The sequence below is a fragment of the bacterium genome (genome assembly GCA_020444325.1).
Classification (GTDB): domain Bacteria; phylum Bacteroidota; class Ignavibacteria; order SZUA-365; family SZUA-365; genus BM516.
Genome location: JAHLLD010000003.1, coordinates 403,700 through 461,370 on the forward strand (window position 1 = coordinate 403,700; position 57,671 = coordinate 461,370).

Sequence of the window (57,671 nt, forward strand, 5' to 3'; positions counted from 1 at the left end):
AGAAATGCGATGGAGCGCTTTTTCGTGACGTGATTGAAATACTCGAGTGCGGAGCGCAGACTGGTGCCGCTGCTTTCGGGACGAAACGCGATGATGTCGCGGATGATGCGCAGGATATGCGAGCGTCCCTTCTTGGGTGGAATGAACTTCTCGATGCGGTCGGTGAAAATGATCATGCCGACCTTGTCATTGTTCTTGATGGCGCTGAACGCGAGCACTGCGCACAGTTCAGCGGCGATGTCGCGCTTGCTCCGCGTGCCTGAACCATAGTCCTGTGAGCCGCTCATATCCACGAGCAGCATGACAGTGAGTTCGCGTTCCTCCTCGAACACTTTTATGAAAGGACGATTGAAACGCGCGGAAACGTTCCAGTCGATGGTGCGGACATCATCCCCGAACTGGTACTCGCGCACTTCGGAAAATTCCATGCCGCGTCCTTTGAACACGCTGTGGTATTCTCCCGAAAAGAGCTGGTTGACCAGTCCCCTCGTGCGAATTTCTATCTGCCGCACATTCCTGAGAATCTGCTTGGTATCCATGAACCTCTGTTATCGTAATCCGTGATGCAGAAAATGACGTCGGTATCAGGGCACTTCGATGCTGTCGAGTATTTCCTGGATGATCATTTCCGAGTTCATTTCCTCCGCTTCCGCTTCGTAGGTCACCGCCACTCGGTGGCGCAGCACGTCGAAGCAGACGGCACGAATGTCTTCAGGTATCACGTAGCCCCGGCGCTGAATGAAGGCATGCGCCTTGCCGGCGACGGCGAGGTTGATGCTGGCGCGCGGGGAACCGCCATAGGCGATGTAGCTCGCGAGCCGCTCGAGATTGAATGCCCGCGGGTCACGCGTGGCCTGGACGATATCGAGGATGTAGCGCTCGATCTTTTCATCCATGTACACTTCATGCAGTGCCTGACGGGCATTGAGAATATCCTCGGTGGAAACGACGGGATTGGCGACCGGCAGCTCCGAGGCAATCTGCTGACGCATGATGCCGAGTTCTTCCTCCCGCGAAGGATAGTCGATTTTCACCTTGAGCATGAAACGGTCGACCTGCGCTTCGGGAAGCGGATAGGTGCCTTCCTGTTCGATGGGGTTCTGCGTTGCCATGACGAGGAAGGGACGCGGGAGGAAAAACGTTTCTTCCCCGATGGTGACCTGCCGTTCCTGCATTGCCTCGAGCAGTGCACTCTGCACCTTGGCGGGCGAACGGTTGATTTCGTCGGCAAGGATGAAATTGGCGAAAATCGGTCCCTGCTTCGTCTGGAACTCGCCGTTCTTCTGATTGTAGATCATTGTGCCGATCAAATCGGCCGGAAGCAGATCGGGAGTGAACTGGATGCGGTGAAACGATGCTTTCATCGCTGATGCCAGCGTTTTGATCGCCGTCGTTTTTGCCAGGCCCGGGACGCCCTCGAGCAGAATATGTCCATCGGCCAGCACGCCGATCAGCAGACGGTCGACCATGCCTTTCTGGCCGATGATCACCTTGCCGATCTCCATGCGAAGCGCGTCGACGAATGCGCTCTCTTTCTGAATCCGTTCGTTGATTTCCTGGATATTGACTTCCATGCTGCCTCTCGACTGAACGCACATTGTTACTGTTTTATGGCGGAAACGGAATACCCTGCGTGCTGCCACGACTCGTTCCCGCTGTCTGCAAAACCCGAAAATACGCATTGAAGTTCAACGGTTGCAAACCCGAAATGCGTCCCCCGGTGCATTTGCATCGGTATTTGGACGCATCACCGCCCGGGATGTTCCCGGATGCCATTCAACCCCTGAAACAGATTCAACCCCTGAAACAGATGCAACCCCTGAAACAGATGCAACCCCTTCAACAGGAGGTTCAGCGCTTTCGCAGTGTTTGAAGGACGTACTTCGCGTATCCGTAGCGGATTTTGGATGGTACAGAAGCGAGAGCGAGCCGGTTGGTGGGAAAGGCGAATGAAGGTTCGAAGTAGCAGTTGATGGTGCAGCCTTCACAGAAGTCGTGTCGTCCTTCCCGCTCACGATGCCACTGCACACGGGGCTGCTGCCAGGCATCGACCAGACTGTCGCCGACAGGGATTTTTTCGAAATGCAGATGATAGCATGGAAGAAGGATTTCGTTTTCGGGACTCAGCACGATCACCCTGCTCACCGCCTTGCACAGCGGATCCTGCGGGTCATTTCCGCCCATGCGGCGCAGGGTGATGAAGGAAGGATTGAGGTATACCATGCTCTTGCGCGCAAACTGTTCGGTGTATGCGAGCGCCTCTGCACCGAGTCCCTCTTCCCGGAAATAGCTGAAGATGGGATTGAGCAGCAGCAGCAATCCCCGCTCCTGCGCCAGCTCGTACACCGCATCCATCTGCCGGTAATTCTCGTTCGTGACGGTGAACAGCAGATCCGGTTTTTCACCGAGCTCGCGCGCGATATCGAGCGACTCGAGCACATGGCTGAAACACGCGATACCGCGCATGGCATCATGCTGTTCTGCGTCAGCGCTGTCGAGTGAAAAGTGCAGGAGATCCACCTTCCCCCGCAGGCGCTCCGCCAGTTTAGGGTAGAGCAGTCCATTCGTCGTGATGCTCGTACGCATGCCATGCCTCTGCGCCTCACCCGCGATGGCATCGATGTCGGGATGAAGCAGCGGTTCCCCTCCCGTCAGGTCGATAAAGCGCACACCCAGCCGCCGCAGATCCGGGATATTGCGCATGACATCTGCCGTCGGTGCATGCCGACTCGCGTGAAACGCCTTGTGATCCCCGAAGTGACAGAAATCGCAGTATGCATTGCAGCGATAGGTGAGGTAATAGTTGCAGAGAATGGGCATCGCATGCCTGTGCTGGTGATCGTCGACTGCTGCAATAGTACAAAATCCTGCGCAGTTTTTTTTGCGGGCGGGAAACCCCATTGTCTGCCATCACGTTTTTCCTCATACTGAGAGCAGACACATGATGACAGGATTATGAGATTTCACGACGTCACAGCCCGCATTGAAGAAGGTGAAGGACTCACCGTCGAATTCAAGCGCAAGGTCTCGACTCCAGCCAAGATCGCCCGGGAGATGATCGCGTTCGCGAATACACGTGGGGGAATCATTCTTTTTGGCATCGATGACGACAGGTCCGTTGTCGGCGTTGAAAGCGAAAAAGCGGAAATGGAGGACATCGCGTTCGCCGCTCGTCATCTCTGTGATCCCCCCGTGGAGCACGCGGTGGATATTTTCAATTTCGACGGATGCGATGTGATCTGTATCGAGATTCCCGAGAGCGAGCGCAAACCGCATTATCTCGTCGACGATGGCGAAGAACAGAAGGCCTTCGTGCGTGTCGGGGAAAAGAGCATACAGGCTTCGAAAGAAATGATTCGCGTTCTGCGCCACCAGTATGGCGCCTCCGAACCGGTGCGGCTGGTATACGGGGAAGCCGAGCGCAGGCTTTTCCGCTACTTCGAAAAAAATGAACGCATCACGGTGAAGGAATATGCCCGTCTCATCAACGTGAGTGAACGCCGCGCTTCCCGCCTTCTCGTGCGCCTCGTACGCGCCGGAGCCGTGGCCATTCACACGCATGAGAAAACGGACTATTTCACGCAGATGATACCCGGATGAATCGCTGCATCGCCGGCCCGCATGGCAGATCTCCCTGTGGTTTGCATTCATGTGAAAAAGGTACTACATTTGTGAACCCCTCGGGCCCATAGCTCAGTTGGGAGAGCGCTACAATGGCATTGTAGAGGTCGTCGGTTCGATCCCGTCTGGGTCCACAAAAGGTCTGAATACATCAGGCCTTTTTTTGTATCTCCCATTGCTTCGAGGCATCATGGACTTCCCCGTCGAGACCGCCAGAGAACTCCTCACTATCGCCCGCGAGGCCCGCGAGCAGGCACATGCCCCGTACAGCGGTTTCCGCGTCGGTGCCGCGCTGCTGACAGAAGACGGCAGTGTCGTCCCGGGCTGCAATGTCGAGAACAGCTCTTACTCTCTCACCTGCTGCGCAGAGCGCACGGCAGTGTTTGCCGCCGTTACTGCTGGCTACACCTCTTTCCTCGCCATCGCCATCGTTGCAGACGGCGAGGCCGTGCCCCCCTGCGGTGCCTGCCGCCAGGTACTGAGCGAGTTCAATCCTTCCCTCCCCATCATCCTCTCTGATGCACACGAAAACCCGCGCATCCTCTCCCTTACCAACCTGCTGCCGGAACCCTTCAACGCGGATTTTTTGAAAGACTGACACCTCGCGTCCGTATCAGGCGACGAAGTCTCGCCGGTGCGCAGGACAAATCACTTTCCGCCTGTTGCAAAACTGTGCAAATAGACATATAATAGGGCCATATCCATCAGCTATTTGACTTTCGCATTCCTGCAACCCGCAGGGATTCGTTGTCGTGACATATGCCAAATTCCTATCAACATTCAGGATTCATGGACATGCGCCTATCTCTACGCACCTGTCTGGCTGTAATGCTGATCAGCGGACTGCTGCTCCCTGCGCTCCCGCAGCAGGGATTCGCGGACGGACCTGATCGGCAGCCCTCTCGATCATGGCTGCGCGACGGCGGGGACGTACTACGTCCCGAACGTACGCAACCCAGTGATTATGTCTGGTATATCGGTGTCGATGCGGGGCTGACCTATTCCCGCTTCCAGGACGGACCAGTCTACTACATCATTCCTCATCCTTACGTTCCCGAACTCGACTGGTTCGGCAGCGCTGATGAAGGCGACGGCCTCGGACTGTATCTCGGGGCGACCGTGGATTTCCCACTGTCGGACATTTTCGGGATTGTCATCAAAGGCTACTACCACACGCGCACGGGGACATCTGAAACGGACCTGGAGATTCAGCACCCGACAGAGCCCCTGCAAACCGCGATACTGCACAATGAAACCGACATGAGCTTCGATTACCTCAGTGCGGATATCCTCGCACGCATCAATATCCCTACGACTCCGGTGTACGCTCTTCTCGGCTTCGCCTACAGTTCACTTTCTTCCAACAACTTCACACTCAATCAGAGCATCGTTGATCCCGCAGATCTCTACTACTGGGAAGACATGAACGGATCGATCCCGAACATGCTTCGTGAGGGAAGTACGGAAGGTGAAATTCAGCAGTTCAAGGATTCACGCCTCGATTTCAAACTCGGACTCGGACTCTGGATTCCGCTCACGCCTTCGCTGTCACTGACACCCGAGGCCGCAGTCGCCATTCCGATGGGCGATCTGATCGATAGCGACCAGGTGGACCAGGCCGCCATCGACGCCGGCTTCGTCAATCCGGATTTCAACATGATTACAAGCTTCATTACCATCGGCCTTCGCTGGCATATCGACTAACACGAGGAGAATACGAGCATGAAACATCTGGCACGCACATTATGCCTGTTCCTGCCGCTGCTGCTTCTCGCGACGACGGCCATGGCGCAGGAGGAAATGAAACCACAACGAAAAATGATCACACCACAGAACTACGACGTAACTGTCCGTTCGCTTGGTGGCGATTTCAATTCTTCCGACGATGATTTTGCACCCCTGCTGCTCGGTACGGGGAAAGTTCTGTATTTCACATCAAACCGCAACGGGGATCAGGATATCTATTCCGCCGTCATGGGACAGACGGACTGGGAGCAGATCCAGGCCGCGGGTCCCGTTCTCAACTCTTCCGGTGACGAAGGCGGAACGACAATCACTCCTGACGGAAGGTGGATGGTGTTCACCGCCTGTGACCGGGCCGATGGCGTTGGAGACTGCGATCTCTACATCGCCGAATACATCGGTGGCAGCTGGCGCAACATCTCGAATCTCGGGCGGAATGTGAACTCATCTTCGTGGGATTCGCAGCCAAGCCTCTCGCCTGACGGACTCCTGCTGTTCTTTTCCTCCGAGCGCCCGGGTGGACAGGGTGGCACCGATATCTGGATGTGCAGTCGCACGTACGGCGGTGATTTCGGCAAGGCCGTGAACCTGCCGGCGACGATCAACACCAGCGGTGATGAGGTCGCCCCCTACATCGCTGCAGACAATCAGACACTGTATTTCTCCAGCGACATGCAGCCCGGAATCGGCGGACTCGATATCTACCGCACGCGGAAATCGCAGCGGGGATGGTCCGAACCGCAGCATATCGGCACGCCCATCAACAGCGAATATGACGACTACTTCTGCAGTCTCAGACTGAACTCCGACGATCTCTACTTTGCCAGTGATCGTCCCGGTGGCAGCGGTGGTCTGGATGTCTATCTCGCCGTCCCGAATCCCCTCCCGCCCAGCGGTGTGACAACGGTGATGGGACGCGTCACCGATTCCCGCAATGACGCCCCGGTGGGCGCTGCCCTCACGGTACGCGACATTGAGACCAATGAGGTCCTGAGTACTTTCTACAGCGATGAAGTCAACGGTGATTACATCGTAGTACTCCAGCCTGGAAAGAGTTACGTCATCACCGCGGAAGCACCTGGTTACCTGTTCTATTCCGACCGCTTCGACGTCCCGGCCGAGTCGATGAACAAGATGGTTCGCAAAGACATCGCCATGACTCGCGACATCGTGCGCCTGCTTGTCTACTTCGATTTCGACAAGGCAACGCTGCAGCCCGCATCGTACGTGGATCTCGACAGGGCGGCCGACTGGCTGAAAGGCAATCCCACGGTCAAGGTTGAGCTCGCCGGACACACCGACAATGTGGGGTCACGCGAATACAACAAAAAGCTTTCGCATGACCGTGCACAGGCGGTGCGTGAATACCTCGTCAAAAAAGGTATCTCACCTGCACGCCTGACAGCCAACGGCTATGGCATGGAACAGCCGGTTGCTGAAAATGACACCGATGAGGGACGTGCACTCAACCGCCGCGTTGAATTCCGCGTCACTTCCCGGTAATTATGCAGAAACTGCATATTCTGACGGACTCGTTTATGCAGATTCTGCATATTTTCCGTCCGTGAAATATGCAGAATCTGCATAATGCAGCCAGAATCAATAATAAATTCCCCCTCTATGCAGAACAGGCGCCCCGCAGGCGCCTGTTCTGTTATTCCGTCTCGAGAAGTTCTTCGGGGGGAAGCTGATACAGTTCGATGCTGGAATGTGCCAGCAAAGGCTCAATGCGATGGATTTTGTAGGGTTTGAGGTAGATGATCCGTTTGATCCCCGTATTCATGATTGTCTTCAGACAATGATAACAGGGACTTGCCGTGACATAGATGTCGGCACCCTCGATTTCCACTCCATGCTTCGCCGCCTGGGCGATGGCGTTGATTTCAGCATGAATCGTGCGGAAACAGTTTTCCTCCTCTTCACCGTCGGGATTGCGTGAAACGTAGATCAGGCAGCCCACATCGGTGCAATGCGGGTGTCCCGCCGGCGAGCCATTGTACCCCGTGGCGATGATGTTCTTGTCCTTCACGATCACCGCTCCGATTTTTGCGCGCGAACAGGTTGCCCGATCAGCAACCAGCGTGGCAATTCTCATGAAATAGGCGTCCCAGCTTCGTCGTGGCGACATGTATCCTCCTGATGACGTATCGATGTAATGGCTGGAATATACATGATGAACGGCGGAATTTCATCATTCATCCGGCTTGTGATTACAGGAAATACGACTAACTTGTGAAGTGATAAACGCAGTTCCATCCCGAGGATGATGTATGCCGCGGAAAACCACAAAGAAGACGACCACTCGCACTCCCTCCCGCAGAAAAAAGATCTTTGTCATCGATACCAATGTCATCCTTCATGACAGCTCCTGCATCCACAAGTTCGAGGAGCATGACATCGTCATTCCGATTGCCGTGCTGGAAGAACTGGATCAATTCAAGAAGGGTAATGAAACACTGAATTTCCACGCGCGTGAATTTGTGCGCTCGCTCGATACGCTGAGCGGTGACAAACTGTTCAACGGCGGCGTGAAAATCGGTGACAAAATGGGCAATATCTCCATCCGCCTCGATCAGGAACTCGAGAGCGAATTTGCCCGCAGTTTCCCGACACAGACGCCCGATCACCGCATCCTGCACTGTGCATACGCGCTGAATGCGGAATTCCCGGGCAAGCAGGTCATACTCGTCACGAAGGACGTCAACCTGCGGATGAAAGCGAAAGGCATGGGACTGCGGTCGCAGGATTATGCTTCCGACATGGTCAAGGACCTCGACACGCTGTACACCGGACGACGGGTGCTCGAGGTGGTGGATGACACGATCATTGACCGGTTGTACCAGATGCCGTTCGAAGTGCCGGCTGAAGAGTTCGAGGATGCCAACAGCTTTCGTCCCAACGAATATTTCATCGTGCGCTGCGGCAAGAAATCGGCGCTCGCAACGTATGACGCACAGATGCGGCAGGTCAAGCGAATCGACAAGTTCCAGGCCTACGGCATCACGCCGCGAAATTCCGAGCAGACTTTCGCCCTGCAGGCACTGACGGATCCCAACATTCCGCTCGTCTCGATGTGCGGAAAAGCGGGCACCGGGAAAACCCTGCTCGCCCTGGCGGCCGCGCTGGAGAAACGCAAACTGTACAGGCAGATCTACCTCGCACGTCCCGTCGTTCCTCTCAGCAACAAGGACCTCGGTTTCCTCCCCGGTGATATTCATTCCAAGCTCGATCCCTACATGCAGCCGCTGTTCGATAACCTGGGTGTCATCCAGAACCAGTTCGCAGAATCCGACGTCAAGCACCGGCGCATCGCGGAAATGCTGAAGGAGGAAAAGCTTGTCATTTCCCCGCTCGCGTATATCAGGGGCCGCAGCCTGGTGAATATATATTTCATCGTCGATGAAGCGCAGAACCTGACACCGCACGAGATCAAGACCATTATCACACGCGCCGGCGAAGGCACAAAATTCATATTCACCGGCGACATTTACCAGATCGATCATCCCTATCTCGACAGCCGGTCGAACGGACTCAGCTACCTCATCGACAAGATGCAGGGACAGAGCCTCTATGCCCACGTGACACTCGAGAAGGGTGAACGATCCGATCTCGCCGAGCTTGCCAGCGATCTGCTCTGAGGCAGCGATGAGAAACGTCAAAAAGCTGTTTGTGGTTGGAGACCGTGTCCTCGTCACACCGGAGGATCCGGAAGGTATGACGAAATCCGGCCTCTACCTTCCCCCGAGCGTACAGGAAAAGGAAAAAATACAGAGCGGCTTCGTCGTGAAAACCGGACCGGGGTACGCCGTCCCGAATCCCGGCTTCGAGGATGAGCCCTGGGCGGAAAAAAAGGACCCGATCAAATACATTCCGCTGCAGGTCGAGGAAGGTGATTACGTCATCTTCATGAAATCGCAAGGCATTGAGGTGGAGTTTGAAGAGAACCGTTACGTCATCGTACCGCATGCCGCCATCCTGCTGATCGTCCGAAACGAGGTCGTCACCACACCATAACGCGTTCGCAGTACTGTAGCCTCATGGAGTACACTCCGCCTCATACCGACAGTCGTCACAAACAGCTCGACCGCGCACTCAGCCGGCATCAGGGCCGGCCGGAGGCTCTGATCGAATTGCTGCATACGGCACAGGATGTGTTCGGATATCTCCCTCGTGATGTACTCGCCTATATCGCGGATGCACTTTCCCTGCCACGAAGCCGTGTTTTCGGTGTCGCCAGTTTCTATCCTCTTTTTTCTCTTGAAAAACCCCGCGCGCACGAAATGACCATTTGCATGGGTACTGCCTGCTATGTCAATGGCGCCGCGGCGCTGCTGCGTACCGCCCACGAGGAATGCCAGTGTGAGGAGAACGGCACGACCGATTCGCTTCGTCTGCGCTCCGCCCACTGCCTCGGTGCCTGTGGACGCGGTCCCCTGCTCCAGGTCGACCATCGCACGATTGTCGATGCCCGCACCGAAGACGTCAGCAATGCGATTGCAGAACTTCAGGATCCGGAGGGATGACCATGGAGCGGACTGACGGTGGAGCAAACTGTATGACCGTGGAGCATGACGCATGACGATAGAAGACCTGTACCAGATCGGTGCGTTGTACCGGGAGCAGCTCGCGTCATTCCGGGCCGAGATACAGATCTGCGGCAGCGGGACCTGCCGCTCGGCGGGAGCGGCGGAAATTCAACGCGCATTTGAATCCGTTTGTGAAGAAGAAGGGATTCGTCCGGAAATCAGAATTGTAACCACCGGCTGCATGGGACTGTGCGGACAGGGTCCACTCCTGCGTGTCCTTCCCGGCGATGTCACCTACACGCGGATCACAGCCGGGGATGCGGAACGTATCATTCGGGAGCATGTCATTAATGGGAAGCCGCTGAAGGAACGTATGCTTCCCGAAGACTACCCGTTCTTCACAAGACAGACGCCGGTTGTGCTTGAGCATATGGGACGCATCGACCCTGAAAGCATTGAAGACTATATCGCACATGGCGGCTATGAGGCGCTCGCGAAAGCGGTGACGTATCAGTCGCCGGAACATATCATCCTGGAAATCCGCAACGCGGGACTCCGGGGCCGCGGAGGCGGCGGATATCCGACCGGGTTGAAATGGGACATCGTGCGACGTGGGACGTCGCAGCAGAAATACGTGGTCTGCAATGCGGACGAAGGCGATCCCGGGGCGTTCATGGATCGCGCCATGCTCGAAGGCAATCCCCATGCGATACTCGAAGGAATGGCCGTTGCGGGGTATGCCGTCGGTGCCACCCAGGGCTTCGTATACGTGCGCGGCGAGTATCCTCTCGCTGTCGACCGCATGAAACGCGCCATCACGGAAGCGGAGAGGAAGCAGCTCCTCGGCAACAGGATTTTCGATTCCGGCTTCAGTTTCAGGGTGGATCTGCGCATGGGGGCGGGCGCCTTCGTCTCCGGCGAGGAAACCGCCCTGCTGCATTCCATCGAGGGGAAACGCGGGCAGCCGAATCCTCGTCCCCCCTACCCCTCGCAGGTGGGACTCTGGGGGAAACCGACGGTGGTGAACAATGTCGAGACGTTCGCCAATGTCGCACCCATTATCCATCGAGGAGCACGCTGGTTCCAGGGCATTGGCACGAAGCGCAGTACCGGTACCAAGGTTTTTGCGCTGGCGGGACGCGTGCGCGACACCGGACTGATCGAAGTCCCGATGGGAACGACGCTGCGGGAAGTGATTTTCGATATTGGCGGCGGTATCACGGACGGTGGCAGCTTCAAGGCGGTGCAGACCGGTGGTCCATCAGGTGGCTGCATACCTGAAAAGCATCTCGATATCCCCGTCGACTACGAATCCCTCGCGCAGGCAGGCTCGATCATGGGCTCCGGTGGTATGATCGTGATGGACGATTCGTCGTGCATGGTCGATGTCGCCGCGTATTTCATGGAATTCTGCCAGAGCGAGTCCTGCGGAAAGTGCATTCCCTGCCGCGTTGGTACCGTACAGCTTTCACGGCTGCTCGATCGCATTCGCCGCGGCGTCGCGAGTGAGCAGGATATCGAGACGCTTGAAGAGCTGTGCGTCATGGTGAAAGACACCAGTCTCTGCGGACTCGGACAGGCGGCTCCCAATCCTGTCATATCTGCCCTGCATTTCTTCCGTCCCGAGTTTGAACGGCATTACCGTGACCATGTCTGTGAAGCAGGCGTCTGCCCAGTGCATTCCACCGAAGCTGCGGGCGATGCCGCCGGTATCGAGTCTGGAGGCGCCCATGTCTGAGATCCGCACGCTGACCATTGACGGTGAAATGATCAGTGCGCCTGCCGGCGCGACGGTGCTTGATGCGGCGAGAGAACATGGCATTCGCATTCCCACGCTCTGTCATCTCGACGGACTGTCGGATACCGGAGCCTGCCGCCTCTGCCTCGTGGAAATCGAAGGAAACAATCGCCTGCAGCCCGCCTGTGTCACGCGTGTGGAAGAACAGATGGTCGTGCGCAGCAGTTCGCCGCGCATTGAAAAATACCGTCGCATGATTCTCGAACTGCTGTTCGCCGAAGGGAATCATGTCTGCGCGGTCTGCGTGGTGAACGGACACTGCGATCTCCAGGATCTCGCATACGACGTCGGCATGGATCACGTGCGTTTCGATTATCTGCATCCGCAGCGAGAGGTGGATTCCTCCCATGATCGCTTCGTGCTCGATCACAACCGCTGCATTCTCTGCGCACGCTGCGTGCGCGTGTGCGATGAAATCGAGGGCGCGCAGACGCTTGATATCGCGGGACGCGGGGTTGCATCGTGGATAGTCAGTGATCTCGAAGAGCGCTGGGGAGAAGCGCGCAGCTGCACTTCATGCGGCAAATGTCTGCTCGTCTGTCCCACGGGTTCCCTGTTCGAAAAGGGCCTCCGCCACGCGGACAGCAGCAGGAAAGCTGACTTCCTGCGCTACATGGTGAACGTTACGCGGAGGCAGAAATGAGCACACGCAAGCGATTTGCTACGATCTGGCTTGGTGGCTGTACGGGGTGTCACATGTCCTTTCTCGACATGGATGAAAAGCTGCTCGAACTCCCTGCGCTCGCAGACATCGTGTACTCTCCGCTCATGGATGTCAAAACCTTTCCCCGCGAAGTGGACATCTGCCTTGTCGAAGGTGCGGTGAATACCGAGAGCGACCTCCGCATGCTGCGCTCTGTCAGGGAGTCATCCGTGTCGCTTGTGTCTTTCGGAGACTGTGCTGTCGCAGGAAATATCACGGCCATGCGAAACACGGGAGGAAAGAAAGCGGCCCTGCAGAGCGGTTTCGGGAGCATGGGTGAAGCGCTGGCCGTGGGCGACGACAATCCGCTTCCACAGCTCCTCGCACAGGCTTCGCCACTGCATCAGTACGTTGCTGTCGACTATTTCCTTCCCGGCTGTCCTCCCTCTGCCGAACTGATATGGTACGTGATCAACGAGCTGCTGCATGACCGGCAGCCTGTGCTCGACAGGGAGAAACTGCGCTATGGCTGATACACGTAAAATCATGATCGATCCCCTGACACGTGTCGAAGGACATGCGAGTATAAGCATCCTTTTCGATGCAGAAGATCGTGTGCAGGACGCCCGGCTGCATGTCGCAGAGTACCGGGGGTTTGAACAATTCTGCAGGGGACACCTCATCTGGGAAATGCCACGGCTCACCAGCCGCATCTGCGGGGTGTGTCCCGTCAGTCACGCCGTAACTTCGGCACGCGCCGGCGATGAAATTCTCGCGGTCGCCGTTCCCCCTGCGGCTGTGACCCTCCGCCGCATTCTCATTCTCGCGCAGTGGGTGCAGTCACACACGCTCAGCTTTTTCCATTTCTCCGCACCTGATCTTCTGCTGGGAATGCAGGCACCCGCGGAATCCCGCAGCATGTTTGCGATGCTCGGTGAGCACGGGGAGCTCATGCGCCGGGGAATCCGCCTCAGGAAGTGGGCGCAGGAGGTCATATCACGGATCACGGGAAAACGCATTCATGCCGATTATGTTATCCCCGGTGGTGTACGCAGTGGAATCGATGCGCGAGACAGGGAGATCATACTTGACGGACTCCCCGAAGCCTTCACAACCGTGCGCCAGGCACTCGATCTGGTGAAATCGTGGCTGGATGCACATATGGCAGATCTCAATGCCTTCGCCGGATCACCGACGCTGTTCCTTGCCATGGGCGGCGAGGATGGCGAACTCGAATATTACGACGGCGACCTGCACATGGTCGGAAGCGATGGCACGCCGCTCGAGCACGCCGCGCACAGCGCGTACGACAGCCTCATCGCGGAAGAGACCGAAGAATGGTCGTACATGTCCTTCCCCCACTACCGTGCACTGGGAGCCGAAAAGGGTGTGTACAGGGTCGGTCCCCTCGCCCGGCTCAACATCTGCGCGCACACCGGCTCCCCGAAATCGGATGCAGAGCTGAAATCATTCCGCTCCATCGCCGGTGACGGAAAAACCGTGCAGCACAACGCCTACATGCATTATGCACGGCTGATCGAAGTTCTCTTCGCCCTTGAGCGCATCGAGGAACTGCTCGGCGAGGTCGGTGCGATGGACAGCGGACAGCTGCGCGCACGGGCCTTCAGCAACAGCAGGCGCGGCATTGGCTGTACGGAGGCTCCACGTGGAACGCTGTTCCATGATTACCGCGTGGACGACGATGGCATCGTCAACGGTGTCAATCTCCTGATCGCCACCGCGCAAAACAACAGTGCAATGAACCGCACAATCAGGGATATCGCCCGATCGATCGTTCCGAACAGTGGAACCGAAATGAGTGAAGGCATGCTCAACACCATCGAAGCAGGGATACGCGCTTTCGATCCATGCTTCAGCTGTGCTACACACGCACTGGGACAGATGCCGCTCAACGTCACATACCGCGACAGCAATGGGGATGTGCTGCGCCGCTTCACACGCTGAGCTCTCATCCCTGCGCAGACGTTCAACCCCTTTCCAACAGGCATCGCAACCCCCTCGCTTCTTTTGTAGTAAAGCGAGAAAATCGTACTTTTGCGCAGACAATTACCAGATAACAACATATTACGAGGAGGCTGCATGAGAAGGGCCGTCATTCCAATTATGGTGCTTTTCCTTGCCACATCATCCCTGGCACTCGCACAGACCCGCGTCGTGGTTGAAGATGCGACAAACGAAGAAGACACACATATCAAGATCGGAGCGCTTGCCGGACTGACGCTTGCGATGAACACCACCGATTACAATGTGAGCCAGGTTTCGCGCAGCCTCGGCCTTGGATCCAATTTCGGCGTGCGCGCCAGTATTCCCATCGGCGGAAAAACCCGTGTTGTCGCCGGACTCGGCTACCACACACTCGCGTTCAGCGATGAGAACAACCACGTGTCCGTCGACATCGACAATGAGAATCACCGCTGGACCTTCGACAGTCCCCTGACTACGGAAGGCACGTTCCAGTACACCGTCGTGACAGCCATGCTGCAGTTCAGCGAGTTTTTCATCGGGATGAACATCGGCTTCCCCGCCTCGAGTGAGATGACCAACTCCGCGGATTTTCCCATTCCAGACGCCGGACTCGCTCCCCCGGAAAACATCAACAATCCTGAGGGACGCATTCTTCGCAAGGATATCACACCGGATATCGAGGATGTGAACACATTGATCGAACTGCGGGCCGGTGGGGAATTCCCCATCGTCAAATCCCCCGTGGGCGATCTCAATCTCGGCATCAGCCTGGGATGGACGTTCAACGAGATTCTGAAGGAATCGCATGACAATCTTCCGAACATGGAAGACCAGTTTCATCTGCCCAACGTCATGTTCCATCTCTCGTACCTGTTCAATATCTGAGAAGAGACTGGCGACCATACTTTTGCGGGCCCACACGGGCCCGCTTTCTTTTTCCCTACTGATTGACCGGTATTCTTTTCCCAGCACGCGCATTTTTGTAGATTGACTGCATATCTCAGTCACGGATTTTCATATGATGCGATCTACTGCCGCCGTCGAAGACATTTACAAAATCGTCTACACCGAACACCACGACCCTTACGCCGTCCTTGGTATTCACGAAGTGGAATACAAGGGAAAAGCCTGCGTTGCCGTACGCGCGTTCATGCCGCTGGCCAGCCACGCCTCGGTCATTCGCAGCTTCGATGACGGCAGTACGAAAGACTATCCCATGCTGCGTATCCACGAAGAAGGGTTTTTCGAGTACGTCTTTGAAGATGAGGCCTCCCCCTTCCCATATCAGCTGCGGCGCGAAACGTTCGACGGCGCCGTGCACACGTTCTATGACAGCTACGCCTTTCTTCCCCAGCTGAGCGATTATGATCTGCATTTATTCGGTGAAGGCAACCACTATCGCGTGTACGACAAGCTCGGCGCACATTATCGTGAAGTAAGCGGTATCGGGGGCGTCGAATTCGCCGTCTGGGCGCCGAATGCGCGCAGCGTCAGCGTCATCGGTTCCTTCAACGGGTGGGACCGGCGCAGGCACGCCATGCGCGTTCTCGGCTCATCGGGCGTCTGGGAAATATTCATTCCCGGCGTCACCCACGGTGAACTCTACAAGTATGAGATCAAGTCGCATGACGGTCACGTGTTCGCGAAGGCGGATCCTTTCGGACTGGCGATGGAAAAGCGTCCCCGCACCGCCTCCGTCGTGCAGGTGCGTCCCCCTTTCGACTGGGATGACCGCGCATGGCTGCAGCATCGCAAAGCGCTCGATCCGATGCACTCCCCCATCTCGATCTATGAAGTGCACATCGGCTCCTGGAAACAGAATGAGGACGAAGAGGGTCGTCCGCTGACCTACCGTGAACTCGCCGAAACACTTGTGCCCTATGTGCATGAACAGGGATATACGCATGTGGAATTCATGCCGATCATGGAGCATCCATTCGACGGATCGTGGGGATACCAGGTTTCCGGGTACTACGCCCCCACCAGCCGCTACGGTACGCCCGAGGATTTCAAATATCTTATCGATGCCTTCCACCGTGCCGGTATCGGCGTCATCCTCGACTGGGTGCCGGCGCATTTTCCCAAGGATCAGCACGCTCTCGGATATTTCGACGGGACGCATCTCTTCGAACATGACGATCCCCGGAAGGGTGAACACATGGACTGGGGAACGCTGATCTTCAATTACGGACGCAGTGAGGTGAAGAATTTCCTGATTGCGAACGCCCTGTTCTGGATTGAACGCTTCCATATCGACGGATTGCGCATCGACGCCGTGGCGTCCATGCTCTATCTCGACTACTCCCGCAACGAGGGAGAATGGGTACCCAACCAGTATGGCGGCAGAGAGAATCTCGAGGCCATCGATTTCCTGCGGCAGTTGAACTGGGCCATCCATTCCTACTTCCCGGGCGTCATGATCATGGCCGAGGAATCCACGGCATTTGCCGGCGTGACGCATCCGGTGGATAACAACGGACTCGGATTCGACCTGAAATGGAATATGGGGTGGATGAACGATACGCTGAAGTATTTCGAGAAAGATCCGATTTTTCGCAAGTATCACCACAACAATCTCACGTTCAGTCTGCTGTATGCCTTCAGCGAACGCTTCCTGCTGCCGATATCTCACGACGAGGTCGTGCACGGGAAAAACGCACTGATCAGCAAAATGCCCGGTGATTACTGGCAGAAATTTGCGAACATGCGGCTGTTTTTCGGGTATCAGTATGGGCATCCGGGGAAGAAGCTGCTATTCATGGGACAGGAATTCGGCCAGTGGAATGAGTGGAATCACGACACGCAGCTTGACTGGAACCTTCTCGATTTCGATGCGCATCGCCAGCTGCTCGCCTGGGTTCGTGATCTGAACACCCTGTACAAGAACGAACCCGCAATGTTCGAGGACGATTTCTCATGGGAGGGATTTCAGTGGATCGATCTCGAGGAGGCGGATCACAGCCTGCTCTCGTTTGAGCGTATCCCGAAATCGACGGATCAGCGCCTGATTTTCCTCTGCAACTTCACCCCCATGGTGCATCATCAGTACAGACTGGGTGTCACCGATGCTGGGAGCTATCGCGAAGTCCTCAACAGCGATGCGGAGTTCTATGGCGGCAGCGGTGTCGGAAATTTCGGACGCGTGGAGAGTGAGGATGTTCCGCAGCACAAGCGTGAACACTCCCTCGTGCTCACTGTTCCCCCGTTGGCAGTGCTCATTCTGAAAAGGGACGATTAGGACGTCAGTGCCTGCATGATACAGGCGGTCAGGGGCGGAACATCGAGATCCGTCCCTTCATGCATCCCCAGCACACTCGTTCCCGCCTGCTCGGCATTGACGAGAATCTTCCAGCGCATCTTCCCCGGCAACTGGTAGCGTGCCGCGTCGTGGTGATTGGCATTGACGAGAACGGCAAGCTCCGGTTCCCCTCCATCGCCTGCGATACAGAAACCACTGGCAAGCGATGTTTCGGGTGCGAGGAACATGTACCTGTCCTCCGCGGCGTGCCGCAGCAATCGCGTTGCCGCACGCAGTGCGATCAATCCCCGATAGTACTCAAACAGCGGCCGGTTCAACTCAAGCACACGAAAATCCAGCCAGTTCGTCGCATCATCTTTTTCATAACTGTTGTGGTCGAGCAGCCCGGGTGTGCTGTCACGCACACCGCTATCTGCAATCACCTTACTGCGCGCAAATTCCTGTCCCGCATGCAGCATGATACCGCCACGGGATGCGAACAGCATGACAGCAGCCAGTCGCGCAATCCTGAGCTCGGTACCACGAAGCGGAAGATGCGCTGTCGTATCTTCGAGCACCTTTCCGGCGGACACCATGCCCGTCGCAATGCGAATAAAGTCGCCGAGCGTGTATCCGTCGTGCGACTCGAGGTAGTTGATGGAATGCGCATGCTTCCTGAAAGGTCCCCCCTTGCTGCGCACGGAACCGAGCACCCACTTGCCGAAATCTTCCGGAGAACTCTGTCCCCATCCCCCGAAGAGATATCCTTTCCCTTTGATCGGATCATATCCCTTGACGCCGTTACGAAAGACGTCGTTCCACGCCGCGATGTCGAGATCGGAGAACCCTGCGGGATTGTATTCGCCACCCCAGGGTTCCGCGATGAGCATGATACCCGGGTGCCGCTCATGTACGCGGTCACGAATTTCCCTGAACGTGTCCGCATCGATAATGCTCGCGAGATCGAAGCGAAATCCGTCAATGTGATATTCATCTACCCAGTGGAGCACGCTCTCGACGATAAGCCGCCGTGTCATGAATTTTCGGGAATCGAGATCATTCCCGCAGCCACTGTCATTGAGCAGTGCTCCGCTCTCCGTGCTGCGATAATAGTACCGCTGGTCGATGTATTTCAGCGGCTGATAATCGTACTGCGAGGTGTGGTTGTACACGACGTCCATGATGACGGCAATTCCCGCCCTGTGAAACGCCCGGACCATATCCTTGAACTCCGAGACGTGTTCCGGAGCAGCTGCGTTCCACTGCCCGGGCTCCAGCCTGGCAGTACGTGAGTACCTGGCTTCAGGTGCGAAGAAATACGACGTCATGTACCCCCAGTGATTCCGTTCATAGGGATTCCAGTCGTTGTACACACCATCTCCCGCATGCTCTTTGTACGGTGGCTCCATCCACGCGTACTGCTGCAGTGGCAGCAACTCCACCGCATTCACTCCAAGCGATTTCAGGTAATCTATCACACCCAGCGTTCCCCCTTCGGCAACAGCCGCGTACGTCCCTGGCAACTCCTGGGTCGGGAGTCCGTGCGGATGTGCCGTCATGTCCCGCACATGCATTTCATACACCACCAGGTCTTCCATTGCCACGGTGACATGCGCATCATCCTTCCAGTCGTAGGAGGGGATGCGATCGGGGAGCAGACAGCGGGTTGCATGCCTGAACGTATTCCTTGATACCGCAGCATGTGCATAGGGATCGCCGACGAGGATGCGCGAATTGAACATTTCGCCTTTTTCCCGACTGCCTTCGATGCTGTAGGCATACCATCGCGCATCGACCGACCGTTTCACCACGCAGCGCCAGATCCCGCTGTCCTGCGCCTCGGCGTGGTACACATCTCCCATTTCTTCGTTGAAGCTTTCGAACAGGTGCAGTCTCACGCTCTCGGCACGCGGCGCGAACAGTCTGAACACATACACATCCTCTTCTACGCTGCAGCCGAGCGGAACCTCCGGACGCATGGCGTCGATGCAGGGCGTGAGGTCGAGTGCGGCATTGCCACCCTTGCGCACGAGAACGGAATAGCTGCGGGAGAGCCGGATTCCGTCAACAGTGATCGTGACCAGTCCACCATCAACATCAACATGTTCCACGGTGACGGACGGAGCGATGATGATATCGTGCGCACCGAGTTCCGGGACCGGCTGGGACAGCTGAACATGAATTGTCGAAAGGCTCACGAGCCGCGCGTACTCTATGTTCATGCGGAGGTGGATCTCTGTTGTCTCGGGGTTGTGTGGCGGTGGAGACCGCCGCTCAATGTCACTGCAAAATAGGGAGTCCACCGTATTCTGGCAATTTGCATAGCCATTCTCCGGGACGTAGATTTGCGCATGCAGCTTGCCGACCACACCGCACATTACCGTACCGACGCCGAGGAATTTGATTATTTCGCCTCTCAGCAGGGAGCCACGGACGACGCGACACGCCGCATTCAGCAGGCTGTGCTCCATACAGCGCGCCCGGTTTCGGGTGATGTGATCTGTGATGTGGGCAGCGGAGGGGGATGGCTGCTGGCTTCCCTCCACGACAATACGGATATACGCGTCGTGAGCGTCGATCTTGGCCTGCGCAACCTCCAGCGCATCAGGGAAATGCACGGAGAGCGCGCCTGGTGCGTCGTCGCCGACGCTGCGCACCTCCCTTTTCGTCCCGGCAGTTTCACCTGCGGCATCGCTTCCGAAGTGCTCGAGCACTGCAACGATCCGGAGCACGTCGTGCGTGAGTGCGCCCAACTTCTCGGCAGCGGGGGGAGACTTGTCATTTCCACCCCGTATCGCGAAGTCATACGCTACTCTCTCTGTATTCACTGCAACAAACCCACTCCCCTGAACGCCCACCTGCACAGTTTTGACGAGAAACGGCTCACGGCAATGTTCACCGGCGCCGGACTTTCGCAAACGCGCAGCTTCATTTTTCAGAACAAGGCCTTCCTGCACCTTCGCCTCTCTCAGATCCTGCGTTTTCTGCCCTATCCCCTTTGGCGCGTTATCGATCGATTGTTTACATTTATGAATGCAAAATGTCACTCGATTACAGTGACAGGCAAACGTTCATGACTTGTCAATACACCCTGACAGGATACCAATAGAGCCTATGAAGCGGTCACGCGGTTGCACGCGTCTACTCCCCGTCGTATTGATAATCTTCTCTCTTCATGTTTTGCCGGTCCATGCCCAGCACATTGACTGCGGTATGCTTCCCTCCGTTACCGGAACACACAGTATCACAGAAGCTCGCACGCATTCTCTCTCGAAAAGAGGTATTGACGAACTCGGCGGCGCCTACCTGCCGTTCAAGGGCAGAATCCGCGGCCTGGTGACATTCATTCAGATGAAGAACGACGATGTCGCCGACCTCGCCTGGCCCAATGGAAGACTTCCAAACTGGTCCAACATGTTCGCCGAGCGCATGCATCGCTATTTTGAGGAGATGTCCGGCGGACAGATGGATCTGCAGTTGGACGTCTACCCCCATCTGTTGACGACACCGCATACAGAGACAAATTACCTCGACTGGGGTGAGAACTACGGTACAGTCATTCGCAGGCTCATTGACACACTCGACACGCAGATGAGCTTTGAAGATTACGACAACTGGGATTCACAGGGGGTACCGTTTTCTGTCGAGGAAGGACCTGACGGCCAGGTGGATCTGCTGATTGTCATATTCCGCAGCATTTCGAATGCAGGTTTCCTTCCGTTCAGCGGCATTTCCGACCTCGGTTTCCCCGGATACGCCTTCGTCGACGGTTCGCTGGACCGTTTTTTCTATGGAGGGTCGGGCGAGTGGAATGACGCGCGCGCGAGTGGACTGACCATCTCCTACCTGCCCGGCTACAAGGCTGTCATGAATGACGATTTCGCATTCCGGGTAACGACGCATGAGCTGGGCCACAAGCTGTTCGGAGAAGCGCATCCCGCTGAATTGTATGGCGGACTCGGTGTCATGGCGAGCTCCTCGAATGGCTACGGGATGTGCAGTTTCGAGCGTCAACTCGCGGGGTATCTCGATTACCGTATGCTGGACCCGGGTAGGGATACAACGGTGGTATTGAAAGACTACCTCACCGAAGACGATGCTGTCCTGCTCCCCGTCGCAGAACAGTCCCGCAGCTACTATGCACTGGAATATCGAAGCAAGCGATCACAATGGGACGGTGCGCCTGTCGAAGGGCTGTACATCTACCGGATATATAACAGCAGCAGCATGAATCAGAACAGGGTCGTTGTCGTCAGTGCGGAAGGCAGTTTCACATGGTCACTCGACGAGAGCACGGGCAAGATCTATCCCGTTGCTCCTCAGCCCGTGGGTGGCTACAACAGGCTGCAGCGCATTCCGGTAAACAATGGGGTTTACTGGGCTGATGGCTGGGAAGGCGATGAACGTGTTGCCTTCAGTATGAAGCGAAGTGAACTCTGCGCGCTGAAAAATCCTTCACCTGATTTCATCTTCAGCAACGACACGATACGCACCAATCTGCACATTCGCCTGCTTTCAATCACCGACAGCGCGGCAACCGTGCAGATAAGCTATCAGTATCCCACCATTCTCGACGCGGACCAGCCGCTTGCTGCCACCGTGCGGATCGAAAGTCCTTTTCCGCATCCGGTTCGCAGTGGTACGACGGCGATACTTCCCTTCACGCTTGATCGACCCGGTCACTACACGTTGTCGCTGCTGGATGTGCTCGGCAGGCGGGTGCAGGTCGTTGAGGGATTTGCGGCAACAGCAGGACAGCAGACGAGCGAACTTTCCACGGCGGGATTGCAGGCCGGCACTTTCATGTTGCTCCTGGAGACCGACGTGCAGCGTCTCACCCGTCCCCTTCTCATTACGCAGTGAGCTTGACAATGCAGACTCTCGGTACGGAAAAAAACTTTCTCGGACTTGAAGCCGAACACAGCAGTCTCGGTGAATCCGCCATAGCAATTGTGCAGGCACCGTATGAACACACCGTTTCATATGGAGGCGGTACCGGGAAGGGTCCCGGGGCCATCATTGAGGCGTCACATTATGTGGAGTTCTGGGACGAGGAGTTTCAGCGCGAACTGAGCTTAGATCACGGTATCGCAACGCTCGAGCCCCTGCGTTTTGATGGCGCTGTCGATGCTGAGGCGTTCGCCATGATCGAAGAGCAGGTGCGTGCACTGCTGGATATGGAGAAGTTCGTCGTAACACTCGGTGGCGAACACTCGATTTCATCCGCCCCCATTCGCGCACACTTCGATAAATACCCGGAAATGAGCGTCCTGCAGATCGACGCCCATTCCGATCTGCGCGAAAGCTACGAAGGTTCAAAATGGAGCCACGCCAGCGTGATGGCGCGTGTACTCGACTTCCTCCCTCCCCGGCAGCTTGTGCAGGCCGGTGTGCGTGCGCAATGCAGAGAAGAGTACGAACGGATCGAACAGGATGGGATTCAGACCTTCTTTGGCTGGGAAATCCGCCAGGGGATATACGGTCAGTCATGGAAGGAACGTGTGCTCGACGCCTGTGCGGAACACGTCTACATCACGTTCGACGTCGATGGACTCGATCCGTCAATCATGCCTTCAACAGGAACACCGGAACCGGGCGGGCTCTTCTGGGACGAGACCGTGCAGCTCATGAAAATGCTCGGGAAGCACCGGAAAATAGTTGGCTTTGATATCGTGGAACTGGCACCTGTCAGGGAAGTACCGGGACCGGATTTCCTGACCGCGAAGCTGCTCTCGAAAATGTTGAACGCTGCCTTTCTCGGCCGCTGATTATTCCCCGTAGTATTCTTCCAGTCGGCGCAACGCTTCCTGCATGTCCTCAGGTAGTTCCGATTGCACGCTCACGAGCGTATGCGATACGGGATGCATAAATCCCAGCGTTCTTGCATGCAGCGCCTGGCGCGGAAGAAGCTCAAGCAGTCCGTTTACCAGGGATTTAAACCGTCCGGTCACATTCCCGTAGTGAATCCGGCGTCCCCCATACGTCGGATCACCAAACACGGGATGATGAATTGACGAGAGATGCACACGAATCTGATGGGTGCGGCCCGTTTCCAGCCTGCAGCGTATAAGCGAAAAGGCAGGATATTCCTTCAGCACTTCATAGTGCGTCACCGCCCGCTTCCCCCCTTCGACAATAGCCATTTTCTTCCTGTCGCTCCGATGCCGCGCGATCGGTGCATCCACAGACCCGGCAGACGGTGAAGGTGTCCCCCACACAATGGCCTGGTATTCCCGCTCGATGCTGTGGGAAGCAAATTGGCGGGCGATATACTGATGCGCTCGCTCCGTCTTTGCGACGGCGAGCAGTCCGGAGGTGTCCTTATCCAATCGATGCAGAATACCGGGTCGTTCCTCTCCGCGTTCCCGTGAGAGCTGCGAGGTGTAATACAGCAGTGCATTCACCAGTGTGCCGCTGTAATTGCCAAAGGCGGGATGCGTCACCATTCCCGCAGGCTTGTTGACCACGAGCACATCATCGTCTTCATAAACGATCTCGAGGGGGATGTCTTCGGGCACGACCTCCGGGGGAGGCGGTTTTGGTACCGTGCATACGACAGTGTCTCCCGGCTGTACCAGCCGTCCCGCCTTCGACACTATTTCACCATTGACCGTCACGCCCCCTGCGTCAATAAGCGATTTCACCTTGCTGCGTGATGCGTTTTCGACGCTCCTGGTAATAAACTGATCGAGCCGCACACGGCGCGCATTCGGCGCTGAGTGCAGCTCGTAGATGGTAACGTCAGGACTGTCGTCATCCTGCAGATCGTCTATATCATCAGCAGAGTTTTCGATCTGCAGATCAGACATCGTTGGCCGGTTCGTTTCCGGATGCAGCTGGCAGGGCTTCTTCTGGCTTCCCCTCCTTCTGTGGCAGTCCGATAATCAGAAGCAGCACGACACCGACGGATACTGCGGCATCCGCTATATTCCAGATCGGCCAGAACTTGAACGATGATCCAAACAGGTTCACGGTGAACAGATCGAAATTGATGAAATCAACGACATTTCCCTGAAAAAGTGCCGCGGAGTCATCGATGAGCCCGTAAAACGTGCGATCAATGAGATTCCCTACCGCACCTGCCAGAATGAGTGCAAGCGCCACGCGGAACCATGGTTTGGTTTCCCTGTGCTTCCACAGATAGACAACGATCCCAATGGACGCAATGAGCGCAACGGCAACGAGCAGGGGCTTGCCACCGAACTCGAGGCCAAAGGCCATGTTCGGGTTCTCGATATACGTGATTTTGAACCAGTCACCGAAGACGGGGATGGATTCACCGTAGTGCATTCCCTCAATCGAGATACCGAGAAAGGGAATACTGATGCCTTTAACAAGAAGCTTGGTGACCTGGTCGGCGACCAGAACACCAAGCGATAACAAAAGAATGCGCATATATCTGGAATTTCACTCCCGGCTGGTATCAGCGGACCTTGGTTTCCTGTTTGCAGCTGATGCACATGCGGGCATGCGGCACCGCTTCGAGCCGGCCTTTCTCAATCAGGTTGCCACACACGATGCAGATACCATAATTCCCGCTCTTGATCCGCTGCAGGGCATCGGTAAGATGGGAGATGAACTTGCGTTCGCGTGCAGCGAAAAGATATGCTTTTTCCCTTTCCATGGCGTCCGTACCCTGATCAGCCATGTGCAGGGAGTATGTCGAATCTTCGCTGTATTCACCTGAAGAACCGTCTTTAAGGCGTTCCTCGATGCTGTACAGTTCCTCATTCGCATCATGAATTTTCTGAAGAATAATCCCCTTGAAATACTCAAGGTTCGCGTCAGTATGTCGTACTTCCTCACGTGGGGACGCAGGAACGACGGCTTCACGGTTTTTCCGCAGCAGTGATCCCTGCTTGCCCTGATATTTCGGAACAGCAACAGGTGTTTTCTTGCTGCGACGCGTATACTTGCGCTTCGGTTTCGTTTCCTCAGCTGCGCCCTTCGCCTCGGTTTTTGCCTTGGTTGAGGCTTTGCGCGTGCCGGTTTTCCGCTTCGTGGCTGCACTGCCTTTCGCGGCTGCGGCTTTCTTCGCCACAGTCTTTTTGGCAGTCTTCTTTGTGGTCGCGGCTTTTTTGGTTGCGGCTTTCTTCGAGGAAGCAGCCTTCTTTGTGGCACTTTTCGTCGTGGCTTTTTTCTTGCTGACCGTGGCAGTTTTTTTCGTTGCCGCACGTTTCTTCGGGGCCGCACTCTTTTTCGCCGTACTGCGTGTACTGTTCTTCGCTGCGGTTGATTTCTTCGCGGCGGTTTTCCTGGTCGCAGTCTTGCCGGCAGTGCTCTTTTTCGTCGAAGCAGATTTTTTCGCGGTACCGGATGCACTCTTCGTCACAGTCTTCTTCCCTGCGGCGGTGGTTGACGTTTTACTTTTCTTCGAGGTTGTCGATTTCTTTTTATTCACTGTGCTTTTTTTATTCGTGGCTGATGCTTTGGCAGTTTTCCTGTCCGCAGTTTTGGATGCAGCGGACTTCGTGGCAGTGGCATTTTTCTTACTACTGGCAGCTGCTTTCTTTACGGGGGACTTTCGCGTCGCAGACTTTGCGGGAGATTTCTTTTCCGCTGCACTCTTCTTCGCAGTCCTGGATGCCGATGCCGACTTTTTCACGGCGTCCTTCTTCTTTTTTGCTGTTTTTGCTGCCATGATATTTCTCCGGTCAAATGGCAAAATGAACTCAACGCTTCGGATTATTCCGGCTTCGCGCTCTCGATCTGCAGACGGCAGGCCAATTCATTGACCTCAATATTCTCGCCGCTTTCTGCCGGGATCTCCGCCCTGACAATACGAACTGCGAGCGTTTCAGCGCAAATATACGATTCCATTCGATTAATTGCGCGTTCAAGAGCAGTATCTTCGGTCATATACGTCAACTGAATCCTGTCGGTCACTTCACGCCCCTGCTCTTTGCGAAGGGTCTGTATGCGGCTGATCAGTTCACGCGCAATACCTTCGTCCATCAGCTCCTCGGTCAGCGTCGTATCGAGCGCAAGCACGATATTGCCGTCGGTGCCAATCGTCCAGCCTTCGATATCCTCATGCTGAATCTCGATATCATCGGTCGTGAGCGTAATTTCCTCACCCTGGATGTTGAAGCGAAGTTCGCCATCACGTTCGAGAGCGTTGATCTCGTCGATGCTGCACTGCGCAATGCGCGCTGCGATGGATTTGACGAGCTTCCCGTAGCGGGGACCGATGGCCTTGAAATTGGCCTTCGCTTTTTTCTTCAGCAAGTCTGAATCGTTCGCGATGAATTCGATGTCCTTGATGTTGGTTTCTTCGAGAATGACATCGCGCATGGCGTTGATATGGTCGCGTGTTGCGTCCGATGTCGTTGCAATCAGGATACGTGCGAGTGGCTGACGGGTTTTAAGCCTGGTCTGTTCACGCAGTCCTCTCGTCAGGTACACCACGCGCTGTGCGTCATGCATTTTCTGCATCAGTTCCCTGTCGACATCACCGGCCTCTGGCAACAAGGCGAGATGTACGCTCTCTGCATTCTGCCCCTCAGGGGCAACTGCCGTGAGACGCCGATACAGATTTTCACTCAGGAAGGGCGCAAAGGGTGATGTGAGCTGTACAATCGTGAGCATGCAGGTGTAAAGTGTCTGGTAGGCAGCGAGCTTGTCGTCTGACATCTCGCCTTTCCAGAAACGGCGCCTGTTGCGACGCACATACCAGTTGGACAACTGGTCCACGGTAAAGTCCGCAATCTTTCTGGCAGCCGGGGTTACATCATAGGCATCCATCAGTTCACGAACGTCCCCAACCAGCGCATGCAGCTCCGTCATGATCCACTGATCAATTTCAGGCCTGTCTTCGATGGGAATCTCATTCTCGCGTCCCTCGAAACCATCGATGTTCGCGTAGAGGACGAAGAACTGATAGGTGTTTATAAGGGCACGGAAGAAGTTCTTCTGTACGCCCTCGATATCCTTCTCATTGAACATCGTCTGGCGCCACGGGGGACTCCCGACGGTGAGGTACCAGCGCGTGGCATCGGCGCCGTACTGTTCGAGCACGAGAAAGGGATCAACGACATTGCCCTTCGACTTCGACATCTTCTGGCCGCGCTTGTCGAGCACGAGCTCATTGACAATCAGGTTCTTGTATGCCGGCTTGTCAAACAGCGCAGCGGAGATCGCATGCAGGGTGTAAAACCACCCGCGCGTCTGATCAATTCCTTCACAGATGAAATCCGCCGGAAACGCGTTTTCAAACAGCTCTTTGTTTTCAAACGGATAGTGGAACTGCGCGAACGGCATGGCGCCGGAATCGAACCAGACATCGATAAGTTCCGGGGTACGGCGATACAGCTTCCCATCTTTTTCGAACACGATATCGTCTACCCAGGGTTTGTGCAGATCGATATCGTCACGCGAGAGCGCGACGCGCTCACCATCGACGAAACGGAAGCCTTCCAAAAGCTCGTCGACTGAACCGACGATGAACTGATCGGAGCCATCTTCGGCAACCCAGATGGGCAGCGGGGTACCCCAGTACCGGTCACGGGAAAGCGACCAGTCCTTGTTCTCTTCCAGCCAGTTGCCGAAACGTCCGGCGCCGACTTCAGGAGGCATCCAGTTTATTTCCTGGTTCAGAGAGATCATGCGATCGGAATACTCCGTCGTCCGTATATACCAGCTGTCGCGCGCATAATAGATCAGCGGGTTGTCACAGCGCCAGCAATGCGGGTAGCTATGCATGTAATCTTTCGCCGAACGGTAAATCTGTCCCCTCTGCTTGAGCATGCGGATGATCTCAGGATCGACGCCTTCTTCCTCATGAGTGGCAAATGAGAGCGTCTTCACCAGGCGTCCGGCAAAATCCGTAACCTGCTCATCGAATCTTCCATTGGGCTGCACGGGCAGGATAAACGGCAGATCGTACTGCTTCATCATTTCGTAATCGTCGACACCGAAGGCAGGTGCGATATGCACGATACCCGAGCCGTCTTCCGTGGTCACGAAATCGCCGGCAACAACATAGAATGCCTTTTTATCGACGGAAACGTAATCGAAGAGCTGTTCGTATTCGAGTCCGAGCAGGTCCTTCCCTTTCATTTCCTCCAGCGTCTCGTACTCCTCGGAGATAACGCTGAGTCGTTCTTTCGCGAGATAAAGCACGCCATGTTCCGAAGAACGGATTTTCACATAGTCGACATCAGGATTGACCGCTAGCGCGACATTCGAAATCAGCGTCCATGGCGTCGTCGTCCACACAAGGATATGTGCATCCTCATTGCGGACGCGGAATTTCACGTACACATTCATGTCCTGCACATCGGCATATCCGAGCGCGAGCTCATGCGACGAGAGCGGTGTTTCACAGTGCGGGCACTGAGGAACGATCTTGAATCCCTTGTAGATCAGTCCCTTGCCGTAAAACTGTTTGAGCGCCCACCAGACGGACTCGATATACTCGTTGGTGCAGGTGATGTACGGATCGTTCAGATTGATCCAGTATCCCATGCGCTCGGTCAGTTTCTGCCAGCCTTCCGGGTATTCGATATGATGGTAGACGAAGTCTTTCGCACGCGTATTGAACTTTGCGACGCCGTATTTCTCGATGTCGGATTTCTGCTCGAATTTCAATTCCCGCTCGAGCGCGACTTCGATAGGGAGTCCGTGCGTATCCCACCCAGCCTTGCGCTGCACGCGGTGACCTGTAATCGTCTTGTAACGACAGACGAGATCTTTCAGCGTACGTGACAGCACATGATGAATTCCCGGTTTCCCGTTAACCGAAGGCGGTCCTTCATAAAATGTAAACGGTTTTGCCCCCTCACGCTGTGAGATACTTTTCTCGAAAATATCGTGTTCATGCCAGAACGCGAGGATGTCTTTCTCCAGCTCGGAGTAGGAAAATCTTTCAGGGAAGGCTTCGAAATTGGACATGGTGGTAATATTGAATAACTACTTTGAGTGACGATGAACGAGATACGCGACCAGGGTCAGGAGTACACTGAGCAGAATGGTCGTGGTGATGGGGATATAAATCGAAATACCGGGGAAATCGAACTCCATGTCGCCGGGCAGCATCCCGATGAGGGGGATGTGCTGCAGAAAAAGCATGCCTGCAACGACTGCCACTGACAGCACCAGCAATACGAGAAGGAGACGAAGAAATGCGAGCTGATCTTCCATGTGCAGTGCCGTCTACGCCGTGAGGCGCTCGACCACTCCTTTCATAAGAGCACGAAGACGCGGCTCGGTTTCATTTGCCGTTTGAATGATCGCCGGCACATCTACGGGTTCGAGTGCATCGGGGAAGCACTCATCGGTGATGATGGAAAACGCGAGGACACGCATTCCCATATGCACGGCGACAATGTTCTCGGGTACGGTAGACATGCCGACGGCATCCGCCCCGATGCCACGGAGGAAACGGTACTCCGCACGCGTTTCGAGATTCGGTCCGGCCACGGCGACGAATACACCCTTTCGCAGCGAAATCGCATTATCGAGTGCGACCTGCTCTGCCATGGCGATCAATTCATTGTTGTATGCCTCGCTCATATCAGGAAAACGCGGACCGAGGGTGTCATCATTGGGACCGATCAGCGGATTGTCACCGATGAGGTTGATATGATCCCAGATGACCATGATATCGCCCCGACGGAAGGTCGGGTTCATTCCACCCGCGGCGTTGGAAATCAGCAGTGTCCTCACACCGAGGGCGTGCATGACGCGTACCGGAAACGTCACCTGCTTGAGTGAATAGCCCTCATAGTAGTGAAAGCGGCCCTGCATGGCGATGACCGGGATACCGGCAAGCCTGCCGATGATGAGTTTGCCCTGATGCGACTCCACGGTCGAAATCGGGAAATGCGGGATATCACCATAGTCAAGGACGACCTCGGTCTCGATTTCCTGCACGAGTCCGCCAAGGCCGGTGCCAAGAATAATACCGACGGCCGGTGCCGTCGGTGTCTGCTTTCGTATATACGCCACGGCTTCTTCCATCATGGCGCGCAATTCCGTCATGCTTCGCTCTCCCGTTGATCGAGTTGTTCAATAATATCGTCCACCACCTCGGCATCGATGCCTTCTCGTGTGCTGGTGGCATGTGTCAGCGCGGAGCGGAGTGCAGAACCACGTGACTGCTCCAGCGCAGAGAGAAAATCCACCTGGGATCGGAGTATGGATTTGATCCGCGTGATAAGCGCCAGCTTTTTGGTCTCGAGCAGATCAATCTGCTCCTTGAGGGATTCCAGCCTGGCATTACCTTTCATCAGCTGACGCTCCGCGCGGCGTTCCGCGTCGCGCAGAATGACCGCGGCTTCCCTTCGTGCTTCGTCGAGGATGGCTTTCCGTTCCTGTTCGACTTTGTACGACATGGCAGCGGCACTGGCTTCAGCCTGCCCGACCATCTTGGTGGACGCGGCTTTCATTTCGGTCAGCATGCCCCGGACCTTGCTCTCCAGTTCACGCGAGTGTTCGAGCTGGGATTCAAGCTGGAGGATTTCCGCACGCAGTGCCCCGTTTTCGTCAATCATGGCGACGAGGTCTTCCGCAAGTAACTGCAGGTATGCCCGCACTTCCTCAGGTTTCCAGCCTTTACGGACGGTGGAAAACGATTTGCCTGCTATGGTTTCCGCGTTCACAAGCTTACCTCATTCTCTGGGTCCAAAAATTGCGCTGCCGATACGCACGATGGTGGCCCCTTCCTCGATGGCGACCTCAAAATCATTGGTCATTCCCATGGAAAGCTCAACCATGTCCCCGTTGCCGTATTCCTGTACGATGCGTTCGCGCAGCGCACGAAGCCGCTGAAAAGCAGGGCGTACAAGTTCCGGGTCATCCACGAATTCGGCGACTGTCATCAGTCCTCGCAAACGCACGGAAGTCAGGGGAAGTATTTCGTTCACCGCTGCAAAAGCGGTTTCGGCGGTAAATCCGAATTTGGATTCTTCCCCGCTCGTGTTGACTTCGAGAAGGATATCGGTCATGCATCCAGCGGAGGCGGATCGGCGATCGATTTCCTTCGCCAGATCCACACTGTCAACCGAATGGATCATTGCCACCTCACCTACCAGGTATTTCACCTTGTTGCGCTGCAGATGCCCGATCATGTGGAGGTGGTGCGGCGCAAGTGCATCCTTCTTGCGGAGGTACTCCTGCACGCGGTTTTCACCAATTTCCAGGATGCCCGTCTGCAGAAGTTCATTGACGGTCTCGGGTGGCTGCGTTTTCGTCACCGCCACGAGAGTGACCTCCTGCAGGCTGCGTCCTGCCCTTTCGCAGGCGTCGGCCATGCGCTTTTCGATATGCCGAATTCGCTCTGCTACCATAAACAGATGAATATATTCTCCGAACCCCTAATATCCAAAGTGAAACGGCGTCCCACAGCCCGGCCCGGCCGCATCGCTGCAAGTGCGGATCGCGCATCTCGCACCTGTGTACCGCGCAGAAAAACCGGGTTACCACTTTGAATATGTATTGAGATATTCATACTTTCATCCGTCCGGCCAATAAAAACATATGTGACTATGAACGTCACATTGCACAGGAGTAAAAGGGAATGAATGATTTCAAGGTACCCCCCACGGTTATCTACGATGTGACAACAGTTGGCGAAGCGATGGTGGAATTGCGCGCCGAAGATACAACGCTGCCTGAGGCAGGACAGTTTACCAGGCGTATCAGTGGTTCCGCCGCGATGATCGCGATATACTATAACATGCTCGGAGGAAAGAGCAACTGTATCGCCTCGGTCGGAGCAGACGCGCTCGGCACCTTCGTGCAGAATACCCTGCGCCAGCACAAGGTCAACGCGACTTCGATGCAGTTTTCGCGCGACCATCAGACAAGCCTGCTTTTCACAGCACGATCGGGCCGAATCCTGCAGAGTGCGTATTACCGTCTGGCAGAATGGCAGCTGCATAACACCAAGGAGCATGTTGCCCTCGCGCAGAGTTCACGCATCGTTCACGGAAGCGGATTCTGCCTGTGGAAACATCCCGCGCGTCACAGCGTTTTTGAAATTCTCCGACTGAGCAAGAAGTTCGAGAGCACGACGGTGCTGCAGCCGAAATACGAGCCGGCACTCTGGCGCAACAGGAATGACGCCCAGAATACCATAAAGAAAACGCTGCAGTTCGCGGACATTCTCACGCCTACCATCGATGATGCGGAACATCTGTTCGGGAAAGGAAATCGTGAAGATTACCTCAAGCAGTACCATGAGATGGGTGCGGAGAAAGTGATCATGACCATGGGCAAGCATGGAGCACTGGTCTCGGATGGCAGCAAAGTCGTGCGTGTGCCGGCTGTGGAGGCGGAGGTCGTCGATCCCGCAGGTGTGCATGACGCCTGGCATGCCGGACTTTATTATGCGATGAACAACGGCAAGCCTCTGACGAACGCCACGTATTTCGCCAACGCCGTCTCGGCATTCGTCCTTGGTCAGCAGGGTGCATTGATCGATCTGCCCGCGCCGGGTGAGATCACACAGCAGCTGCTCGACAAAGCATTCGAGGATGTCTGATCAGTTTTCCCCTTCCCCTTCTGCGGGCAGCGTTTCCGACAGAAACGTGACAGGCAATGCGAGCGCCTGTTCCAGCCTGGCAAGATAATTCTTGCGCGAAACTTCAAACGCTCCGAGTCGCGTCAGATGCGGTGTGCTGTACTGCACATCGAGAAGCGGCATGCCCTGCCGCAGCATCTGTTCGCAGAGAGCGGCAAGTGCGACTTTGGAGGCATCCCGCTGCGTAAAAAACATGGATTCCCCGAAAAACGCCCCTCCCAAACTGACACCATAGAGCCCCCCCGCCAGCTGTTCATCTCTCCACGCCTCCACTGAGTGCGCCAATCCGCGCTCATGCAGCGCGCAATAGCTGCGGATGATGTCTTCGGAAATCCACGTATCATCCCTTGCCGCGCATGCACGCATCACCTGTTCGAAATCACGGTTTATGTGGATGTGGTAGCGGCCGGAGCGGATGATTTTACCGAGGGAATGAGAGATATGCAGTCCTTCAGGCTCGATAATACATCGGGGGTCAGGACTGAAAAGCATAATGGGGCCATCTCTCCCATCGGCCATCGGGAAGATTCCGGCCGCATACATGCCAAGAAGTTCTTCGGGGGGAATGACGGGCATGATCAGTTCTCCTGCTCGTCGTCCAGCTCTTCCTTCAGTTTCTGCAGGGTTTTTATCGAAGACACACCCATGGCCCGCGCCAGACTGTCGAGCGACTTGCCGGATTGCAGGGCGTTGGCAGCGTAAGTGTTGCGGAGCATGGAAGGAGTGATATCCGGCAGTCCCGCAGTCTTCCCCACGCGCTTGACAAGCTGGTCGACTGCCTGCTGCGTCAGCGGGTTTCCTTCATAGGTGATGAAGAGTGGCTCCTTGCGCAGACGCTTGGCCATCACGGAGACGCCGCGCCATCGCATGAACTGCCGCAGCGCATTCTGTGCACGTGTGGAGAGATAGACGAAACGCGTGGTTTTCCCACGCTGTCCCTTGATAAACACGCGTCCCTCGCGCGGAGTGAGATGAACATCCCCTACCGTCATCCCGCAGAGCTCGCTCGACCGCAGTCCGCTATGCAGCAGCAGCAGTATGACCGCCCCCTCGAGTGGACCCGGATTTCGTTCCGCCGTGCGCGCGAGCAGCAGGGCATCCTTCCGCTGCAAAACGGTCGGTGCGCGCGGTTCGGCGGATATGCCGCTGATCTCCGCGGCTGGATTGCGCTGCATCAGCGACTGCACGACACAGTATTCGAAAAACTGACGCAACGCGGTGATTTTCCGGTTCACCGACGCAGGTGAGGAATTTCGTGTAAGAAGAAAAGTCCTGTAATCCTGGATGTCGCTGCGTGTCAGTTCCGCCAGCATGAACTGGTCGCCGAACGAACTCCTGCTCCACTGCATGAACTGCTTGAGGTCATTTGCGTAGGAGCGGATGGTGTTCTGATGCTTCCCCTGCTCTGCGAGGTACTTCTGAAACGCTTCGCGTATATGTTGGAGACTGTCTTCGCCCATGTGTGACAGTGGTAATAACCGTCCTGTTTCACTTAAGTCAATCATGAAATATGCTGGGTTGAGGCGACAAAAACAATTCAGAGATGAGCGACCTCAGCGAAAGGCCGTGAAACCCGCCATAACTCCCTGTACTACAGGGGTTTTCCGGCATTCTTCGCTTTCAAAAATCCCCGTTTTTTCGTACCTTTTGATGATATATGTTTTCCCTTTTCCATCGTGATAACACGCATGTCAACCTCCTCTGAAAAAATCCTTCGTGTCAGTATCGAAGACGAGCTCAAGAGCTCGTATATAGATTATTCAATGTCCGTCATCGTATCCCGCGCCATCCCGGATGTGCGTGACGGGCTCAAGCCCGTTCACCGGCGCATCCTCTACGGGATGAGCGAACTCGGCCTGACACCGAACCGCGGCTACAAGAAATCGGCGCGTATCGTCGGTGAAGTGCTCGGTAAGTACCACCCCCACGGCGACAGCGCTGTCTACGACACCATGGTACGCATGGTGCAGGACTTCTCCCTGCGCTACCCGCTGGTACAGGGTCAGGGAAACTTCGGATCCGTCGACGGAGATTCCGCGGCGGCCATGCGTTACACTGAGGCGCGCATGGCACCGATCGCTATGGAAATGCTGCGCGACCTTGAGAAAGACACCGTCGATTTTGCATCCAATTTTGACGATTCACTGCAGGAACCGCGCGTCCTTCCCACACTGCTTCCCACCATGCTGCTCAATGGCGCCGGTGGTATCGCCGTCGGTATGGCCACGAATATCCCGCCCCACAACCTCACGGAAATCGTGACCGGCCTTCTGGCGCTGATCGAGAATCCCGAGTTGGGTCCTGAAGATCTGATGAAGCATGTCACCGCGCCGGATTTCCCGACCGGCGGCATCATTTTCGGCTACCAGGGCGTGCAGGATGCATATCTGACCGGTCGCGGCAAGATGATCGTACGCGGCAGGGCCAATGTGGAGACGCTGAAGAACGGACGTGAAAACGTCATCATCAGCGAACTCCCCTACCAGGTCAACAAGGCCAACCTCATCGAGAAAACTGCCGATCTGGTAAAAGCCGGAAAAATCGACGGTATCAGCAATATCCGTGACGAATCCGATCGTGACGGCATGCGCATCGTCATCGAGATCAAACGCGATGGCAATCCCGAAGTCGTTCTCAACAACATGTACCGTCACACGCAGATGCAGGTGACCTTCGGGGCCATCATGCTCGCGCTCGTCGACGGACGTCCGAAAGTGCTGACGCTCAAGGAAATGATGCAGCATTTTCTCGACTTCAGGCACGAAGTCGTCGTACGCCGTACGAAGTTTGAATTGGCCGAGGCGGAGCGGCGCGCGCACATTCTCGAGGGATATATCATCGCGCTCGACAACATCGACGAGGTGATCGAAACCATCAAGAAATCACGCGACGTCAATTCGGCCCGCAGCAACCTGATGAAAAAGTTCAAGCTGAGTGAAATTCAGGCCAAGGCGATTCTGGACATGCGCCTGCAGCGGCTGACCGGGCTCGAGCGCAAGAAAATCGAGGACGAGTACAAGGAAACCATCAAGCTCATCAACTATCTGCGCGGCATCCTCGACAACACACAGCTGCGCTGGCAGCTGATTGGCGACGAACTCCGTCAGCTGCGAGACAAGTACGGTGATGAGCGCCGCACAGAGATCATCTACGATTACGCGGATTTCCGTCTCGAAGATATGATCGCGGAAGAAGACGTGGTCATCACCATCAGCCACCAGGGCTTTATCAAGCGCACTCCCCTGAGCACGTACAGGCGGCAGGGACGCGGCGGCAAGGGAGTCGCCGGCTCCGCCAACCGGGAAGACGATTTCGTCGAGCACATGTTCATCGCCTCGACGCATCATTACATCCTCTTCTTTACCGACAAGGGGCGCTGCTACTGGCTGAAGGTGTTCGAGGTACCGGAAGGCGGCCGTACCGCAAGGGGACGCGCAATCATCAATCTCATCAGCAAACAGAAAGATGAAAACGTCGCCGCATTCCTCACCGTAAAGGAATTCACCGACAACGAATACATCATGATGGTGACGTCCAAGGGAACCGTGAAGAAAACCGTGCTCAGTGCCTACGGCAATCCGCGTTCCACAGGCATCATCGCCATCAACCTGTCGAAGGATGACAACCTCATCGATGCGAAAATCACTGACGGGAAAAACGACATTCTCGTCGCCACACGTCAGGGACAGGCCATCCGCTTCAACGAAGACGATGTGCGCGACATGGGCCGCAGTGCGACCGGTGTCCGGGGCATTTCCCTCGCGAAAAAAGATGTCGTCATCGGGATGATCGTCGGACGCGCCAACGGGAACGTCCTTGTCGTCAGCGAAAATGGCTATGGAAAACGCAGTGAAGTGGCCTCGTACCGCCTCACGAAACGCGGCGGCAAAGGTGTGATTACGATGAATGTCACATCGAAAACCGGCCCTGTCATTTCCATTAAGGAAGTCTCGGATCAGGACGATATCGTCATCATCACGGAAAAGGGCCTGGTGATTCGACAGCATGTGCGGAAGATCCGCGTCATGGGACGCAACACGCAGGGCGTCCGTCTCATTCATCTCCGCGAAGGAGATTCCATCGCCGACGTCGCCCGTGTCGCAGCCGATCAGGATATCGACAACAAGAATGCAGAGATCGTCGAACCTGAACAATAGTTGCTTTTCGAGTCAGGATCTATGCCGCGTAACTTCGAGAATAGTGCGAACTCGCGGACTCTAACCCCGCGATGATGAACGTGGTAGGAAGGAAGCATTATAGAGTTTTAGGAGCTTAATCCTGACTAACTATTGACTTTTTTCCCGTTCATGACTAGGTTTTGGATATTCCAAACACAGAGGGCCCCGATTCTGGAGCTTTTCCGCATCATATTCCGGCTTTGTTCTCTAAAGAAGATCATTGAGTCCTCGTCCCCAACGACGAGTCTTCCATAGTTGAGAGGTGTCCATGAACCGTCTTCGAGTTACGCTCACTGTCAGCATGCTCACACTGCTCCTGTTTCCGTTGCTCGCGCATGCGCAGACCAAGGACAATTCGATTGAAGCATCCTGGGAGCGCGCTTCGTCGACTCCTCCACGCGAGACCCGCGTTCAGCCTGCCCCTCCTGCGCCTGTAGAGCGCAGTGAAGGACTGAAGTATGAAGACACCGCCTGGGATGCCAGCCGCAGTGAGAAATCGCGTCCCTGGCCCAAGCTGACTTCATCTTCCACCGCGAAGGAATATTTCGACGCGAACGCCGCCGTGATAGATTCCCTTTCGCATCTTTACTGTCTCTCTTCGAATTACATCAGCACGCTGCGCATCCGCAACCAGCAGGCCATGCAGGATCGCGATCCGCAGCTCGATGAGTTCGATTATGAAGAGGGACAACAACCCGTTCCTTCCGCCGACGCCCGCATGTCCGTGCAGGCGCTGCACAAGGAACTGATGCAGCTGCTCGAACGCTGTCTCGTCGGCCGCTGATCTCCCACAATCGTGAACAACACTGCCACACATATCAGGAGCCTGCACATGAAACACCTTATCCGTTCATTCCTCGTCATCCTGTTGCTGCTTCCCATCGTCAACGGATGCCAGCCGATTGTTTCGGAGAACGAGAACAACTGGATCACCTATGAGGTGCGTGAAGGTCTGGATTACAACGAGGCCTGGCGCGTTGTGGTAGATGCGCTGCTGACGCGCGGCTACCAGTTTGAGACCCTGTCGAAGGATGACGGGTACATGAAGACGGAATATCTCCATGAGACCGTGGAATCGCAGGGTGTGGAAATACGCACGCGCGTCTCCGTCAAGTTCACTTATGGCCGTCGCACGGTGCGAATCAAGGTGGACGAAGATTATCTGATTGGCTACAAGGAACCCGGGGTGGATATTCCCCGTGTCGCAGATCTGAAGGTCGAACTGCGTGACCGTCTGCTCTAAGCAGGCCCGGCGATCAGGAATCCAATCCATCCAAATCCGGAGGCCCATATGAACACTCACACTGCAGCATATCCCCGCCCGACCGGCAAGCGCGGAAAGGCAGGCTGGGTGATTGTGGCGGTAATGAGTCTGTTGCTGCTCACGCCCTCGCATTCACAGGCCCAGGGCAGAGCGTTGCTGGATATTGCCCGACAGAGCATCGTGCAGATCCCTGACGGCATGACCAGTCTCAACATGTCCATTTACGGCGTCACGCTGGGCATGCCCTGGGGTGAAGCGCGGAATATTCTCGACCGAAACAACGTGCCCTACATATTCCAGAAAGGCACGTCACCCGTGGTCTACGTCCCACCGACGAACTCCACCTATTATTTCATCCTGAATCCGAGTTCCTACGGCGTCATCGAAATGGGCATTATCGGTACGGCGGATCTTCCGCTCGATAACCAGTACCTGTTCGACGGCCACCGATGGCGGCTGACAACGGCACGCACGCAGTTCTTCGGCAACGAGGGCGAATATGTCGTCAACGAGGAAGGCGAAATGTACAACTTCCCGTTCCACGGCTTCGTGCTGAAATACCTGACGCCGGAAAACTTCCGCTTCGTCATGGTCGCTCCAACGAATTCACCGCTTACCACCTACGGGAAGAATCTGCGTCCGGAGGCTCAGCAGGCTCCGCCTCCTCCCCCGCAGCCGAAACCCGTACCGCAGGTCGAGCAGCCTGATCTTGAGTACTGGCTGCAGAAGTTCCAGGTCGCGCGTGACAATTTCGAGGGAAGGCGCTACAGCACAGCACTCGACATTTTCCAGGAAATCGCCGATCAGGCGCCGGAGCCCCTTCTGCAGGTGCGCAGCGTGTACTGGATGGGTGAAACGTATTACGGCATGAAGCGCTACCGCGACGCCCGCCAACAGTTCGAGCGCGTGCTGCGGGAAACGGATATCGAATCGCTGCGCGAGCCCGCACAGCTCATGATCCGAAACTGCAACAAGTTCCTCTGATCTGCATTCACCTCCGTTTTCGGCTCCACCGAAACCGCATTTCTCAACACTCCCATGAACTTCCATGGGAGTGTTTTTTTATCCCCGCACCGGCAGCATACACCTTTCCACGCGGTACGCGCATCCCACAGTCGCTTTTCCCTTTTCCTCTTTTTGCATTCTTGCTAACTTGCATGATACCGCAAACGCGGTAACGAAATCAGCAACGAATACGACAGTAACAATGATCAAACGTATTGCACACATCGGCATCGCCGTAAAAAACCTCAATGACGCACAGTCCATTTTCAAAACCCTGCTCGGGATGTCTCCTTCCCATGTCGAGCGCGTGGAAGAACAGAAGGTGGACGTCAGCAGTTTTCATGTCGACGATACCAATCTCGAACTGACACAGGGTATCAGTGAAGACTCCCCAATCACCCGCTATATCGAAAAGCGCGGCGAAGGAATACACCACATGGCCTTCGAAGTTGATGACATTCATGCCGAACTCGCGCGGCTGAAGGAGGCCGGTGTCCGTCTCATCGATGAAGAACCGCGTATGGGAGCAGACAACTTTCTCGTTGCGTTCATTCACCCGAAATCCGCCGGCGGCGTACTCGTCGAACTGTGTCAGAAAGCGGGGTAAATCCTATCAGCGATCCGGCGAAAGAGCATCCCCAGTCAAAAGATCAGCAGCAGCCCGCTGACGAAAAGCAGCCCGCTGACGAAAAGCAGCCCGCTGACGAAAAGCAGCTGCCTGATGAACTTGCGTTCAAACTGAAGAACCTCCCGCGTGCACCGGGCGTTTACCAGTTTCGCAATACGGACGGGAAAATCATTTACGTCGGGAAGGCCAAGAACCTTCGGAACCGCGTTCGATCCTACTTCCAGGAACGCGGAACGTACGATCCCAAGCGCGACATCATGGTCGCCAAGATTGCGGATCTCGAGCTGGTCGTTACCGATTCGGAAGTCGAAGCGCTGCTGCTCGAGAATAATCTGATCAAGGAGCACAGTCCGCGGTACAATATCCGGCTGAAGGACGATAAGAGCTACCCGTATATTGTGGTGACCAATGAACCCTATCCGCGCGTGTTTTCGACGCGGCGTATCATTCGTGACGGCTCACGGTATTACGGACCGTATACAGACGTCAAGGGGATGCATCTGATGCTGCGGACCATCCGCTCGATTTTTCCCATCCGCAGCTGCGATTACCGTCTCGATGAGGAAGTCATCGCGCAGGGCAAGGTCAAACTCTGCCTCGATTACCATATCGACAAGTGTGAAGGACCGTGTGAAGGACTCGTCTCCGGTGACGATTACAACCACATGATCACCCAGGTGGAACAGCTGCTCAAAGGCAAGACGCGTGGACTGCAGAAGCAGCTCGAGGAAGAAATGAACGAGCAAGCCGAGCAGCTCGCGTTCGAGCGGGCGGCGGACCTGCGCAATCGCCTGCACGCACTGCAAACCTATCAGCAGAAGCAAAAAGTTGCGGCGGCGGATTTCAAAGACAGGGATATCATCGCGGTCGCGCGCCGTGAAGGCGACGCCGTCGGTGTCGTATTTCGGGTACGGGACGGCAAGATCATCGGGAAACAGCATTTCCCGTTCACTGGAGCTGACATCGAAGACGAAGCCCAGATTCTGGAGCACCTGCTGCACCGCTACTACACGAAAACGATGGACATCCCTGCTGAAATCGTGGTAGGGGTGGAACTGGATTCAGCCGGGGCCCTCGAGCAATGGCTCAGTGAGAAGGCCAGCATGAAAGTTGCCTTCACCATTCCGCAGATCGGCGATAAGGCCAAACTCCTCGGAATGTGCCGGGCGAATGCGACATTCCTGCTCGATGAGATTCTTCTCCAGAAATTGAAAGCCGAGAGTTCGCTGCCGAAATCCGTCGAAGCCCTGCAACAGTCACTGTATCTTCCCACACCTCCACGCCGTATCGAGTGTTTTGACATTTCGCATTTCCAGGGCGCGGAAACCGTGGCATCCATGGTGTCCTTCCTCGACGGAAAGCCGAGGAAAAGCGAGTACCGGAAATTCAGCATTCGCACGGTCGAAGGTGTCGATGATTTCGCCAGTATGCGGGAGGTCGTGCGCCGCAGGTATTCCCGTCTCCTCGATGAGGATCAGCCGTTACCCGATCTCATTGTCATTGACGGCGGGAAGGGACAGCTCTCCTCCGCTGTCGAAATCCTCCAGGAATTGGGATTGCAGAAGCAGGCGGTGATCGGACTCGCAAAGCGACTGGAGGAGGTGTTCGTTCCGGGCGAGAGTCTCCCGATGAGTATCCCGAAAACTTCGCCCGCGCTTAAATTGCTGCAGCGCGTGAGGGACGAAGCACACCGGTTCGCGATCACGTTTCACCGCGAGAAACGGCAGAAAAGCACTCTGCAAACCGCGCTTGAAGAAATTGAAGGCGTGGGTCCCAAGCGTGCGAAGGCCCTGCTCACCTCCTTCGGCTCCGTCCGCGCTGTCGAAGCGGCAACACTCGAACAACTGGCTGAACAGGTCGGCTGGAGTACCGCCAGAAGCATCCATGCCCACTTTCACGACGCAGATGACCAGTCCACCGAGGACGATCAGACAGAGAATACGGATACCTGATGCAAAAAGTAATCGTTTCCATAACATTGCTTTTCACCCTGCTCATTTCCCCATCCCTCTGGGCGCAACGCATCCCGAACGCAGAGCTTCATACTCTTGTGCGAAAAGGGATTCAGTACAGCGGCGAGCAGCGCTACAGCGATGCGAAAAAAGTGTTTGACCGCGCCATCCATGATTTTCCGAAGCACCCTGCCGGGTATTTGAACAAGGCCATTCTGCTGCAGGTCATATCTCTCGATTTTGAGGCCCCGGTTCCGATGCCCGAGTATCTCGATCTTCTTGAGAAAGCACGCACACTTGGTGATCAAATGCTCAGGCAGAAGAGCACGCGCAGTGAAGGACAGTATTACATCGGCATGGCGCGCAGCTACATCGCCTATTATCAGTTCAGGGACGGAGAGAACTGGATCAGCGGATTGTCGGAGGGGCTCAAGGCCACGGACTATCTTGAAGAGTGCCTGGAGAGCAATCCGAAAGCCTATGACGCGATGACAGGCGTCGGCACATACAAGTACTGGAAGAGTCAGAACATGTCGTTCCTGACCTGGACACCGCTCGTCGATGATGAGCGACGTGCAGGCATACACATGCTGCGAACAGCTGAAAAACATGCTTCTTACACATCACAGCAGGCAAGCAATTCACTGATCTGGATACACATCGAAGAGGAGCAATGGGACACTGCGATCAGGATCGCGCAGCGTGTGCTGAAGCGCTTCCCTCGCAACCGCCTGTTTCTGTGGGGACTCGCCTCGGCGGCCGAGGGGAAGGAAGACTGGAAACTGGCGCGATCCGCGTATGAACGCATCGTTGCATCAATTGACGACGAAGTTCTTGAAAAACGTTATATCGAAATGCAGGCACGTGCGAAGATCGCATCCATGAGCTACATGATCGGTGATATTGAGCGGGCGATGAAGGAATGCGACTGGATGCGCTCGAGGACCCGCACCTCGCTCCAGGGTTTGACTGAGGATGGAAAAGACAGAATTGAGCGGCGGCGGGAAGAAATGGAGGAACTTTACGAAGAACTGCACTGAGCGATGACTACGCTGCAGGAAATAAAAACCCCTTCTCCACTCTCGTGAAGAAGGGGTTTTTCACTGTTTCCGTCGACTACTTGGTAAGCAGCATTTTACCTGTGCTGACAGTTTCACCAACGGTTAGCGTGTAGAAATATGCTCCACCGGGCAGGTCCCCGGCTTCAAACGGCAGAGACACCGTTTCGCCTTCAAAGACATCCGCATCATAAAGTTCGCGCACGACCTTGCCGAGCGTGTTGTAAACGAGCAGGGATGCCCGTCCCGACACGGCTGCGGTGAAGGTGATGGTGGTGGACGGATTGAAGGGATTCGGATAATTGCGGATCACATGTTCAGGGGTGTCCGCGCTGACCTCGACCACAGGCGAGTACGAGATACTGCCATCACGGTCTATCTGGCGCAGACGGTAACAGGCACCACCGCGCAGAGGCATCTCATCGTTGAAACGGTACGACAGTTCACGATTGCTCGTACCTGCTCCGTTGACAAACCCGATCTTTTCAAACGGGGCATCTTTGCCGGGGGCACGCTCGATATCGAAACCGTGATTATTCAGTTCCGTCGCTGTCGTCCACCGCAGCTCGACGACAGCGTCCTTCCTGCGTGCGGCGAAAGCAGTCAGCTCGACAGGCAGAGGCGCGTTGAGATCTGCAAGCGTGTACCTGTGGTTGATGCTGGTCACACCGTCGTAGTGGTAGGTCACGGTATTGCTGGTGGTCTGCACGATGCTCGTCACCAGTTTGGCGAACTGATCCTCGCCTGCTGTCCCGAGATCGCCGTACGCGAGAAGCAACGCGTTCTCATTGTTGCCATTCAACTCGGAATCCTTGTACTGCAGTCCCAGTGTGTACACCATGCCCGTCGGTGTCATATCTCCCGCAAGGCGTTCGATGTCATAGTACCGCGACACTGCCTGTGCGTCTGGAGCAGTCTTGACCAGGGTGAACGAATAATCCGTACCCGAAGCAAGCGTCGGGACCAGCATCGTCGTCTGCGTTCCATTGAAGGTATACGAACCCACGGCCTGCAGTGTACGCTGCACCGTTCCGATAATTTCCCCACTTCCCAGTGTCGCCACCATAGGTGCCGTTGAAGCGAAGGTAAGCGTGTTGGAAGGAATATTCAGATCCTTCGCAAGTGAAATGGTATTGCGCACGCTGATATCAGCCGACGAAGAAAAGCTGCCGTTCACGTTGCTGATCACGAGGGAATAAAAGTCCGGCGTCGTGCCATTGAAGACGATAGTCTCCGAGTTCAGCGTCGTAAGTGCCGTGCCAGCGACTCCGACAGAATAACTGCCTCCGATCACGCAGCTCGAACCAATTGCGGTGGAGCTGTGGGTGAGTCCGCCTGCAAACACATTGGTCCCGCCGGTAATATTGATCACGGGCCCCGAGACGGTCACCAATCCCGAGAAGCCTCCTGCAGCACTGGTTCCGCCAATGTTGAGCGCGCCCTGCACATCGACCGTTCCTGCGACAGAGCAACTGTTCCCTATCGTCAGATTCCCGCTGACATCCATATTGCCGCCAATCATGGCAGGTGCCTGCAGGCTCACGTCATTGCCGGCAATGATGTTGTTCGTTACCGAAAGCGAACCACCCGACAGCGTCAGCATCGAATTCGCACCGCTCATCGTCAGACTGCTGGTGGAGACCGTCCCTGATTGCATATCTATCGTCGCATTGTCACCGGACAGATTCAGCGCACCGTTGAACGTCACCAATCCCGAAAACGCATTGGCTCCGATAGTCACGCTGCTGTTGGTATTGGTGAAGTTGACATTCGAAAACGTCACATCCCCATCGCCCAGACTGTGATCACCAATAGTGATCGAACTCCCGCTGAAATTCAGCGTCGCTCCCGTCAGATCCGTCGCCGCAGTTCCCCCAATCGTCGTGCCAGTGAATGAATAGGATCCGCATCCAAAGTTATGCGTCGCAGTGCTGTTGTTGATCAGATTGCTTCCACACTGGACATTGCTGGTGGGGTTAACCAATCTTGCTGCGTCAGATAGAATTAGTTGGTCGATAATGGTTAGCGAATTGCTAACTGATTTGTCTCCACTCCCTTCCAGTTTCAGTGAGTAGTACGTAATTGCAGAACTAATGTTCTGATTACCATTTGCCAGGTAGCGAACCTCAGACCCTGGGTTGACATTCAGCATACCTGAGACAATGTAGTTTGTCGAAAAACTCGTACCTCCAACGCCCACTGAACCGTTGATTGTTAGATTTCCCGCAACCTGCAAGACCGTACCACTTGTGAATCCAGTTGAATGAGTGATTTCACCATTCACAGTGGTATTTCCAAACACACGGATTCTGTTGCCTCCGTTCGCATACAGCGTTGCACCACCGTCCAAGTAAAACGTCCCGCACCAGAGATCACCATTATTCATCGTCAACTCAGCATTCTGATAAACTGTAACATCAGAATTCATGAAAGTGCCAAGTCCATCCAAGCCACCACTCGCTGCATCAATGGTCAAGCTCCCATATATTTCTATAGGAGCTCCGCTAACTTTGAGAACACCACTTCCAGTAATTGTGAGTGCCCCGTTTACCTGCACTTTTTGGGTAAAGCCACCCGATCCAACTTCTACCCTACCGCCACTAGTGATCGTTAGAGAGCCACTAGATGTGATCGTAACCGACGATAGAACCAAGGGAGTTGGAAAGCCTATAGTGGAGCAGGTTACGTCTGTGGTTATTACTACATCATCGCCGGCAATCGGAGCAGTCCCACCCCACGTTGATGCTTGGGTCCAAGGACCATTTATCGTTGAGGTGCGTGTTGCAGCCTCAAGTGACAGTGCGCTACAGAGTAGTAGCAGAATAACCAGAAATACGTTCATTTTTGACATGATAAATCCTGTGACCCGTTTATAGAGTTTCTACGATCTATTGAGTTCCCTGAAAGTGGTATGTAATGGATAGTATTAGGGAGTGAGTTGAGGAGTGTTGGGGCTATTAAACGATCAAGAGCGGATTATCGGGTTTTTCTGGAAACAAAATACGGGAATGCACTGCGCAGGGCAAGTTACAATTTCCTTACTGTCCAAATTGTAAGAAAACAAAAACGGCCCCGAGTGGGGCCGCTCAACATACGAAATACAGATATTTGTCTTACTCGATTCCCTGCTCCGCGAGCCAGCGTTCGGCATCGATGGAGGCCATGCAACCTGAACCTGCGGCTGAAACTGCCTGGCGGTAGACGTGATCCTGAACATCGCCACACGCAAATACACCCTCAATATTGGTGTAGGTACTCTTACCCTTTGTAATGAGGTAGCCGTTTTCGTCCATATCCAGGATATCGGTGAACAGTTCGGTATTCGGCTTGTGTCCGATGCCGATGAAGAGTCCCTGCACGGGGAAATCCTCGAGTTCGCCGGTGTTCACGTTGCGCAGGACGAGATGCGTCATCTTCTTCAGGCCGTTTTCCTCGCTGCCCTTGACTTCCTCGACCACGGAATTCCACTTGAATTCGACTTTTCCACTCTTCAGGGCACGCTCCTGCATGATCTTCGAGGCACGGAGCTCTTCACGACGGTGGATGATGGTCACTTTGGTCGCGAATTTCGTGAGGAACAGCGCTTCTTCCATGGCGGTGTCTCCACCACCAACAACGGCCACTTCCTGATCCTTGAAGAAAAATCCGTCACAGGTCGCGCAGGCACTGACGCCGTATCCCATATACTCTTTCTCGCTTTCGAGACCAAGCAGACGGGCGCTCGCGCCGGTGGAGACGATGAGGGAATCCGCGGTATACGTTTTGTCATCGACCTGGACTTTGAACGGACGCTCGGAGGTGTCGATGCTGGTCACATGCTCGTATTTGCTCTCTGCACCAAAACGATGCGCCTGCTTGCGCATTTCATCCATGAGTTTCGGTCCCATGATGCCTTCAGGAAAACCTGGGTAGTTTTCGACTTCGGTGGTGATGGTGAGTTGACCTCCGGGCTGGGTTCCTTCGAAAATGAGCGGAGAGAGATTTGCGCGTGCGGAATAAAGGGCTGCGGTGAGTCCTGCCGGACCCGATCCGATGATAATGACTTTACGATGTTCCATGGTACTGCTGTTGATGCTGTGAATGATGTTATCTATCGGTATATGATTCCTGTTGCCGCAAAACGGTTCGAGCGTTCCTGCGAATTCCGGCTGCCTTCGCTCGTTTCACCGGACTTCCACGGAACTGCTCCCGGAAATCCTCGTCATTGATATCAGCAAGATCCCGCAGATTCGGAGCGAGCGCCGCATCCCGAGGCTCAAATGCCGCTTCGGTACTTTCCCTGGCGAAGGAGTTCCAGGGACAGACATCCTGGCAGATGTCGCAGCCGTAGACCCAGGACTCGAAATCCCCATCTACATCGGCAGGGAATTCCTCTCCACGGTACTCGATGGTGAGATATGAAATGCAACGCGAGGCGTCCACGACATACGGCTCGACGATGGCATCTGTGGGACAGGCATCGAGACAGGTAGTGCAGCTGCCGCAGAAATCCGGCATGATTTCCGCGTAATCCAGCTCAAGAGTCGTAATAATTTCTCCGAGGAAAACCCACGATCCGTAATCCCGGGTTATCACGTTGCTGTGTTTTCCCAACCAGCCGATCCCGGACCGGACGGCCCATGCCTTGTCCATGACAGGGCCTGTATCCACGTAGCGCCGGGACTCCGTACCGGGATATTCAATGCGTATCCAATCCTCGAGATCAGCGAGACGCTGATCCATCAGGTCGTGGTAGTCCTCGCCCCACGCATAGCGGGAAATTTTTCCCTTCCCTTTTTCGGTCGTGTGCTGCAACGGTGTGTAGTAATTCATGGCAACACTGATGACAGAGACGGCACCCTGCACAATTTCGCGTGGATCCTTCCGCCGTTCCAGCCGACGTTCCATCCAGTGCATTTCAGCCTGATATCCCTTCCCCAGCCATTCGTGCAGATGTGTCGCTTCCTGTCCGAGCGCTTCCGCCTTTGCGAAGCCCACATGCGTGAAACCGAGTCCCCTCGCTTTCTGCATGATCCGTTCAGATGCCTCGGCATGCGAGATTACCACCACGGTTCCTGTTCCTCCTCGGGAAGTTCGATATAGACATCGTCACCGTCCATCGAGACAGAAAACGTCGTCAGACGACTCGACGCATGCACGCAGCGTCCGTCAGTGATATCGTAGCGCCAACCGTGCATGGGACAGGTGATGATGTTGCCATCCAGCTCGCCCTCGTCAAGAACGGGGATGTGCTGATGCGGACAGAGGTTCTCAATTGCATAGACGCTGCTGCCACGTCGAAACAGCGCGATCTCCATGTCCTGCACACGCACCGACGTGCCTACTCCTTCACGGAGAGAGGCGAATGACGCGACACGGATGCGCTCGGCAGCCATTACGCTCCTCGTTTCCCGGCAGCGGTGAGTACGTCCTCGAGCTTCCCTTCATGAGCCGCCCGGTATCCTTTCTCGCCGTGTTCGACGAGCGAGGCCGGGATGGCGCGATCATGCTCAAACAGCAGAACATCACCAGACTCCACGGCACGCTTCAGCATCTGCTGCTTCTCCCCGAGCGTCACGATGGGCTGCAGGTCATAGCCCATGATCCACGCATCAGGGACATGCGAACACATCGGGATGAGATCCGCTGCGAAGACAAGGGACTGATCCCCGTCAACAATACGGACGATCTGCTGTCCGAACGTGTGCCCATTGACAACCTCGAGCTGCAATCCGGGCAGCAACTCTTCGTTGCCATCAAGAAGCTGCAGTTTACCGGCGTCCTCTATGGGACGAAAATTGTCTGGCATATAGCTCGCGCGGTCACGCTGAGAAGGGTTGCATGCCCAGGTCCACTGCTCGCGCTGCACATGATGCATGGCGTTGGGAAATGTCAGTCGCAGCGAGTCGTTTTCACGGATGACAGCGCCACCAATATGATCAAAGTGCAGATGGGTGGCTATCAGGTCGGTCACATCCGCAGGTGCGATGCCGAGCTGCTTCAACCCGCGCTCGAGGCTGACCTCGTCAAACTCAATTGCAAAAATGTCCTGAAATTTTCCGGAGTCCTTTCTACCGACGCCGGCGTCAACAAGAATGGTGTGCTCTGCATCGCGCAGCACGAGCGTGCGCATGGTCATCTCGATACGGTTCTGCGCATCGGCGGGATTTTTACGTTCCCAGAGATTCTTCGGGACAACACCGAACATGGCACCGCCATCGAGCTTGAAGTGGCCAGTCTCGATGGCGGCGATTTCAAAGCGGCCGAAACGAGTCCAAATCATCAGCGGCCAATCCCATCGAGGTATGTCACTTTCTCGCGAAGCTCTTCCTTGCTCTCCACATGATTCGGATCCGGGAGGCAGCAGTCGACAGGACATACGGCGGCACACTGGGGCTCGTCGTGGAAGGTCTCACATTCAGTGCACTTGTCTGGAACGATATAGAAAAAGTCCGCGGACCAAAAGCCATCAGCGCCCTTGGGAGAAGCATCACCTTCCCCGTATTCCTTGCCCCCGAGTTCCCACTCGGCGCCGCCCTCGTAAATGGCGGTATTCGGGCACTCGGGCTCGCAGGCTCCGCAGTTGATACATTCATCTGTGATATAAATTGCCATGAGGCATCCTCCAATCAAACGTGCTTCGATTCGTTGGGAAAAATGCTGTACTGCAGGTCGCAGCACGGGATGTGGTTCTGTTGTAGAACAACCATTTAGCTCAGCGAGGTTCCGTTTTACTGAAAAAGTGCAGTTTTTCACCACAGCTGCACTTCCACTCCCTCTCTGTGCCGTCTGCACGAACAGGAAAGACATACGCAGAGGCGGCATACGCATGCAATCGACCAATACATTATGCAGTTTCTGCATAATTTCAGCGCACAAATTATGCAGTTTCTGCATATTTGATACGCGACAGCAAAGAATAATACGAGCTTTCCGCACATTGCGCAATCGTTTGGCTGGCAGTTCTTGCCTCTGCGGATGCGCACATGTATATTTTGTTTTTCCATCGAATACAACGACAGAGCATGATCACACTGCCTTTCTCCTCCCTGCCGGGGACACCCGATCTTTTTGTTGACTACACGGAAAACGTCTCCGATGCTTCAAATTATTTCATGGGACATTTCCAGGACCTCCTCGCATACGAAACGCATCTTGGCGCACTTGAGCGCCGGGGATGCAAGCGTGAAGAACTGTACGAAATTCTCGTGCGGCAGAACAAGCAGTTCCGGGCGACGGACGCCACCTTTGCGAACCTCGAAGCCTTCCGTCAGGAACAAACGTTCACTGTGGTCACCGGGCAACAGGTCGGACTCTTCACCGGTCCCCTCTATTCCATCTACAAGGCTCTCACAGCTGTGCAGATGGCACGCTGGCTGACGGATCAGTTTCCCGGCTACCGTTTCGTGCCGGTGTTCTGGCTGGAAACCGAGGATCATGATTTTCTCGAAATCAATAATTGTGGCCAGATCAACGAAGAAAACAATTTCACGCACATCACATACGCGCAGCCGGAGGAAGACGCCCCCCGGAATCTCACCCCGATTCATCTCATGAACTTCGATGAGCGTATCGAGGAGAGCTTTGCGCAACTCGAGCAGGCACTGCCGGAAACAGACTTTACGCCGGATGTGCTGCGCATGCTCAGGCAGGCCTATGCCGAGGGTGAAGGATTGGCAAAAGCGTTCGCGCGATTTTTCAACGCGCTCTATCCTGACAGTGGGATGATTTTCCTCGATCCTTCCGATCATGAAGTCAAACAGCTCGCCGCCCCCGTCATTCTGCAGGAGCTCGAAACCTATCCCACGACGGGTGAGGAAGTCATCAAACGAAGCGCGGAACTGGAGGAACGCTATCACGCTCAGATCAAACCCCGGGCCGTTAACCTGTTCTTCATTCACAAGAACAACCGTTACTCGATCGAACCGAGCGAGTACGGGTTCTTCCTCAAAGGCACTCGCCAGCGCTTCACGCAGGAAGAGCTGCTCGAAATTGCCAACAATGAGCCGGAGCGGTTCTCCCCGAATGTGCTCCTGCGTCCCATCATGCAGGATTTCCTCCTTCCCACCGTCGCGTACATCGCGGGTCCTTCCGAGGTGTCGTATTTCGCCCAGCTTCAGCCGGCGTATGATCACTTCGGACTGCCCATGCCGCTGATCATTCCACGGGCGAGCCTGACCATCGTCGAACGAAAAGTGGACAAGGTGTTCAAGAAATTCGATCTCCCCTACAGCAGCATGTTTCTCGACAACGAGGAAGCATACCGCCTCATCAGTATGCGAAACGGACAGAAAGCGCGTTTCAATTTCGAGGATTTTCGCAGCCGCGTCGAGGAGCTGCTCGGAGAGATGGAATTCGCCGCTTCGGAGGAGGATGCGAATCTCGGCGGACCCGCCAATTCAACCTCGGGACAGGTACGGAAAGCGTTGTCGACCTTTGAGGACAAACTCTTCCAGCATCGCAAACAGCGTGATGACGTGCTCATGCGGCAAATAGACAAGATGCATGTCTACCTCGCGCCCGAAGGGAAACCGCAGGAACGTCAGTTGAACATCATCACCCTGCTCAATCGCTACGGCCGCGATGTTCTGCCCATGATCGAGGAGGCGTGCCAGCCGTTCCCGGCCGAACACCGCCTTCTCTTTCTCTGAGATCGCTTCCCTGCCTGCTGCTCCACACACGGGGCAGGCGCGTACAGCCTATTCCGGATATTTTTCAATCAACAGGTTGACCGTACGGTTGTAAAACCGTCCCTCTGGCAGCGCGTTGGGATACAGCGGGGTGCTTTCCCCATGTCCCACGGTTTTGATGCGCTCTGCACTCGCCTCCCCAAGCGTTTCACGCAGCTGCGCAGCGACGGCTTCCGCCCGCTGCTCTGAGAGCTTGAGGTTGTATTCGTCGCTCCCGATGACATCGGTATAGCCATTCACGGTGACAGAATCGGTTGCCGTGAGACGCGGATACACGAACTGTTCCATGATGGCGATATTGCGATCGCCGGGTTCGGCCACATCGAAGGGAAAGAGGATCAGACTTATTTTTTCCTTCGTGATCCCACCCTCGGTGACGGACACATTCTGTCGTCGCTCGCGTTTTACCTCCCGCACGCTGATGCGCACGGGATCGGATACATCACTGTCGCCCGCACGGTCGTGCACCTGCAGTCGGCAGAGCAGGTCGCCTTCGCTGGCCGGAAGGTTTCCGTCCCTGTTTTTCCAGTTCCAGCGAATACTTTTCTCCGGCTGTGAGCCCTTGCGCGTATCGAACGCCTGTCCCTGCTGTTCGATCGAGAGCACCCAGTTGTCGATCCCCTCTTCGGCCCTGATGGTCGGAGTAAAGACCACGTGATCGGGACGCACGCTGGCGATGCGACGGACAAACGTGACGGGTTTGAGCAGCTCCCAGCTGTCGGAATGCAGCTCGACACGGCGGTTTTCCGCCTGTCCCAGACTGTCGCGCGAAGATGAAGGCACAGGCGGCAGCGCCGCGGCATCAGTGCTGATGCGTCCTTCATCGATGCCCCAAACGGTCCGCAGGTAATTTCGCACTGCTTCCGCCCTGTCGGTTGCGAGCTGGGTATTTCGTTTTTCCGTTCCGGTATTGTTGAGGTATCCGGAGACCTGAAGCGTGGCGTCGGGCAGCTGGCGCATACGGCTCCCGAGCACATTGAGCACGTTGTAGTAGAAATCAAGCGCGCCTCCCTCAATTCCACTTTCGTCGAATTCCTGCAACGCCTCTGGTGCCAGTCTCTCATAGCGGTCGGGAATGACGGCCGATCCCTGGGCGAAAAAGATGTAGTTGAGCAGCGGGAAGGTTTCACGGATGATATCTTCTTCCATCAGCAGTTCCTGCGCCGAGGCCGCAAGATCCACAGCTGGAGTACCCTTGAATTTGTAACGCAACGTATATCCCTTGGCGACGATCTTGTCGGCGATGGCTTCAAAAATCCCTGCCAGATCTTCCGCGTTGCTGGCCTGGAAATGCTCGCCGCCACTGTTTTCAGCAAGTTTTACGAGAAAATTATTGGCCTTCGTCAGATAGTCGATGGTGAAGAACACCGTACCTGACCTATCGGCCTGCAGCGCTGTTGCGTCTTCGACTTCACTGGCATTGTCCTCTCCGTCGCTGAAAATGATGGCGAAGCTCTTATCCACCTTCCCCGTATCAGCTTCGATCTGCTGAGAGGCCGCATACGCTCCGTCGTACAGATACGTATTGCGCGTGAGGTTGCGCTCACGCAGAAGCTTTTGCGTGTAGTCTACGGCACGCGCCTTGTCATAGGTGTAGGGCAGGCGGATCATCGGGAGCGGCCGCCCGTTGTAGGTGAACGCTGGCGCTGCCTGTTCGCCTTCGCGGAAAAAAATGACCGACACCCGCACGGCATCCGAAAAACCGCGGATGGTTTTTTCCAGTGTGCTGCGGAGGAGATCCAGATACGGACTCATGGACTGGCTGTTATCCACCATGAAAATGATGCGCATCACCGTATTCTCGACAGCCGTGATTTCCTCGACGGAAAGAATCTCCGCGACTTTCCTGCCTTTGGTGATACTGAAATCGGAGGGTTTGAGTCCGGGGATATGCTCCCCTTTCTGATTGACGGGTGTCGTCGTCAGCAACATCGGATCGCCCTCCGTCACGGAACGCACCTCGGATTTTACCACCGAAGCGTGCGAACAGGTGAGCTTCATCGGGATGTCACTTTGTGCGAGGGTACGGACGGGGAAAGACAAAAGAGTGAGCAGCAGCAGAATTGTTGCGCAACGCATGCGGGAACTCCAGGAAAATGATCAGGCCAGAACAACTCCCCTGCTCCGGCACAGAGGCCATCAGAGCTTTCGATCCTTCCATACCACACGTCCGCCGAAGACCACGACAAACGGGAGAATCGTTACGTAGAGGAGGTAATACACTTCGAAGATAAGAAAATATCGAAACAGTTTCCGCTGCTTCAGCATGCGGAAAGGAAATGAAAGCAGAAGCGCATCTCCCGCGAATTTGCCGGCGACCCCGATCAGCCAACTCCAGAGTGGGAGTCCGATGCACGGCAGCACCAGTATGGCAGCATTCATCAGCCAGCCAATGCTCATGATACCGAAGCCTACGGGATGAATATCGAGGCCGCCCTTTCCCCATCGTTTTTTCTGCCGGTACAGTTCGCGTGCGTTGGCGCAGGCCTTGGACCAGACTAGTGTGTCGGGGGAAACCGGATAGCGCACGGTCCAATCAGTTTCGTATGCGATGGCCTTGAAGAGAATGAAATCCTCCGTCACACTGAAGCCGACGCCTTCATACCCGCCCACATCATCATAGGCCTGGCGTCGGAAGGACATGTTGTTGCCAACCGCACTGAGCGCATATCCCCAGCCCACACCGGCGGATGCGATGGTGAGCAGGTACGCCCAGTCCACGCTCTGCATTCCCGTGAACACGGAATCAAATTCGATCAATGTCACACCGCAGACACACCCGGTCTGTGCATCATATTGTGCGACAGTTTCCTGCACCCATCGAGGAGATACCCGGCAATCGGCATCGGTGGTAAGGATGATTTCACCACTGCTGGCTTCAATAGCCTGCGTGATGGCGTTTGCCTTGCCACGCAGACCATGAACGCTGCCTTCCGTACGCAGTTTGCGCAGGTGAGGAACACGCACCGCGTATTCGTCAATCAGTACACCGGTGTTGTCGGTGCTCTGATCATCAACAACAATGATCTCCATCCTGCCAGCGTATTCCAGTTCCGCAAGACTATCGAGGCAAACGCCGATGTTGTGTTCTTCGTTTCTGGCAGCCACGATTACGGAAACCGATGGCAGCTCTTCGGAAAGACGTTTATTGGTCGCTCTGCGTGCACCGGAATAGAACAGCAGGATCTTGAGCAGGTACGCAACAAGCAATATGAAATACAGCCACATCATGGCAAACGCTCCCCATCTCCGAGAGGCACTGTATGCAGGTGCTTTCCTCGGAGTACCGAAGCGACGATGCGGAGATTCTGCATCAACTGCTGACGCCTGTGCTCGCGGTCGTGCAGCACGAGTATATCCCCACCCCGCAGACGCGCGAGCCGCTGTCGCAGCAGCGCCTGCGGCAAACGATGATTCCAGTCTCCCGGCAGCTGTGACCACAGGACCGTTCTGCAACCGAGTGCGCGAACGATGGACAATTGACGCGGAAGGATGCGTCCGTACGGAGGACGATAGATGGTGGGACGCACGCCCGTCGCGTTCTCAATGCTGTCGAGAGACCGCGCGATGTCGTCTCGCAACTTCTGGTCGCTGAAACGAAGGATTCCCCTGTGCGCATTGCCGTGCGTTGCTGCCTCATGACCCGCATCGACGATGGCACGAGCTGTTTCGGGCAATCTGCGTACCGCTTCCCCGCTGAAGAACCATGTCGTCAGCATACGCTGACTATCGAGCAGCTCGAGCAATGCGTCGACAGGATGTGACGCCGGACCGTCGTCTATCGTGACAGCCAGGGATGAGGCGTCACGCAGACGATGCTGCACGCCCGGGTACATGCGGGGCAGCTCGGATTGCAGACGGTAGACTGCGTGACGATATGGTTGTGATAGTGACACCTGCGTGATGCGGACCACAGTCCGCTGCGCTTTCAGAATGAAATATTAAACCCGGGTCCCCAGTACGCCCAGTTGCGATCGTGATACTCACCGTGCTGACTTTTCCCTTCATAGTAGGCGATGAACACATCCACCCCGCTGCCACGCCAGCGACCGATCTTCACGCCGATCTGCGTGGAAACCGCTGCACCCCACCCATGCACATCCATGGCGCGCACATCGACTGCGACGTATGGATGGAAAGGAAGTCCGGCGGGAGAAATCCACGCGGCTTCGACGCCGCCCTGTGGATGCCATTTCCCGAGATCAGGTGGATCAATGTGATAGATGTACGTAAGTCCGGCATACACGCGCAGCCAGCGAAGATATTCAAGCGCAACGATGCCTTCGAAAAATTCCCTGCTGTACACACGGGGCAGCTGTTCCCGCCACGCCCCGATGTCCTTATCGAAGCTCCCGTCCACCAGGTGCGCACTGATGTGAGAGATACGCAGGCGAGCAGAAAGTACGGCATCCGTCGACAGACTGCGTCGGTACGATGCATTGAGTCCGAAAAGATAATCGACGGCATCAACGGGGAAATGGAAATCCTTTTCCTGCCGCAATGAGGTCCATGTAAAGAAATCCGCACCGATAGCCATGTCAGCACCACCAAACACATCTTTCCATGTCGCGATGTCGATGGAATTGCCAATGTCGAGGCGCAGGCGCTCGTTCTGTACAAGGCGAGTCAGTCCGACACGCGGTTCGAGATGCGAAGCCTGCAACGGCGCAAACAGCAGGCGACTTTCATGAAAGACGGAGGAATCACCGGATTGCGAATATGCGGGTTGAAACACTGCAAGAAAGCAGAGGGCAAGGAAGGTGGGCGTTTTCATGGAAGCCAAACTACGAGTCTTCGTCCTCATCCGCAAAGAGATCCGGATCATCGATTTCATCATCGGCCACGAAGAGTCGTGAACAGATATCTCCATCGAAATTTCCTGTCTCGTTGCAATTGCGGAATCGATCCTGCAACTGGTCGAGATGAGTCGCTTCATCACTCGTTGCCAGGTCATCCATATCGTTGCAGTTAAGACAGAACCGAACGTCGTGCTCGGGAGCGCGCTGCCTTCGTGTTGACTTCCTGATATCTTTTTTATCCATAGGGACTTACTACGATAAACTGCCTTCACATAATACGAAGAAAACAGCGTTGCCCGCAAAGAAATTCCCCTTATGGATTTTTATGTATTCTTCATTCCCGAGAGCGCATTTCACTCGTAGCGAAGCGCGTCGATGGGATCGAGATTCGACGCCTTCCAGGCAGGATATGTGCCGAAGGCAACCCCGATAAAGCAACAGATCAGAATGCCACCCGCGATCCATCCGATCTCGACGACGGGATCAATTTCCAGCGCCACGGCGAGTATGTTGCCCGCGGCAAGTCCAAGCACGATACCCACGAGTCCCCCGAGCACGGAGATCACCACAGCCTCTGAAAGGAACTGCGAGACGATGGACGATCGCGTGGCTCCGACGGCCTTACGCACACCGATTTCCTTCGTGCGCTCGGTCACGGAAACAAGCATGATATTCATGATGCCAATGCCTGCAGCGAGCAGTGCGACCGCAGCAATTGCCAGTGTACCGATGCGCACCATCGATGTTGTTTCATTGAACTGACGGATGACGGATTCGTTGGAAAATATCGCGAAGTCGTTTTCCTCTCCCGGAGGCACGTCACGCACGGCACGCAGAATGCCAATGACGTTGTCACGGACATCAGCAAAATTTTCTCGGGACTCCGACTGCACCATGATATGTATTGAGCGGTTTTTTCCGAAGCGCTCGAAGAATGTCGTGATGGGAATGATGAAATAGCGGTCCTGGTTTCCGAAAAAACCACCGCGTTGTTTCAGCGTCCCTATCACTTTGTAATGCACACCCCCGAGCACAACGTC

At 55.4% G+C, this 57,671-nt stretch carries 53 protein-coding genes and 1 tRNA gene (2 of these 54 running past the window's edge); 27 read left to right on the plus strand and 27 right to left on the minus strand.

Annotated elements, in window-relative coordinates; all coding sequences use genetic code 11:
- From KQI65_06490 to KQI65_06500, 3 genes are all read right to left on the minus strand, one after another.
- Window positions 1-539, minus strand: partial view of a DUF58 domain-containing protein gene (locus KQI65_06490; protein MCB2204382.1) — the 5' portion only. Its footprint begins 337 nt before the window's first position; the window shows 539 of its 876 coding nt (coding positions 1-539); its start codon is at window positions 537-539; its stop codon lies beyond the left edge, outside the window.
- A gap of 45 nt (window positions 540-584) precedes the next feature.
- Window positions 585-1,574, minus strand: coding sequence for an AAA family ATPase (locus KQI65_06495; GenBank protein MCB2204383.1), 990 nt, complete (start codon window positions 1,572-1,574; stop codon window positions 585-587).
- A gap of 277 nt (window positions 1,575-1,851) precedes the next feature.
- On the minus strand, window positions 1,852-2,901 hold the full coding sequence (locus KQI65_06500; protein ID MCB2204384.1) for a radical SAM protein: 1,050 nt from the start codon (window positions 2,899-2,901) through the stop codon (window positions 1,852-1,854).
- A 54-nt stretch (window positions 2,902-2,955) separates the two neighbouring features.
- Between KQI65_06500 and KQI65_06505 the strand changes: the two genes are divergently transcribed.
- The 5 genes from KQI65_06505 (at window position 2,956) to KQI65_06525 (ending at window position 6,867) form a co-directional block, all read left to right on the plus strand.
- Window positions 2,956-3,600 carry a putative DNA binding domain-containing protein gene (locus tag KQI65_06505; protein MCB2204385.1) on the plus strand — a complete coding sequence of 215 codons (645 nt, stop codon included), beginning with the start codon at window positions 2,956-2,958 and terminating at the stop codon, window positions 3,598-3,600.
- A gap of 82 nt (window positions 3,601-3,682) precedes the next feature.
- Window positions 3,683-3,755 (plus strand) — tRNA-Ala (locus tag KQI65_06510).
- Between the two features lie 56 nt (window positions 3,756-3,811).
- On the plus strand, window positions 3,812-4,219 hold the full coding sequence (gene cdd / locus KQI65_06515; GenBank protein ID MCB2204386.1) for a cytidine deaminase: 408 nt from the start codon (window positions 3,812-3,814) through the stop codon (window positions 4,217-4,219).
- 197 nt (window positions 4,220-4,416) lie between these two features.
- Entirely contained in the window at window positions 4,417-5,325 is a 909-nt protein-coding gene (locus tag KQI65_06520; protein ID MCB2204387.1) for a hypothetical protein, read from the plus strand.
- A gap of 18 nt (window positions 5,326-5,343) precedes the next feature.
- On the plus strand, window positions 5,344-6,867 hold the full coding sequence (locus KQI65_06525; protein MCB2204388.1) for an OmpA family protein: 1,524 nt from the start codon (window positions 5,344-5,346) through the stop codon (window positions 6,865-6,867).
- Window positions 6,868-7,018: 151 nt separating this feature from the next.
- Here the strand turns inward: KQI65_06525 and KQI65_06530 are convergent, their stop codons facing one another.
- Window positions 7,019-7,492 (minus strand): dCMP deaminase family protein, encoded by a 474-nt coding sequence (locus KQI65_06530; GenBank protein MCB2204389.1) that lies wholly within the window; start codon window positions 7,490-7,492, stop codon window positions 7,019-7,021.
- 142 nt (window positions 7,493-7,634) lie between these two features.
- Here KQI65_06530 and KQI65_06535 point away from each other — a divergent pair, with 142 nt between their 5' ends.
- The 9 genes from KQI65_06535 (at window position 7,635) to glgB (ending at window position 17,555) form a co-directional block, all read left to right on the plus strand.
- A complete protein-coding gene (locus KQI65_06535) occupies window positions 7,635-9,002 on the plus strand; it encodes a PhoH family protein (protein MCB2204390.1) in 1,368 nt (455 codons plus the stop codon).
- 7 nt (window positions 9,003-9,009) lie between these two features.
- Complete coding sequence (locus KQI65_06540; GenBank protein ID MCB2204391.1) at window positions 9,010-9,378, plus strand: co-chaperone GroES family protein; 369 nt, start codon at window positions 9,010-9,012, stop codon at window positions 9,376-9,378.
- Between the two features lie 23 nt (window positions 9,379-9,401).
- Window positions 9,402-9,887 carry an NAD(P)H-dependent oxidoreductase subunit E gene (locus tag KQI65_06545; GenBank protein ID MCB2204392.1) on the plus strand — a complete coding sequence of 162 codons (486 nt, stop codon included), beginning with the start codon at window positions 9,402-9,404 and terminating at the stop codon, window positions 9,885-9,887.
- A gap of 52 nt (window positions 9,888-9,939) precedes the next feature.
- A complete protein-coding gene (locus tag KQI65_06550; protein MCB2204393.1) occupies window positions 9,940-11,628 on the plus strand; it encodes an SLBB domain-containing protein in 1,689 nt (562 codons plus the stop codon).
- Entirely contained in the window at window positions 11,621-12,331 is a 711-nt protein-coding gene (gene hoxU / locus KQI65_06555) for a bidirectional hydrogenase complex protein HoxU (protein MCB2204394.1), read from the plus strand. The genes KQI65_06550 and hoxU overlap by 8 nt, the downstream gene beginning before the upstream one ends.
- A complete protein-coding gene (locus tag KQI65_06560; protein MCB2204395.1) occupies window positions 12,328-12,864 on the plus strand; it encodes an NADP oxidoreductase in 537 nt (178 codons plus the stop codon). Before hoxU ends, KQI65_06560 begins: the two co-directional genes overlap by 4 nt.
- Window positions 12,857-14,296: a Ni/Fe hydrogenase subunit alpha gene (locus KQI65_06565; GenBank protein ID MCB2204396.1), complete on the plus strand. Its 1,440-nt coding sequence runs from the start codon at window positions 12,857-12,859 to the stop codon at window positions 14,294-14,296. The genes KQI65_06560 and KQI65_06565 overlap by 8 nt, the downstream gene beginning before the upstream one ends.
- 135 nt (window positions 14,297-14,431) lie before the next feature.
- A complete protein-coding gene (locus KQI65_06570) occupies window positions 14,432-15,202 on the plus strand; it encodes a hypothetical protein (GenBank protein ID MCB2204397.1) in 771 nt (256 codons plus the stop codon).
- A gap of 136 nt (window positions 15,203-15,338) precedes the next feature.
- The gene (gene glgB / locus KQI65_06575) at window positions 15,339-17,555 is read left to right on the plus strand and encodes a 1,4-alpha-glucan branching protein GlgB (GenBank protein ID MCB2204398.1); all 2,217 of its coding nucleotides are present in this window, start codon (window positions 15,339-15,341) and stop codon (window positions 17,553-17,555) included.
- Here the strand turns inward: glgB and KQI65_06580 are convergent.
- Window positions 17,552-19,777: a pullulanase gene (locus tag KQI65_06580; protein ID MCB2204399.1), complete on the minus strand. Its 2,226-nt coding sequence runs from the start codon at window positions 19,775-19,777 to the stop codon at window positions 17,552-17,554. The two genes, glgB and KQI65_06580, sit on opposite strands and share 4 nt — an antisense overlap.
- Before the next feature lie 129 nt (window positions 19,778-19,906).
- Here KQI65_06580 and KQI65_06585 point away from each other — a divergent pair, with 129 nt between their 5' ends.
- The 3 genes from KQI65_06585 (at window position 19,907) to speB (ending at window position 23,323) form a co-directional block, all read left to right on the plus strand.
- On the plus strand, window positions 19,907-20,632 hold the full coding sequence (locus KQI65_06585) for a methyltransferase domain-containing protein (GenBank protein ID MCB2204400.1): 726 nt from the start codon (window positions 19,907-19,909) through the stop codon (window positions 20,630-20,632).
- Window positions 20,633-20,768: 136 nt separating this feature from the next.
- On the plus strand, window positions 20,769-22,418 hold the full coding sequence (locus KQI65_06590; GenBank protein MCB2204401.1) for a hypothetical protein: 1,650 nt from the start codon (window positions 20,769-20,771) through the stop codon (window positions 22,416-22,418).
- Window positions 22,419-22,420: 2 nt separating this feature from the next.
- Window positions 22,421-23,323, plus strand: coding sequence for an agmatinase (gene speB / locus KQI65_06595; GenBank protein MCB2204402.1), 903 nt, complete (start codon window positions 22,421-22,423; stop codon window positions 23,321-23,323).
- On the opposite strand, the gene KQI65_06600 is transcribed toward speB, so the two are convergent.
- Genes KQI65_06600 through KQI65_06610 form a run of 3 tightly spaced genes read right to left on the minus strand, consistent with a single transcriptional unit; the run spans window position 23,324 to window position 25,596 of the window.
- A complete protein-coding gene (locus KQI65_06600) occupies window positions 23,324-24,364 on the minus strand; it encodes an RluA family pseudouridine synthase (GenBank protein ID MCB2204403.1) in 1,041 nt (346 codons plus the stop codon).
- Entirely contained in the window at window positions 24,357-24,950 is a 594-nt protein-coding gene (lspA, locus tag KQI65_06605; GenBank protein MCB2204404.1) for a signal peptidase II, read from the minus strand. Before lspA ends, KQI65_06600 begins: the two co-directional genes overlap by 8 nt.
- A gap of 28 nt (window positions 24,951-24,978) precedes the next feature.
- Entirely contained in the window at window positions 24,979-25,596 is a 618-nt protein-coding gene (locus tag KQI65_06610) for a TraR/DksA C4-type zinc finger protein (GenBank protein ID MCB2204405.1), read from the minus strand.
- Here KQI65_06610 and KQI65_06615 point away from each other — a divergent pair.
- Window positions 25,556-26,290, plus strand: a complete 735-nt coding sequence (locus KQI65_06615) for a hypothetical protein (protein ID MCB2204406.1) — start codon at window positions 25,556-25,558, stop codon at window positions 26,288-26,290. The genes KQI65_06610 and KQI65_06615 overlap by 41 nt on opposite strands.
- On the opposite strand, the gene ileS is transcribed toward KQI65_06615, so the two are convergent.
- The 5 genes from ileS to KQI65_06640 are packed head-to-tail and all read right to left on the minus strand — an operon-like array spanning window position 26,241 to window position 31,843.
- Window positions 26,241-29,447: an isoleucine--tRNA ligase gene (ileS, locus tag KQI65_06620; protein MCB2204407.1), complete on the minus strand. Its 3,207-nt coding sequence runs from the start codon at window positions 29,445-29,447 to the stop codon at window positions 26,241-26,243. The genes KQI65_06615 and ileS overlap by 50 nt on opposite strands.
- Window positions 29,448-29,465: 18 nt before the next feature.
- Window positions 29,466-29,696, minus strand: coding sequence for a DUF2905 domain-containing protein (locus tag KQI65_06625; protein MCB2204408.1), 231 nt, complete (start codon window positions 29,694-29,696; stop codon window positions 29,466-29,468).
- A gap of 12 nt (window positions 29,697-29,708) precedes the next feature.
- Window positions 29,709-30,536 carry a purine-nucleoside phosphorylase gene (locus tag KQI65_06630; protein MCB2204409.1) on the minus strand — a complete coding sequence of 276 codons (828 nt, stop codon included), beginning with the start codon at window positions 30,534-30,536 and terminating at the stop codon, window positions 29,709-29,711.
- Complete coding sequence (locus KQI65_06635) at window positions 30,533-31,156, minus strand: DivIVA domain-containing protein (protein MCB2204410.1); 624 nt, start codon at window positions 31,154-31,156, stop codon at window positions 30,533-30,535. Before KQI65_06635 ends, KQI65_06630 begins: the two co-directional genes overlap by 4 nt.
- 9 nt (window positions 31,157-31,165) lie before the next feature.
- Complete coding sequence (locus KQI65_06640) at window positions 31,166-31,843, minus strand: YggS family pyridoxal phosphate-dependent enzyme (protein MCB2204411.1); 678 nt, start codon at window positions 31,841-31,843, stop codon at window positions 31,166-31,168.
- Between the two features lie 230 nt (window positions 31,844-32,073).
- Between KQI65_06640 and KQI65_06645 the strand changes: the two genes are divergently transcribed.
- Complete coding sequence (locus KQI65_06645) at window positions 32,074-33,039, plus strand: hypothetical protein (GenBank protein MCB2204412.1); 966 nt, start codon at window positions 32,074-32,076, stop codon at window positions 33,037-33,039.
- Here KQI65_06645 and aat read toward each other — a convergent pair whose 3' ends face one another.
- Together aat and KQI65_06655 are read right to left on the minus strand one after the other, a co-directional pair.
- Window positions 33,040-33,654: a leucyl/phenylalanyl-tRNA--protein transferase gene (gene aat / locus KQI65_06650; GenBank protein MCB2204413.1), complete on the minus strand. Its 615-nt coding sequence runs from the start codon at window positions 33,652-33,654 to the stop codon at window positions 33,040-33,042. It lies immediately after the preceding gene.
- A 2-nt stretch (window positions 33,655-33,656) separates the two neighbouring features.
- Window positions 33,657-34,583 (minus strand): tyrosine-type recombinase/integrase, encoded by a 927-nt coding sequence (locus tag KQI65_06655; protein MCB2204414.1) that lies wholly within the window; start codon window positions 34,581-34,583, stop codon window positions 33,657-33,659.
- 183 nt (window positions 34,584-34,766) lie between these two features.
- On the opposite strand from KQI65_06655, the gene gyrA reads away from it, so the two are divergent.
- The 7 genes from gyrA to KQI65_06690 all read left to right on the plus strand — a co-directional run bounded on the left by gyrA (window position 34,767) and on the right by KQI65_06690 (window position 43,145).
- Window positions 34,767-37,235, plus strand: coding sequence for a DNA gyrase subunit A (gyrA, locus tag KQI65_06660; protein MCB2204415.1), 2,469 nt, complete (start codon window positions 34,767-34,769; stop codon window positions 37,233-37,235).
- A 289-nt stretch (window positions 37,236-37,524) separates the two neighbouring features.
- Window positions 37,525-38,040, plus strand: coding sequence for a hypothetical protein (locus KQI65_06665; protein ID MCB2204416.1), 516 nt, complete (start codon window positions 37,525-37,527; stop codon window positions 38,038-38,040).
- Between the two features lie 48 nt (window positions 38,041-38,088).
- The gene (locus KQI65_06670; protein MCB2204417.1) at window positions 38,089-38,499 is read left to right on the plus strand and encodes a hypothetical protein; all 411 of its coding nucleotides are present in this window, start codon (window positions 38,089-38,091) and stop codon (window positions 38,497-38,499) included.
- A 48-nt stretch (window positions 38,500-38,547) separates the two neighbouring features.
- The gene (locus KQI65_06675) at window positions 38,548-39,504 is read left to right on the plus strand and encodes a hypothetical protein (protein ID MCB2204418.1); all 957 of its coding nucleotides are present in this window, start codon (window positions 38,548-38,550) and stop codon (window positions 39,502-39,504) included.
- 223 nt (window positions 39,505-39,727) lie between these two features.
- On the plus strand, window positions 39,728-40,132 hold the full coding sequence (gene mce / locus KQI65_06680; protein MCB2204419.1) for a methylmalonyl-CoA epimerase: 405 nt from the start codon (window positions 39,728-39,730) through the stop codon (window positions 40,130-40,132).
- Window positions 40,133-40,239: 107 nt separating this feature from the next.
- Window positions 40,240-42,105 carry an excinuclease ABC subunit UvrC gene (gene uvrC, locus KQI65_06685; GenBank protein MCB2204420.1) on the plus strand — a complete coding sequence of 622 codons (1,866 nt, stop codon included), beginning with the start codon at window positions 40,240-40,242 and terminating at the stop codon, window positions 42,103-42,105.
- Complete coding sequence (locus KQI65_06690; protein ID MCB2204421.1) at window positions 42,105-43,145, plus strand: tetratricopeptide repeat protein; 1,041 nt, start codon at window positions 42,105-42,107, stop codon at window positions 43,143-43,145. Before uvrC ends, KQI65_06690 begins: the two co-directional genes overlap by 1 nt.
- A 76-nt stretch (window positions 43,146-43,221) precedes the next feature.
- On the opposite strand, the gene KQI65_06695 is transcribed toward KQI65_06690, so the two are convergent.
- From KQI65_06695 to KQI65_06720, 6 genes are all read right to left on the minus strand, one after another.
- Window positions 43,222-45,147, minus strand: a complete 1,926-nt coding sequence (locus tag KQI65_06695) for a T9SS type A sorting domain-containing protein (protein MCB2204422.1) — start codon at window positions 45,145-45,147, stop codon at window positions 43,222-43,224.
- A 1,129-nt stretch (window positions 45,148-46,276) separates the two neighbouring features.
- Complete coding sequence (gene trxB, locus KQI65_06700; GenBank protein MCB2204423.1) at window positions 46,277-47,221, minus strand: thioredoxin-disulfide reductase; 945 nt, start codon at window positions 47,219-47,221, stop codon at window positions 46,277-46,279.
- A gap of 28 nt (window positions 47,222-47,249) precedes the next feature.
- Window positions 47,250-48,173, minus strand: a complete 924-nt coding sequence (gene queG, locus KQI65_06705; GenBank protein ID MCB2204424.1) for a tRNA epoxyqueuosine(34) reductase QueG — start codon at window positions 48,171-48,173, stop codon at window positions 47,250-47,252.
- Between the two features lie 29 nt (window positions 48,174-48,202).
- The gene (locus tag KQI65_06710; protein ID MCB2204425.1) at window positions 48,203-48,538 is read right to left on the minus strand and encodes a Rieske (2Fe-2S) protein; all 336 of its coding nucleotides are present in this window, start codon (window positions 48,536-48,538) and stop codon (window positions 48,203-48,205) included.
- Window positions 48,538-49,425: an MBL fold metallo-hydrolase gene (locus tag KQI65_06715; protein ID MCB2204426.1), complete on the minus strand. Its 888-nt coding sequence runs from the start codon at window positions 49,423-49,425 to the stop codon at window positions 48,538-48,540. Before KQI65_06715 ends, KQI65_06710 begins: the two co-directional genes overlap by 1 nt.
- Window positions 49,425-49,757: a 4Fe-4S dicluster domain-containing protein gene (locus tag KQI65_06720; GenBank protein MCB2204427.1), complete on the minus strand. Its 333-nt coding sequence runs from the start codon at window positions 49,755-49,757 to the stop codon at window positions 49,425-49,427. Before KQI65_06720 ends, KQI65_06715 begins: the two co-directional genes overlap by 1 nt.
- A gap of 410 nt (window positions 49,758-50,167) precedes the next feature.
- On the opposite strand from KQI65_06720, the gene bshC reads away from it, so the two are divergent.
- Window positions 50,168-51,793 (plus strand): bacillithiol biosynthesis cysteine-adding enzyme BshC, encoded by a 1,626-nt coding sequence (bshC, locus tag KQI65_06725; protein MCB2204428.1) that lies wholly within the window; start codon window positions 50,168-50,170, stop codon window positions 51,791-51,793.
- Window positions 51,794-51,841: 48 nt separating this feature from the next.
- Here the strand turns inward: bshC and KQI65_06730 are convergent, their stop codons facing one another.
- The 6 genes from KQI65_06730 to KQI65_06755 all read right to left on the minus strand — a co-directional run.
- Window positions 51,842-53,911 carry an OmpA family protein gene (locus KQI65_06730; protein ID MCB2204429.1) on the minus strand — a complete coding sequence of 690 codons (2,070 nt, stop codon included), beginning with the start codon at window positions 53,909-53,911 and terminating at the stop codon, window positions 51,842-51,844.
- Between the two features lie 60 nt (window positions 53,912-53,971).
- The gene (locus KQI65_06735; GenBank protein MCB2204430.1) at window positions 53,972-55,063 is read right to left on the minus strand and encodes a glycosyltransferase; all 1,092 of its coding nucleotides are present in this window, start codon (window positions 55,061-55,063) and stop codon (window positions 53,972-53,974) included.
- Entirely contained in the window at window positions 55,060-55,728 is a 669-nt protein-coding gene (locus KQI65_06740) for a polysaccharide deacetylase family protein (GenBank protein ID MCB2204431.1), read from the minus strand. The genes KQI65_06735 and KQI65_06740 overlap by 4 nt, the downstream gene beginning before the upstream one ends.
- A gap of 32 nt (window positions 55,729-55,760) precedes the next feature.
- Complete coding sequence (locus KQI65_06745) at window positions 55,761-56,606, minus strand: DUF1207 domain-containing protein (protein MCB2204432.1); 846 nt, start codon at window positions 56,604-56,606, stop codon at window positions 55,761-55,763.
- A gap of 10 nt (window positions 56,607-56,616) precedes the next feature.
- Window positions 56,617-56,874, minus strand: coding sequence for a hypothetical protein (locus KQI65_06750; GenBank protein ID MCB2204433.1), 258 nt, complete (start codon window positions 56,872-56,874; stop codon window positions 56,617-56,619).
- A 110-nt stretch (window positions 56,875-56,984) separates the two neighbouring features.
- On the minus strand, window positions 56,985-57,671 hold the 3' portion of the coding sequence (locus tag KQI65_06755) for an ABC transporter permease (GenBank protein MCB2204434.1). It continues 543 nt past the right edge of the window; 687 of the gene's 1,230 nt are visible here — the last part of the coding sequence; its start codon lies off the right edge, out of view; the stop codon is at window positions 56,985-56,987.

What these genes read in the sequence shown, in the direction of transcription:
- KQI65_06495 (MCB2204383.1), bottom strand. Translation starts at nt 1,574, where the DNA reads ATGGAAGTCAATATCCAGGAAATCAACGAACGGATTCAGAAAGAGAGC.
- KQI65_06500 (MCB2204384.1), bottom strand. Translation starts at nt 2,901, where the DNA reads ATGGGGTTTCCCGCCCGCAAAAAAAACTGCGCAGGATTTTGTACTATT.
- KQI65_06505 (MCB2204385.1), top strand. Translation starts at nt 2,956, where the DNA reads ATGAGATTTCACGACGTCACAGCCCGCATTGAAGAAGGTGAAGGACTC.
- cdd (MCB2204386.1), top strand. Translation starts at nt 3,812, where the DNA reads ATGGACTTCCCCGTCGAGACCGCCAGAGAACTCCTCACTATCGCCCGC.
- KQI65_06520 (MCB2204387.1), top strand. Translation starts at nt 4,417, where the DNA reads ATGCGCCTATCTCTACGCACCTGTCTGGCTGTAATGCTGATCAGCGGA.
- KQI65_06525 (MCB2204388.1), top strand. Translation starts at nt 5,344, where the DNA reads ATGAAACATCTGGCACGCACATTATGCCTGTTCCTGCCGCTGCTGCTT.
- KQI65_06530 (MCB2204389.1), bottom strand. Translation starts at nt 7,492, where the DNA reads ATGTCGCCACGACGAAGCTGGGACGCCTATTTCATGAGAATTGCCACG.
- KQI65_06535 (MCB2204390.1), top strand. Translation starts at nt 7,635, where the DNA reads ATGCCGCGGAAAACCACAAAGAAGACGACCACTCGCACTCCCTCCCGC.
- KQI65_06540 (MCB2204391.1), top strand. Translation starts at nt 9,010, where the DNA reads ATGAGAAACGTCAAAAAGCTGTTTGTGGTTGGAGACCGTGTCCTCGTC.
- KQI65_06545 (MCB2204392.1), top strand. Translation starts at nt 9,402, where the DNA reads ATGGAGTACACTCCGCCTCATACCGACAGTCGTCACAAACAGCTCGAC.
- KQI65_06550 (MCB2204393.1), top strand. Translation starts at nt 9,940, where the DNA reads ATGACGATAGAAGACCTGTACCAGATCGGTGCGTTGTACCGGGAGCAG.
- hoxU (MCB2204394.1), top strand. Translation starts at nt 11,621, where the DNA reads ATGTCTGAGATCCGCACGCTGACCATTGACGGTGAAATGATCAGTGCG.
- KQI65_06560 (MCB2204395.1), top strand. Translation starts at nt 12,328, where the DNA reads ATGAGCACACGCAAGCGATTTGCTACGATCTGGCTTGGTGGCTGTACG.
- KQI65_06565 (MCB2204396.1), top strand. Translation starts at nt 12,857, where the DNA reads ATGGCTGATACACGTAAAATCATGATCGATCCCCTGACACGTGTCGAA.
- KQI65_06570 (MCB2204397.1), top strand. Translation starts at nt 14,432, where the DNA reads ATGAGAAGGGCCGTCATTCCAATTATGGTGCTTTTCCTTGCCACATCA.
- glgB (MCB2204398.1), top strand. Translation starts at nt 15,339, where the DNA reads ATGCGATCTACTGCCGCCGTCGAAGACATTTACAAAATCGTCTACACC.
- KQI65_06580 (MCB2204399.1), bottom strand. Translation starts at nt 19,777, where the DNA reads ATGAACATAGAGTACGCGCGGCTCGTGAGCCTTTCGACAATTCATGTT.
- KQI65_06585 (MCB2204400.1), top strand. Translation starts at nt 19,907, where the DNA reads ATGCAGCTTGCCGACCACACCGCACATTACCGTACCGACGCCGAGGAA.
- KQI65_06590 (MCB2204401.1), top strand. Translation starts at nt 20,769, where the DNA reads ATGCTTCCCTCCGTTACCGGAACACACAGTATCACAGAAGCTCGCACG.
- KQI65_06600 (MCB2204403.1), bottom strand. Translation starts at nt 24,364, where the DNA reads ATGTCTGATCTGCAGATCGAAAACTCTGCTGATGATATAGACGATCTG.
- lspA (MCB2204404.1), bottom strand. Translation starts at nt 24,950, where the DNA reads ATGCGCATTCTTTTGTTATCGCTTGGTGTTCTGGTCGCCGACCAGGTC.
- ileS (MCB2204407.1), bottom strand. Translation starts at nt 29,447, where the DNA reads ATGTCCAATTTCGAAGCCTTCCCTGAAAGATTTTCCTACTCCGAGCTG.
- KQI65_06625 (MCB2204408.1), bottom strand. Translation starts at nt 29,696, where the DNA reads ATGGAAGATCAGCTCGCATTTCTTCGTCTCCTTCTCGTATTGCTGGTG.
- KQI65_06630 (MCB2204409.1), bottom strand. Translation starts at nt 30,536, where the DNA reads ATGACGGAATTGCGCGCCATGATGGAAGAAGCCGTGGCGTATATACGA.
- KQI65_06640 (MCB2204411.1), bottom strand. Translation starts at nt 31,843, where the DNA reads ATGGTAGCAGAGCGAATTCGGCATATCGAAAAGCGCATGGCCGACGCC.
- KQI65_06645 (MCB2204412.1), top strand. Translation starts at nt 32,074, where the DNA reads ATGAATGATTTCAAGGTACCCCCCACGGTTATCTACGATGTGACAACA.
- aat (MCB2204413.1), bottom strand. Translation starts at nt 33,654, where the DNA reads ATGCCCGTCATTCCCCCCGAAGAACTTCTTGGCATGTATGCGGCCGGA.
- KQI65_06655 (MCB2204414.1), bottom strand. Translation starts at nt 34,583, where the DNA reads ATGATTGACTTAAGTGAAACAGGACGGTTATTACCACTGTCACACATG.
- gyrA (MCB2204415.1), top strand. Translation starts at nt 34,767, where the DNA reads ATGTCAACCTCCTCTGAAAAAATCCTTCGTGTCAGTATCGAAGACGAG.
- KQI65_06665 (MCB2204416.1), top strand. Translation starts at nt 37,525, where the DNA reads ATGAACCGTCTTCGAGTTACGCTCACTGTCAGCATGCTCACACTGCTC.
- KQI65_06670 (MCB2204417.1), top strand. Translation starts at nt 38,089, where the DNA reads ATGAAACACCTTATCCGTTCATTCCTCGTCATCCTGTTGCTGCTTCCC.
- KQI65_06675 (MCB2204418.1), top strand. Translation starts at nt 38,548, where the DNA reads ATGAACACTCACACTGCAGCATATCCCCGCCCGACCGGCAAGCGCGGA.
- mce (MCB2204419.1), top strand. Translation starts at nt 39,728, where the DNA reads ATGATCAAACGTATTGCACACATCGGCATCGCCGTAAAAAACCTCAAT.
- KQI65_06690 (MCB2204421.1), top strand. Translation starts at nt 42,105, where the DNA reads ATGCAAAAAGTAATCGTTTCCATAACATTGCTTTTCACCCTGCTCATT.
- trxB (MCB2204423.1), bottom strand. Translation starts at nt 47,221, where the DNA reads ATGGAACATCGTAAAGTCATTATCATCGGATCGGGTCCGGCAGGACTC.
- queG (MCB2204424.1), bottom strand. Translation starts at nt 48,173, where the DNA reads ATGCAGAAAGCGAGGGGACTCGGTTTCACGCATGTGGGCTTCGCAAAG.
- KQI65_06710 (MCB2204425.1), bottom strand. Translation starts at nt 48,538, where the DNA reads ATGGCTGCCGAGCGCATCCGTGTCGCGTCATTCGCCTCTCTCCGTGAA.
- KQI65_06715 (MCB2204426.1), bottom strand. Translation starts at nt 49,425, where the DNA reads ATGATTTGGACTCGTTTCGGCCGCTTTGAAATCGCCGCCATCGAGACT.
- KQI65_06720 (MCB2204427.1), bottom strand. Translation starts at nt 49,757, where the DNA reads ATGGCAATTTATATCACAGATGAATGTATCAACTGCGGAGCCTGCGAG.
- bshC (MCB2204428.1), top strand. Translation starts at nt 50,168, where the DNA reads ATGATCACACTGCCTTTCTCCTCCCTGCCGGGGACACCCGATCTTTTT.
- KQI65_06730 (MCB2204429.1), bottom strand. Translation starts at nt 53,911, where the DNA reads ATGCGTTGCGCAACAATTCTGCTGCTGCTCACTCTTTTGTCTTTCCCC.
- KQI65_06735 (MCB2204430.1), bottom strand. Translation starts at nt 55,063, where the DNA reads ATGATGTGGCTGTATTTCATATTGCTTGTTGCGTACCTGCTCAAGATC.
- KQI65_06745 (MCB2204432.1), bottom strand. Translation starts at nt 56,606, where the DNA reads ATGAAAACGCCCACCTTCCTTGCCCTCTGCTTTCTTGCAGTGTTTCAA.
- KQI65_06750 (MCB2204433.1), bottom strand. Translation starts at nt 56,874, where the DNA reads ATGGATAAAAAAGATATCAGGAAGTCAACACGAAGGCAGCGCGCTCCC.